We start from the raw sequence: 55,518 nt of genomic DNA on the forward strand, positions 1-55,518 counted from the left end.
GCCGCGTGGCCGCCTGAGCCGAGACGGCCTGTTGCGCCCAGTGCCCGCGCAATGCCCGCTCAGTGCCTGGGGCTGCCCGCCAGGCGTCCCTTCAGTCCCGCCGCTCCCCACACGGCCAGCAGCAGCGCCACCAGCAGCAAGCCGGCGTCGCCCAGGTCGATGGATCCCAGCCACACCGTCAGGGGATCCTCCAGCTCGAAGGCGGCGTTGGCGAACCCGCCCAGCGTGATCACCGCGATAAACAGGGCGGACACCGCTGAGATGCCGGTGACCACGGCGTTGAAGCCCAGCCGCCGCTGCGGGTTGTCCAGGGCAGAACGGTACATCCGCATCATGGCCACGCCGTTCAGCGAATCGCAAAGGGTCATCGCGGCCGTGAACGCCAGCGGCAGCGCGAGGAGCGCGAACGGCGGCACCCCCGCCAGCGAGGCCGCCGTCGTCATCATCAGCAGCCCGATGGTGGTGGCAGTATCGAACCCCAGCCCGAACAGGAACCCAATCACGTAGATGTTCCTCGGCCGCCGCACCCTGGACAGCGGCCGCGCCAGCAGCCGGGCCACCAGTCCCCGGGGCTCAAGGTCGCCGGGGTCCACCGCCGCCCCGGCACGGGCCCGGCGGTATGCCCGCGCCGAACGCGCGAAGGCCGAACCGTTGAACAGGCCCATGGCCAGCAGGAACAGCCCGGAGACGCCGCTGCCGATCAGCCCGAGCACCAGGTTGCCCGTGGTTCCGTCCTGCATGAATTGGCCCACCATGCCGGCTCCTGCAATGACCAGGATCCCCGCCAGCGTCACCACCGAACTGTGCCCGAGGCTGAAGGCGAAGCCCACGCTCACCGGGTCCTGGTGCTGCGCCACGAATTTGCGCGTCGAGTTGTCTATCGCGGCGAGGTGGTCCCAGTCGTAGCTGTGCTTGACGCCCGCCAGGTAGGCCGTGAGCACAAGCCCCCAGACGAGCGGCTCCGCACCGGATCCGGCGGCGTTGCCGGTCAGCAGGAGCACGACGGCGGCCGCGTGCAGTGCGGCCACGGCACCGAAGGTGAACAGCAGGCGGGTCCGCAGCGGGAGTGCCTCCCGGTCCCGGTACAGCGTGGTGATGTTCGTGATGGCTGTCATCAGTGCTTCCTCAGGTTCAGCGGTTCCTGCCCGTGCCACCGTTTCCGGAGGAGGGACGTGCAGGCAGCAAGCAGGTGGTTCAGTTCCCCCGTGCTGTTGGACAGGGCGCGCAGCACCAGTCCGGTTGTCCCCAGGGCCGTGCGCGTCAGGGAGACGCCGGCACGGGCATCGTGGTCCAGAGTCAGTGCGTGCAGGTGGTCGGCGAGCGCCTGGTCCACCCGGGGGTCCACCACCAGCAGCGAGCCCACGTGGCTGAAGCCCTCCATGAACCCCATTCCCCTGACATCGCCGGCCGGCGGCCGAATCAGGAGGTTGTCCAGGGCCAGGAGCCGGCTTCCGTCCGGTCCCTCCACCCGGACGCTGGTGCGCAGCCGGACTTCCTCGTAACGGAAGGCTGCCCCGTCCGGCGACCATCCCGGAGTCACCACCTCAGCCATGACCAGGGACGACGACGGCCGCACAGTGATGTGCGTGTGCTGCCGGTAGCTGGCCTCCCGGTAGGCAATCAGCTGGTCCGGCATGAGCTCCAGCCGGGCCCCCTCCCCCAGCCGGACAGCCATCCGCTGCTCGGCAAAGGACCCGGGAGTCCGGTACACCTTCGTGGCCGACTGGGTGGTAAGAAGCAGGTCAGCCCCGTCCTGGACTTCGACATCGATCAGAAACAGATCAGCCCCCAGATATGCCCCGCCAGGATTCACGACCACATAACAAACCTGCCCGGAGTCATCAAGATAGTGAGGGCGAAGCACGCGAAGAGCACCCTCATGAAACTGGTTCCGGGCAATGGTCCTGCCGCCCCGCTCGCTGAGGACAAGCTCCAGCCGCCCTCTCACTGGGCGATGAGCGGTCGCGGATGAAGGGGGCCGCGGCGTGGCGGGCACCGCGGAGCGGGCACGGCCCCCTTCATCCGCGGGCGCCGCCCACGGCGAGATGACGGAACTGCTCGGAGTCATGACGCGAGGTCGAGCATCAGGACGTCGCGCCGCACCCATTCGATGACAGCTTCCAGCCCTTCGTCTGTCTTGAGGTTGGTGAAGCAGAAGGGCTTCTCGCCCCTGAACTCGCGGGAGTCCTTTTCCATGACTGCGAGGTCGGCGCCGACGTGGGGTGCGAGGTCGGTTTTGTTGATGATGAAAAGGTCGGACTTGATCATGCCCTGGCCGGCCTTTCGGGGAATCTTTTCGCCCTGGGCCACGTCGATGATGTAAATGGAGAAGTCCACGAGCTCGGGGCTGAACGTGGCGGAGAGGTTGTCGCCGCCTGACTCCACGAAGATGACCTGCAGGTCGGGGTGGCGGGCTTTGAGTTCCTCGATGGCGGCGGTGTTCATGGAGGTGTCTTCGCGGATGGCGGTGTGCGGGCAGCCGCCGGTTTCGACGCCTATGATGCGGTCCACGGGGAGGATCCCGTTGGCGGCGAGGATCTTGGCGTCCTCGATGGTGTAAATGTCGTTGGTGATGGCGGCCATGGAGATCTCACCGCTCATGTGACGGGTGAGGCGCTCCACGAGCTGCGTCTTGCCCGCCCCGACGGGTCCGCCGATGCCGATTTTGATGGGTTCAGCCAAGGTTCCTCCTGAATTTATAGGCCGGTATTTACAAACACAGTCAGCTCATGAACATCCGGGCACGTTGGCGTTCGTGCCGCATTTGTGAAATTTCCAGTCCGGGGGTGACGGCCCCGAAGTCGTCCGGCGTCAGGTGCGGTATCCGTTCGACGGCGGCAGCAACGCCGTCGGCCGCCTGGCGAAGCAGCCGCTGCCCGGCGTTCTGGCCGAGCGGGATGGCGCGGACGGCATTCTGCGTCAAAGAGGTGACGGTGGCGAAAAGGTAGGCGGCGAGCGCTTCCGGCAGCGGCACCCCCAAAGAGCGGGCGACGACGGCGAAGGCCAGTGGCTGGTGCCCCGCGGCCAGGCCGGTGGTCACCAGGTCCCGGTACAGTTCCAGCCCCGGCGACGGGAAGACCTCCGCCCCGATCTCAAGCAGCCGCAGTCCCATCTTGACGCTGGCCTCCCGGACCTGCCGCGGCAGCAGCGAAGCGGACAGCAGCTCATCCAGTTCCCCAACGTCCCACCCCTCGTACAGGAACCGGATGCCCAGCCCGTCAGAGTTGGAAAGCGACTGGGAGATGAACGCGGACAACCACACTCCAAAAGAAGCCTCATCACGGACCACACCGGCGTCGACATAGGTCTCAAAACCAAGAGAGTGAGCAAAGGCCCCAGTAGGAAGCGCGGAGTCAGTGAGCTGCTGCAGCGCCAGCTGGTAGTCAGTGACTGTGTTCAGCATGGCGGAAAGGCACAGGCATGACGCGTTCCTGGCGGGTATAGGGCGCACCGACGCCTCGGAGGTAGTCCTCGACCGTGTGGTCATAGGCGCACACCATGACCTCGGCCCCGTACTCCGAAGCACCGTCAAAGAACTGGGCCTGGAGGTGCCGGTTGCCGAGGGAGTGTGCCACGACGCCCATCTCGTGGACGGTCCGCGGCGCGATCACCAGGATGTCGGTAGGCAGCACGGACACCACGATCATGTTGGCGTCCTCGACGTGCAGGATGTCGCCGTCGCGAAGGTCGCCGGAGCCGGACGGGAGCCGGATGCCGATTTCCTTGCCGTGGTCCGTTGTGGCTCGTTGGATCCGCTTGACCAGCTGGGCGCTGGGAAGCACCACTTTCTCCTGGTGCAGGTTGGCATAGGTGTCCGGGTCCGGGAGTTCGTGCAGGTTGCCGAGGACTTTGTCGATGATCACTTGGGTCTCCGAGGGCTTGGAAGGAATCAGAAGAGGAAATAGCGCTGGGCCATGGGCAGCACGTCGGACGGTTCGCACGTGACGTCTTCGCCGTCGACCTTTACCTGATATGTTTCCGGATCCACCTGGATGTCGGGGGTGGCGTCGTTGTATTTCAGGTCTGCCTTGGTGAGGGAGCGGATGCCGGAAACTGGCCGGATGACCTTTTCCAGCCCAAGCTCGGCGGGAACACCGGCGTCGATGGCGGCCTTGGACAGGAAGGTGATGGAGGACTGCTGCACGGCCTTCCCGAACGCAGCGAACATGGGCCGCATGGTGCGCGGCTGCGGGGTGGGGATGGAGGCGTTGGCATCCCCCATCAGCGCGTACGCGATCTGCCCGCCTTTGAGCACCAGCTCCGGTTTCACGCCGAAAAAGGCAGGATCCCACAGGACCAGGTCCGCGAACTTGCCCACCTCCACGGAGCCGACGGAGTCCGCGATGCCCTGCGCGATGGCCGGGTTAATGGTGTATTTGGCCACGTAGCGCTTGAGGCGGAAGTTGTCGCTGCCCGCACTGCCGTGCGCCCCGCCGTCGTCATCTGCCGTATCCGCGGGATCTGCCAGCACACCGCGCTGCTTCTTCATCTTGTCCGCCACCTGCCACGTGCGGGTGATCACCTCGCCCACCCGGCCCATCGCCTGGGAGTCCGAGGACGTGATGGAGAAGATCCCCAGGTCCTGCAGGACATCCTCCGCGGCAATGGTCTCGGCGCGGATGCGGGAATCGGCGAAGGCCACGTCCTCGGGGATGTCGGGGTTGAGGTGGTGGCACACCATGAGCATGTCCAGGTGCTCTTCAATGGTGTTGCGCGTGTAGGGAAGCGTGGGGTTGGTGGACGCCGGCAGGACGTTGGGCATCCCGGCGATCTTGATGATGTCCGGTGCGTGCCCGCCTCCGGCACCCTCGGTGTGGAAGGTGTGGATGACACGGCCGTTGATGGCGCGGATGGTGTCCTCCACGAAGCCGCACTCGTTGAGGGTGTCCGTGTGGATGGCCACCTGCACGTCGTACTCGTCGGCCACGGTGAGGGAGGTGTCGATGGAGGAGGTGGTGGAGCCCCAGTCCTCATGCACCTTCAGCCCGATGGCGCCGGCGCGGATCTGCTCAGCCAGGGGTTCGACGGCGGATGCATGGCCCTTGCCGAAGAGCCCGATGTTCATGGGGAAGCCTTCGGCGGCCTGCAGCATACGCTGGATGTGCCACTTCCCGGGTGTCACGGTGGTGGCTTTGGTGCCTTCTGCCGGGCCGGTGCCGCCACCGATCATGGTGGTGATGCCGCTGGTCAGCGCCGTGGGGATCTGGTCCGGGGAGATGAAGTGGATGTGGGTGTCCACTCCCCCGGCCGTGAGGATCTTGTGCTCGCCGGCAATGATCTCGGTGCTGGCGCCGATCACGATGTCCACGCCGTCGGTGATCTGCGGGTTGCCGGCCTTACCGATCTTGAAGATGTGTCCGTCCCTGATGGCGACATCGGCCTTGTAGATGCCGGTGTAGTCCAGGATGACGGCATTCGTGATGACGGTGTCCGGGATGTCCTCATCCCGGGTGACCTGGCCGTTCTGGCCCATGCCTTCACGGATCACTTTGCCGCCGCCGAAGACAACCTCCTCGCCGTAGACGGTGAGGTCCTTCTCGATCTCGAGGAACAAGTCGGTGTCCGCCAGGCGGATGGCGTCGCCCGTCGTCGGGCCGTACAGGTCCGCGTACTGCCTACGGGGAATCTCGAAACTCACTGGATGTCCCCTTCCGGACGGGTCCCGCCGTCGAGCTTTCCGTTGACGGCATTGCTGAGCCCGTACACCTCGCGGGTTCCGGCCAGTTCGATCAGCCGCACGGTCCGTGAATCCCCCGGTTCAAACCGTGCCGCGGTTCCTGCGGGAATATCCAGGCGCCGCCCGTACGCGGCGTCCCGGTCAAAGTCCAGCGCAGCGTTGGCCTCGGCAAAGTGGAAGTGCGAGCCCACCTGCACGGGCCGGTCGCCGGTGTTGGTGACCGCAACCTCGCTGGCCTCACGCCCCGCATTGGCCGTCACCGGCTCGGACCGGAGGACGTACTCTCCTGGAATCATGGCCTGCCCTCTCAGCGGATGGGATCGTGGACGGTGACGAGCTTGGTGCCGTCAGGGAAGGTTGCCTCGATCTGCACGTCGTGGATCATTTCGGGCACGCCTTCCATGACGTCCCCGCGCGTGAGCAGCGTGGTGCCGTAGCTCATGAGGTCGGCAACGGTGCGGCCGTCGCGGGCACCCTCGATCAGTTCGTAGCTGATGATGGCCACAGCCTCGGGGTAGTTGAGCTTGAGGCCGCGGGCCTGACGGCGCCGCGCGAGGTCGGCGGCCACCACGATCAAGAGTTTTTCCTGCTCACGCGGCATCAGATGCATGTTGGGTCCCTTCAACTGGCCGCTTGCGGCGGCGTGGGACCCACAGTAGGTTGCGGACGTTTCCGCCACGTTTCAGGTTTGTTATGCCCGGCTCTCCACTCACCGGGCGCCGGTGCGGGCCGCTGAATTTCCCCAGGTTTATATCCCTGCCCCAGGAGGACGACGGCGCGTCGCCGGGACACGCCGTCGTCCGCACCAAAAGGTGGGGAGACTCAGCGGCGGGACCCGGCAAAGCCAGCGGCGGGCGAAACCTAGGGTGCGGACTCGCGGACCTTCAGCTGGAACCCGGCTTCGATGTGCGCTGCCTGGTCCCCCGCCTCGCGCCCCTCGATCCGGTCGATCAGCAGGCCGATGGAGCGTTCCGCGATCTCCTCCATGCCTGGGGAAACGGTGGTCAGCGAAGGCGATGCGAACCGGGCCTCGTCGATGTCGTCGAAACCCGCCACCGCCACATCCTGGGGCACCCGGACCCCGCGGATCAGCAGTTCGTGCATGGCGCCCAGCGCCAGGACATCGTTCAGGCCGAACACGGCGTCGAACTCCACACCCCTGTCCATCAGCCCTGCTACGGCGGCGGCGCCGTTGTCACGGCGCCACTCGCACGGGGCGATCAGCGCCGGGTCAAAGGGAACGCCCGCCTCATCAAGGGCCTTGCGGTAACCGTTAAGCCGCAGGCCTGCGCTGCCGGCGGACTCCTCCGGATGCGCACCGATAACGGCAATCCGGCGGCGGCCTCCCGCCAGCAGGTGGGCGGCCAGGTCGGCAGCGGCCTCGCCGTTCTTCATGGTGACCAGGTCGAACCGGGGGTCCAGGATGTGTTCACCCAGCAGGACCAGGGGTTTCTTGCCCAGGCGGTCGGCGATGGCGTCCGCGTCGATGACCAGCGGGGTGAACAGCAGGCCGTCGGTGAGCTGCCGGAACGGGCCCTGTAGTGCGTTCAGTTCCACCCCGCCCGCCGCGTCCGACTGTTCCACCAGGACCCGGTAGCCACGACGGGAGGCGGCCTTCATCAGCCTGGAGGCAAGTTCGGCGTAGTACGGGGCTGAGAGGTCGGACAGTACCAGGCCCAGCATCCTGGTCTTCCCTGAGCGCAGGCTCCGGGCTGTCAGGTTCGCCTCGTAGCCCAGCTCTGCGATGGCGTCCTGGACCCGTTTCTTGGTGGCAGGGCGAATGAACTCGTAGTCATTGAGCACGTTGGAGACAGTCTTGAGCGACACCCCCGCCGCCCGCGCAACGTCATTCATGGTGACCGCCATCGTGGCTCCTTTAGGTGGTTCCGCCAGTTCCTGCCATACATCGTTGCAGACGTTGGCAGCCATGCCGCAAACCGCCGGTCACACACGCCCGCGGCGGAAAGACCTAAAAACTGCGGGTCAGCCCTTCGCCGCTTTCGCGGCTGCCTTGGCTGCCTGTTTGCTGGCCCGCACCTTGGCGAGGGATTCCGGGTCCACAATGTCGGCCACGGAGAGATACGACCCGTCCTCACCGTAGTGGCCGGCGGCTTCACGCCACCCCGGCGCCTGCAGTCCGCACTGCTTGCCGAGCAGGGCAAGGAAGATCCTGGCTTTCTGCTCGCCGAAGCCGGGCAGGGCTTTCAGCCGGCGCAGCACCTCGGCGCCGTCCGGGTTGCCCCTGGTCCAGATGGCGGTGGCGTCGCCGTCCCACTCGTTCTGCACGGTTTCGGCGAGCGCCTGCACGCGGGCAGCCATCGAGCCGGGGAAGCGGTGGACGGCCGGCCGTTCCTTGAACATCTCCACGAAAGCGTGTGGATCCTGGGACGCGATGGCCCCGGGCTCCACGGATCCGATCCTGGTCCTGATTTTCTCCGGACCGGCGAAGGCCGATTCCATGGTCACCTGCTGGTCCAGCAGCATGCCTGTCAGCAGCGCGAAGGCGTCCTCGCTCAACAACTTGTCCGCGGCGGGATCGCCCGTGATGTGCAGTTCCATGCCGCCCATCCTCCCAGAGGAGGACCGCCGTCGTCATACCCTCCCCTCCCCGGGGGAGTTTTTGTCCAGATATGCAGGGTTGTGGGCCGTTTATCTCGGCATATCTGGACAAAAACTCCCGGACGAGGCTACTGGTTGACTGCCAGCCGGATCATGGACCAGGACACGGCCGGCAGGTCCGCGGTGAGCCTGCCGCCGTCAGTTTTGACCGTGACGTTGTCCGTGGGCAGGACCGACGTCGAATCATCGGCGGTTGCCTGCCAGTACGGGTCCTTGTTGGCGTACGTGACGGCTTCGAGGACCCGCACGTTGCCCAGGCCGGACACCACGGCGTCGAGGCTGAGCGCATCAGTGGCAGAGCGGTTGACTGCGAAGACCACGGCTTCCCCCTTGCCGGCGTCGTACGTTGCGACGGCGGACACGGCGGCGAAGTCTGGGGTCTTGCCGCCGCTGGCCAGCGGGGATTCGACGGCGAGCTGAAGCACCGTCCCGGAGGCGTGGCGGGACGTGAGCGCGAACGGGTGGAAGGTGGTCTGCTTCCAGGCGCGGCCGCCGGGCTCGGTCATAATGGGCGCGATGACGTTCACCAGCTGGGCCAGGCTGGCTGAGTGGACGCGGTCCGTGTTCTTGAGCAGGGTGATCAGCAGGTCACCGACGACGACGGCGTCCGCCACGGTGTAGGTGTCCTCAAGGAGGACCGGGGCAACCGGCCAGTCCTTCCCGGTGGGTGCGCGGGACTCGTCGCGGCTCATGTGCCACACGTTCCACTCATCAAAGGAAATGTTGACCTGCCGGGTGGACTTCTTCACCGACTTCACGTGGTCGATGTGGCTCACGATGTCATGGATGAAGGCTTCCATCCGGTGCCCGGCGGAGAGGTGCTCCTGCAGGTCGCCGAAGTCCTCGAAGTACTGGTGGGCCGAGATGAGGTCCACAAGGTCGTACGTCTCGGAGAGGACAACACGCTCCCATTCACCGAAGGTGTCCATGGTGGGCCCCGAGCTGCCGCACGCCACGAGTTCCAGGTCCGGTTCGATCATCCTCATGCCGCGTGCGGTGTCTGCGGCCAGCCGCCCGTATTCGAGGGCGTTCTTGTGGCCGATCTGCCACGGGCCGTCCATTTCGTTGCCGAGGCACCACATCTTGATGCCGTAGCCGTTCTCCGCACCGTTGGCCCGGCGCTGGTCCGAGAAGGCCGTGCCGCCGTCGATGTTGCAGTACTCCAGCAGGTCAAGCGCTTCCTGCGTGCCGCGGGTGCCTAGGTTCACGGCCATCATGGGTTCGACGCCGGCCTTGGCTGACCACTTGGCGAATTCGTCCACGCCCACCAGGTTGGGGTCGGTAGAGTGCCAGGCGAGGTCCAGCCGTACCGGACGTTTGTCGGCGGGACCAACTCCGTCCTCCCAGCGGTAGCCGGAGACGAAGTTGCCGCCGGGATATCGGACTGTGGACACTCCGAGTTCACGGGTCAGTTCCAGCACGTCGCTCCGGAAGCCGTCCTCGTCGGCCGTCGGGTGCTCCGGCTCGAAGATTCCGGTGTACACACAACGGCCAAGGTGCTCCACGAAGGCACCGAAAGTGCGCCGCCGGACCGGCCCCACCGTAAAGGCGGGGTCCATGGTGATCCTGGCGGTGGCTGGTTCTGCAGCGGTCACGAAAACATCCTCGCTTCTCATTTTGTACAACGTTATAGAAAACATTCTTGGGGCTACCGCGGCAGGAGTCAAGGGTCCGGACGCAAACCGGAAGTGGACGCAGGCCCGGGAACTGCGCGGTTCTATTCGCAGCCCACCTGCGGCAACAGGAAAAAGGGGACGCCGGCCGGATTCCAAGTAGTACCTAATCTGAAAGTCGGGTACTCCTTACGCATTCTCCGGGGTGAATCGCCGAACTAAGTTCTTCTCAGAGACAAGATGTCGTCTGACTCGTAGTACTTGTCTCACGAGGGGGGTGTGAGACTGCAATGCACGCACAAAACATAAGTTCGGCTTTCCCGGCCCGCAGGGCACGGGTACTAAACGGGGCCGGCGACGAGGAGGCCTTTGAGACCAAGGCCTCTCCCCCAGCCGTCGCCGGCCCTCTACATGTGCGGAAGGGCGGGGGCCATCGTCCGGCCCAGCCCGGACCGGCAGCTCCCGCCACGGCGGACGAGGCCGGGCATGCGGACAGCGGCACCCAGGACGGACTCCTCCTCGATCTGGTGAGCGGGACGCACAGCCTGCGCGAGTCCCTGGATGTGCTTGCCGCCGCAGCCGTCCGGACCATTGTCAGGGCCACGGGCCTGCAGATTGAATGCGGCGTGGTGGTGCACCAGCCGAAGAGGAATTCGGCCGTCACAGGCACATCGGACGACGTTGTGGAGCTCCTGGAGTGGGAGCAGCACGCTGAGGAGGGCCCCCTGCACGAGGTGCTGGCCGGCCACCATCCGGTAGCCGTGCTCCAGCGCAACGGGGATTTCCGCTGGCCGCGGTATTCCACGCAGTTGCAGCTGGCAGGGTTCGGCAGCGCGATGGGGATCAGGCTTCGCGTTGCAACCGATGCCGACGGCGACGGAACCGGCGCGGCTGACACACCTGCCGCCCTGGCCTTTTTTGCCCAGGACGCCAAGGCTTTCCCGCTGCAGGTCATCGCGGAGGCCCGCGGCTTTGCCGGGCTGGCGGCAAAGAGCCTGGAAGTGGCCGTCAACCTGCATTCAGCCAGGTCCACGGCCACGGACCTGCGCTCAGCCCTGGACAGCCGGACCTCCATCAATGTCGCCTGCGGAGTGATCATGGCCCAGAACAGGTGCTCCTACCACGAGGCTTTTTCCATCCTGGCCAAGGCGTCAAGCCACCGCAACATCAAGGTGCGCAGGGTGGCCGAGGACATCCTGGACAAGCTGCCCGAAGGGCCGCCCCGCGCACACTTCGGGCACTGAACACGGACTTCGGCCAACACCCCACCCTGGAGTTTTTGTCCAGATGTGCAGGCTTGAGAGGCAATTAGGTCGGCATATCTGGACAAAAACTCTTAGGGTTGGCTAGATCCCGCCTGCCAGCTTGTAGTAGGCGGCGTTCCAGTTCAGGTCCTTCTTGAACTGCCGGATGGTGGTGCCCTCGTCGATGGTCAGCAGTTCGGTCTTGGCGATTTCCGCGAAGTCCTCGAACACGTCCATGCCCACCTGCGTGGACAGGACGGTATGGTGCGCGGCTCCCGCCGTGAGCCAGGCGGCGGCGGAGGTGGCGAAGTCAGGCTTGGGCTCCCAAAGCGCGCGGGCGACGGGAAGGTTGGGCAGCGGCTGGTCCAGGGGGACCACGTCGACGGCGTTGGCCACCAGGCGGAAGCGGTCCCGCATGTCCGAAAGGGCCACGACGACGCCCGGGGAGGCATCGGCGTCGAACACCAGGCGGACGGGGTCTTCCTTGCCGCCGATTCCCAGCGGGTGGATCTCCAGCCGGGGCTTCGCGGCCGTCAGCGAGGGGCAGACCTCCAGCATGTGCGCGCCCAGGATCTTCTCGGCGCCCGGCGCCAGGTGGTAAGTGTAGTCCTCCATCAGGGACGCGCCGCCGGGCAGCCCGGCACCCATCACCTTCGCGGCGCGGACCAGGATGGCGGTCTTCCAGTCGCCCTCCGCACCGAAGCCGTAACCGGCCGCCATCAGGCGCTGGACGGCCAGGCCGGGGAGCTGGCGGAGCGCACCCAAGTCCTCGAAGGAAGTGGTGAACGCGGCGGAGCCGTTGGCTTCCAGGAAGCTGCGCAGTCCCAGTTCGATCCGGGCGCCGTAGCGGAGGGAATCGTGCCTGGCGGCGCCTGCGCGGAGCTCCGGAACCACGTCGTAAAGGTCCTGGTACTCGGCAACAAGCGTGTCGACGTCGGACTCGGCAGCGCCGTGCACGGCGTCGGCGAGCTCGTTGACCGACCAGGTGTTAACCGCGACGCCGAAGCGCAGCTCCGCCTCGGTCTTGTCGCCTTCGGTGACGGCGACGTTGCGCATGTTGTCCCCGAAGCGGGTCAGCTTCAGGGTACGGACGGCGGCCCAGCCTGCGGCGGCGCGCTGCCAGGAACCCACCTGGCGGGCCACCTCGGGGTTGGAGACGTGCCCCACCACGGTCTTCCGGGCAATGCCCAGGCGGGACTGGATGTAGCCGAACTCGCGGTCGCCGTGGGCGGCCTGGTTGAGGTTCATGAAGTCGAAGTCAATGTCCGCCCAGGGCAGCTCCACGTTTGCCTGCGTGTGCAGGTGCAGCAGCGGCTTGCGGAGCAGGTCCAGGCCGGAGATCCACATCTTGGCCGGAGAGAAGGTGTGCATCCAGGCGGTGACGCCGATGACGGAATCATCCGAGTTGGCCTCAAGCGCGGTGCGGCGGATGGCGTCGGAGTCCGTCAGCACCGGCTTCCAGACGATCCTGACGGGAACGGCGGAAGAAGCGTTGAGCTGGTTGGCGATCTCCTGGGACTGGGCGGCCACCTGCTTGAGGACATCCTCGCCGTAGAGGTGCTGGCTGCCGGTGAGGAACCAGACCTCGTAGCCGTCAAGGGAAGTGTTTGCTGCGGTGCTCATGGTTTTTCTCCTGCGAAAGTTCTGGGAAGGTGCTGCGGCCGACTACTGGCCGTAGACGTTCTGGTAGCGGGCGTAGAGGGAGTCGATGTGGCCCTGGTCGATGGCAAGGGGTTCGCCAAGCTGCCGGGCGATGTGGACGGTGCGTGCCACTTCCTCGCACATCACGGCTGCCTTCACCGCGGACTTTGCGTCCTTGCCGATGGTGAACGGCCCGTGGTTCTGCATCAGCACGGCCGGCGAATGGGAATTCTTGAGCGTCTCCACGATGCCGTGGCCTATCGAGTCGTCGCCGATCAGCGCAAACGGACCCACCGGGATGCTGCCGCCGAACTCGTCGCTCATCATGGTGAGCACGCACGGGATGGCTTCGCCGCGGGCGGCCCAGGCGGTGGCGTAGGTGGAGTGCGTGTGCACCACCCCGCCCACCTCGGGCATGTGCCGGTAGACGTAGGCATGCGCCGCCGTGTCCGACGACGGCGACAGCTCCGGGTTGCCCCACTCACCTGTTGCGTCGCCGTCCACGGGCACGCCGTAGAGATCGGTGACCACCATCTGTTCCGGCGTCAGGTCCTGGTAGGAGACGCCGGAGGGCTTGATGACCATGAGGTCGTGGCCGGGAACCCTGGCCGAGACGTTGCCGGCGGTCCACACCACCAGTTCGTAGCGTGTCAGCTCGGCGTGCAGGGCGCACACTTCTTCCCTGACGCGGGTGATGGTTTCCAGGATTCCTGCTCCGGCGCTCACGCGGGCACCCCTGCCGTGGCGCGGACCGTGGATCCTGCCGTGGTTCCGGGAAGCACTGCTCCGGCAGCCCTGCGCTGAATGGCCTTGAGCCGGTGCATCACATCGTTGCTGCCGCGGCCGAAGTAGTCGTGGAGCGTCTTGTATTCCTGGAAGAGCTCCTCGTAGGCGGCCACGTTTTCCGGGATGGGGGTGTACACCTCGCCGGGTTCGGAACCCATGGCGGCAGCGGCCTCCCGGATGTCCGTGTACTTTCCGGCGGCGACGGCCGCGTGGATGGCCGAGCCGAGCGCCGGTCCCTGGGCAGAGCCGATGGTTGAGAGCTGCAGGCCCGTGGCGTCCGCGTAGATCTGCATCAGGAGCGGGTTCTTGAGCAGGCCGCCGGCCACGATGAACTCTTTTACGGGGACGCCGGAGCTGCGGAAGGCGTCCACGATGGTGCGGGTGCCGAAGGCCGTGGCTTCGAGCAGGGCGCGGTAGGTGTCCTCGGGACGGGTGGCCAGCGTCTGCCCCACCACGATCCCGGACAGTTCGTGGTCCACCAGCACGGAACGGTTGCCCGAGTGCCAGTCCAGGGCGATGAGCCCGTGCTGGCCGATAGCCTGGCGGGATGCCAGGTCGGTGAGGTATTCGTGGATGCCCAGGCCGGCTTCCCCGGCGGCGCGGTGATATTCGGGGGGCACGCCATACTTGGTAAACCAGCCGAAGATGTCGCCGACGCCGGACTGGCCGGCTTCATAACCCCAGAGCCCGTCCACGATCCCGCCTTCCACCACACCGCACATGCCGGACACTTCGCGCAGCTCGGTGCCGTTCATGACGTGGCAGGTGGAGGTACCCATGATGGCCACCAGCTGGCCGGGATCGACTGCCTTTGCCGCCGGCGCGGTGACGTGGGCGTCCACGTTCCCCACGGCCACGGCGATGCCCTCCGGCAGTCCGGTCCAGGCGGCGGCCTCGGCGGTGAGGTACCCGGCGGCGTCACCGAGCCGGCCGATGGTGTGCTCGAGCTTGGCGCTGACGAAGTCCTTGAACTGCGGGTTCAGTGCAGCCAGGAAGTCCTGGGAGGGGTAACGGCCGTCCTGGTAGATGCCTTTGTACCCGGCCGTGCAGGCGTTGCGGACGTACCGGCCGCACAGCTGCCAGACAATCCAGTCGGCAGCCTCAACCCAGTGGTCCATCTCGGCGTAGGCTTCGGGGTCTTCCTCAAGCAGCTGCAGGCCCTTGGCGAACTCCCACTCGGAGGAGATAAGCCCTCCGTACCGCGGCAGCCAGTTTTCGCCGCGTTCGGCTGCCAGCTGGTTGATCCGGTCGGCCTGCGGCTGCGCCGCGTGGTGGCGCCAGAGCTTGACGTACGCGTGGGGGCGGTTCCGGAAGCGGTCCAGCTCGCTCAGCGGGGTGCCGTCGGACGTGACCGGCACCATGGTGCAGGCGGTGAAGTCCGTGGCAATTCCGACGACGGCGGCCGAGTCGATCCCCGCCTCCGCCAGGGCGGCGGGAACCGCGTGGCGCAGGACGCCGCGGTAGTCGTTCGGCACCTGAAGGGCCCATTCCCCAGGGAGGCGGACGGCTTGGCCGTCGGCACCCCGGCCTGCCACATCTTCCGGCAGGACATCAGTCACCACGGCGTGCGGGTAGTCGTACACACCGCTGCCGAGCTCCTTGCCGTCGCGCACCCGCACCACCACGGCGCGGCCCGACAGTGTTCCATAATCCACGCCGATGACAAACGAGTCCGGAGCGTCCACTGCGTCCATAAGAAACTTCCTCCATAGCTGCCGCCACTTCGCGGCTGCACTTAATTGTGAGCGCTAACAAGATGGAAGTCAACAGCCATGTCGGCGCCCGGACGGAGGCGGCGGGAATGATGGCAGCCAAGCTTCGGGCAGAGCCCGCCGGAGACTGGACAATTTGCAAACGACTGGGCCGCCGCCAACCTGGGTAAGGGCAGGAAGACTGGAAGAAGCTGCGACGGGAGGGGAAGCCATGGAGGGCGTACGCGCAGCCGCGGACACGGAAACTCCCGCGCCAGGAGCCCGGCACCCCTTTCCCGTGTGGGTAGCCGGCCCCGTGTCCACGGGCCTGGGCCTGGCAGCCCATCTGGCCGCCGGCGGCCAGGCGCCAGCGATCCTCATCCTTATCGCTGTGGCCGCCCTGCTGGGCATGGCCGCTGCGATGGCCGGGCGGCGCCGCTTTCCCGGATGGGCCGTGCTGGTGGCGGCCGGCGTGGCGCAGCAGCTGCTCCACCTGGCCTTTGCCTCGTTTTCCACTGCCAGCGGCTTCGCCCTCCCGGACCACCACGGCGGGGCGCCTGTCCCGGAAACACCTAATGCCGGCGTGCCCACCGCGGAGGCGTCAGGCGCCGCCCACTCGCTGCACCTGATGCTGCACTTTCATGTTGCCGCGGCGCTGGCAGCCGCAGCTGTGACCACGCAATGGACCAGGGTGGTTTCCGTGATGCGGCGGAGACGCAGGTCAGGTGGCGAGCGTGCCCCTGGCGATGCTGACGCTTGAGTGGGCGGGGTTGCCGTCGACAGGTTCATCGGAGACATCCACAATCGGGTACTCCGAGATCTCCAGGCCGGCCGGCAACTGGAAAGTTCCGGAGTCGGAGTTCATGACGCCCAGGCTGACCAGGCGCGAAAGGTCGGGCGCGATCAGCCACACCTCCTGGTAGCCCTGCGCCTCGTCCTTGCTGAGCCGGACCTCCAACGCACGGGAGCCGTCCGCGGCTTCCACCACCCTTGCTGAACCGGCGGCGGAGTACTTGGGCAGCGGCGCCAGGTCGGCCTCGGCCAGCGGTCGGGGCGCCTGGTTGAGGGACCACACCGCTCCGGCAGTCACCAGGACCGCAGCTGCGGCAGCGGCCATCCACGGCCCTGGACGCTGCCACCATGCGGCGGACCGCCGCTTGGCCGGACGGGACGCCGCCCTGTCCTGCAGCGACACAGGCTCGGCGAGGCTTTCGCGTTCCGCGGCGGGTTCCGCCTGCCGCACATCCTGGCCAGCGCCCTGCCCGCCGCTCCTGGCATCCCCTGCGACGTCACCCGCAGCGGCTTCCCCCGGCGCCCATCCCGGCCGGACAGTGCCGTAGTGTTCCCTGATGCCGGCCAGGGGATCGTCGTGCACGGATTCGGAAAGCCCCAGCTCCCGGTGGATCCCGGCCCACACACCAGGGCCCGGCACTTCAAGACGGCCGGTTTCGGGCGGTGTTTTGACCGCCTCTACGGTGCGGCGCAGTGCCGCAAAGTCCGCCGCGCATTCAGGGCAAACCTGCAGGTGATCCCTGGTATTGCCGTCCTCCCAGTCCTTGTACAGCGCGAGGAGGCTTAACTCTTCCGGATCAGGATGCGGCATGGTTTACCTCCAATCTGTTTCTCAGGTGGGACAAGCTGCGGCGGATATGGCTTTTGACCGTACCAAGGGGCAGGCCGAGTTTTCTTGAAATCTGTTCGTGCGTCAGGTCATCGTAGAAGGCCAGCTTCATGATGGAACCCTGGGGCTCGCCGAGCCGGTCCAGCTCACCGTCCAGGAGAAGCCTGTCAGCCAGGAGCTCGGCGTCTTCATGGCCGGTACCCGCTTCGTCGGCCATGCCGGCCCCGGCCACTGCCACGGCTTTCCTGACTTCCCGTGCCGAGGCCGACAGGGTGTCCGAGATGACGTTCCGGGTGATGCCGACAATCCACGCCGGCAGCCGGGCCACCTGGGGATTGAACGTGCTCCGGGAGCGCCACACCCGGATGAAGACCTCCTGCGTGACGTCGTCGGCCGCGGAACGGTCCGGCAGGGAACGCAGCGCCAGGGTGTGGACCAGCGGGGCAAACTCCCGGTAAGCGGCCGCCAGGGCATGTTCATCGCCTGCCAGGAAGGACGGCGTCAGGCCGTCTTCCCACCCCGGCGGAGCCTGGTCGGGAGGTACCAAACGGGGCTCCTTCGCGGCGTCGGTGGCGACAATCATGGCAGGATCACCGCTCACTCCAGGACCGCGGTGACAATCACATTGTCGCTGTAGTCCATTCGTTCGTCCAGCCACTCGCCGCCGCACGTAATGACTTTAAGTTCGTGGGGTCCGGACCGCCGGAACACCGAGCTTCCGTCGAACCGGTCCTTGGCCATCAGCTCAACGCTCACCACGCGGTAATTCAAGGCGGGCGCGCCCTCGCGGCCCACCTGCACCAGCGTTCCCGCGGCCACGGACTTCAGTGCGGAGAACGGCGCATTGTCCGACTTCGTGTCGATATGCCCCGCGATCACGGAGGTGCCGGCCGCTGCACCCGGCGCGGGGCCGAAACGGTACCAGCCGGCCCGGTCGAACGCATCAGGAATTTCCATCGCTCCACCATCGGAGACCCCCACCGGCACCACCGGCATGTCGATGAGGGTGCCGGCAACAGCGAGGGAGACCGGGACCGGCGCCGCACCCACCGCAGCCGGGGTGGCGGCACGCACGGGAATGTCGGGGATTGCCGCCGGGCTGGTGGGCGCCGTTGCAGCTGCCGGCGCCGGGCTTTCGGGTTGGGCGGGCTGCGCGGCAGCTGCCTGGGTGGCAGGCGGGGCTGGGGATGATGCCGGCAGGGAAGGGGCGGCCGCGCACGAGGAAAGCATCAGGGCCCCGGCAAGCAGGACTCCCGCGCCCGGGAAAACGGAGGACCGACGGCGGGACTCCCCTGCCGTCGTCGTACCTGTTTCCATGTGTCCGGCTTTCATCGTGCCCGGCCTTTCTCTCGGCAGGCCTTGGAAGGAACCTGCATCAGGGATGGGAAAAGCGGCAGCCGCCCGGCACTCGCCGGGCGGCTGCCAGTGGTGCTACTCTGCCCGGCGGGCGGAAACGGTGCGGGCTACGCCCACGCCGCCGAGGAGCAGTGCCAGGGCTGCGGCGCCGAAGCCGACCATGAGGGCGGTGGAGTCCGCCGGAGCGGCAACGGTGGAGCCGTCAAGGGCACCCGGTACTGAACCCGGAGCGGAGTGCAGGCCCTCGATGGTCTGCACGGCGAGCTGCAGGTTCGAGTCCGCGAGGCTGCCCCAGGCGTACACGATGGTGTGCGTGCCTTCGGCGATCGTGACGTCGGCCGGGCCGATGACCGGGTCAGTGGTCCCGGTGGCGGCAACCGCTGCCGGAACGGTGCCGGGGTCCAGCGTCAGCGTCTGCTCGTTCGGGTTGGCGAGGTTGGTAATGACGGGGGTACCGCCTGCCAGGACATCGACGGCGGGAGCGGCAGCGGTGTGCCGGACGGTCAGCTTGCCCTTGCCTGCCTCGATCTGGGAGACGTCATTGGTGAAGAGGTTGGCAGTGGGGTTGCCGGCTGCATCGAGGTTGGCAACGGCGGTGTAGTTGCCGTTGGCGGCCAGTGTGACACTGACGGGGCCGATGACGGCCGCGGAAGCGTCGGCGGCATCCGAGGCGGTGATGGCGAGTTCGTAGGCGCCTGCGGGCAGTGCCAGCGGGCCGGCCAGGCTGCCGGGGGTGAAGTCATCGAGGGTCCGGTCACCGTTGACCCAGACGTCGACGGTCAGGCCCGGAACACCGTGGAGGACGGACAGCTGGGCGTCCCCCTCCGCAGCCTGGGCCGGGCCGGCGAGAGCGATGGCTGCTGCGATTGCCGCTGCACCGGCGCCTGCTGTGAAAATCCTGTTGCGCATGTCTATCTCCATTGATCGGCCCGCCTCGCGGGCATTTTTTGCTTACACCTCTACTACCGGCGCAGCATCGGAGTTGGATGCACGTGCATGGAAAATTCTTTTAATTATTTTTTGCGCCCCGCACCTGGGCGGGCCCAGTGCCCACCATGACCGCGGTTACGGGGCGGCCTCCACAGGCGGGGCGGTGCTGGCGCGGAGGACCAGTTCCGGCGTGACCACGGTGGAGCTCGCTGCGGCACCGGCCTCGATCTCCTTGAGCATGATGTCCATGCAGCGGCGGCCCAGTTCCTCGAAGTCCTGCCGCACCGTGGTGAGCGGCGGGGTGAAGTACCCCGATTCCGGCTGGTCATCAAAGCCCACCACGGAGACGTCGTCGGGCACCCTGACCCCCGCTTCGGCGAACGCGCGCAGCATGCCCAGGGCCATCTGGTCGTTCCCCACGAAGAGTGCCGTGGCACGGCGATCGGCGGCGAGCTTCCGGCCGGCGGCATACCCGCTGCCGGCACTCCAGTCGCCCTGCAACAGGAGGTCGTCCTTAAGCCCGGCACCCAGGAGGGCCTCGCGCCAGCCCTCCGCACGCTCCGAACCGTCGATCCAGTCCGGGGGCCCTGCCAGGTGCCCGATCCGGCGGTGCCCCTGCCCGATAAGGTGTTCGACGGCGAGCCGGGCGCCGCCGCGCTGGTCCACCATGGCCCCGCTGACGTTGCTGTTGCCAAGGGACCCCACGGCCACCACGGGCACAGGCAGCCGCATCTCATCCAGGGCAAGCAGGGTGTCCGAGTGCGGCACCAGTACCGCAATCCCGTCCACGGCCTGGTCCATGAAGTGGCTCACGGCGTCGGCAATGGCATCCCGGCTGACCTCGCGCAGGGCGGCGATGCTGACGAAGTAGCCGGCGTTCCGCGCCGCCTGTTCCACGCCCAGGAGGGTGTTGGCCGGCCCGTACTGTGACAGTTCGCTGGCCAGGACACCGATGGTCTGCGAGCGCCTTGTCACCAGGCTCCGGGCAGCGGTGTTGCGCCGGTACCCCAGTTCGGCGATGGCCGCCTCAACCTTGGCGCGCGTCGCTGCGCTGACGTTAGGGTGGTTGTTGATAACCCGGGAGACGGTCTGGTGGGAGACGCCTGCCCGGTCCGCCACGTCTTCCAGGCGCGGCATCCGCCCCTTGCTGCTTTTTGCCATGTGCCCATTCTGCCCGCCGGTTGGCCCGGATACCCTGGTTGGCCTGGACACTGGAGATCCTGGCTTGTTTGCGGATGCGGGACAGGGAAAAGAAAACGTCCCCGGCGTCCTGTCGCCAGGATGCCGGGGACGTACCACTCTTCTCTCAAAGAGTGGGCCCTGTGGGGCTCGAACCCACGACCCACGGATTAAAAGTCCGATGCTCTACCAACTGAGCTAAAGGCCCCTGCCGGATGGGTTCGCAGCGTGTGTGCGGGCCACCCGGCCCAATCCATTTCTGGACGTTAATACTCTAACCCATGGTTCCGGCGGGTTCGGACGGAGCTCCCGGTCAGCCGCCCGCCGCGGAATCCAGCGGCGGCGGGGAGGGCGGACGCTCGATTTCCCCCTCGGCACAGGAGTAGCGTGGGGGCATGAGTGAGCAAGCAGGATCCAGCCAGTACGGCGGCGCGAACCGGCACCACAAGCCAAAGCCCTTCGCTCCCATCGACTTCGAGCCCTTTGCCGGGGGCGCGGATCCCGCGCGCATCTCGGAGGCCGCCCACCTTGCCGCCCAGGCACTGGTCCGCCACGGCCGTGACAGCGACGATCCCGTGGTCACCGAGCGCCTGGTGAAACTTGCCGATGAGCAGGGGCTGGAAGCCATTGCGGAAATGTGGGCGGAGAGCCCGGCGCGTTCACTGCCCGGCGCCCTGTGGCGCCTGTACGCCCTGCGTGCGGCCACGGTCCAGGACCCGGAGCGCATCTCGGTGTACTTCCGGGCCGGTAAGGATACCGCGCAGGTATCCAACGTGGTGGCCGGGGCGGCCGAGCCGCCGGGCGCCGATGAGATGCGGAGCATGGCGGACGCCATCCTTTCCGGAGCGTTCGACGGCGAATTCGACGTTGCGCTGGAACGTTCCGCAGCGTTTTGCCGGGTTGTGGCGCTCGGCCAGGCAACCATCGCCGATGGTGCCGAGCATGGCAACGAGGCGCACGCCAGCAAACTCACGCGGAACTCGCACCAGCTGGTGAAGACCGCAGAGGACCTGGAGCACGCCGCGAATGCGTGGCGGCTGGGAGAACTCGACTGAACCAGGCGGCTGCCCCGCCCTTGCCCCATCTGTCAAGATTGACTTGCGCCAGCCAAAGTAGAAAACTGAAACCGGTGCCGAGCCGCGAAACCCCCGGGCTTCAACAATTAGCCGCCTAGAGCGGCCTACCGCCGAGAGGCGTATCCGGTTCGGCACCATTTTCATGCCCGGCGCCCGGCCCGGTTCCCCCTCCCGCACCTCCCAGGCCGGTTCCCGGCACATTTTTCCGGGGCCTCGCAGTGCTGTTTACAGGTGCCCAGCCGCGGGCCGGTAGAGTTGGGCTCAGTTGCCCGCCGGGGTCAAGTCACACGGCAGCAACCTCCCGCCCTGTACTTTTCCCGGAGACCGGTAAACACGTGAAGCTGCGCCTTTTTCCCCAGGAGCCCGCCGGGCTGAACCTCCTTTCGCAGCTGGCCCAGCAGATCGTGCTGGCCAGCGCCACCCTGGCGGAAATCCTTGGTGTCCCCGCCGCCGAGCACGGCAAGCTCGTGGAGGACATGCACAACCACGAGGCCAGGTCCGCTGAACTGCACTTCGCCCTCCTGACGCACATGCGCACCAGTTTCGTGAACCCCCTCCCCCGCGAGGACATGTATGCGCTCTCCCGGTACCTCAACGAGGCAATGGAAAAGATGGACGCGGCCGCCGAACTGGTGGCCCTGTACAAGCTGGAGCGGCTGCCCAAACGTGCGGCCGACCAGCTGGAGATCATCAGCCGGCAGGCCGAACTGACAGTGGATGCCATGCGCCGGCTCAACAACCTGGACGATCTCGAGGACTACTGGATCGAAATCCTCCGCCTTGCCCAGCGCGCCGAGAGGACGCACCGGGTGTGGGTGGCAGACATGATCAAGGACATGAAGTGGGCCCAGTACTCCCGTAACCGGGACATCGCCAACCAGCTGGTGGAAGTCACCAAGGACATGCGGCGGATCGCCACCCAGGTGGGCAGCATCATCGTCAAGGAATCCTGAGGTGACTCCGGTCATCTTCGGATTCGTGGTCCTGCTGGCCGCGGCGTTTACGTTCCTCAATGGCTTCCGTGATGCTTCCACTTCCGTGGCGCTTGCAGTGCGGACCCGGGCACTCACTCCCAGCGTGGCGGTGCTGCTGGCGGCCTTCTTCAACTTTGTGGGCGCCCTGCTCAGCGCAGGCCTGGCCGTGGCCGTCAGCCAGGCCTGGATCAGCCTTCCATCGGGCAACGGGGGCCTGAGCATCCTGGTGGCCGGCCTGGCGAGCGCCTGCGCGTGGGGAATCCTGTTGTGGTGGCGGGGCATTCCGGCCTCCTCCACGCACGCCCTGGTGGGCGGCCTGGCCGGGGCGGGACTGGCCAGCCTGGCGGTGGGCGGCACCGGCGTCGGTGGTGTGGACCAGTCCCTGCTGTTCCAGGTGGTGCTGCCGCTGGTACTCTCCCCTCTCGTTGCCTACAGCGGCGCCTTCATGCTGGTGTATCCGGCCACGTGGGCGGCGCGCCACACACAGCCCAACGTGGTCAACCACCGCTTCCGCCGGAGCCAGGCCATCGCTGCCGGGGCCGTCGCTTTCGGGCATGGCCTGCAGGACGGGCAGAGGGTGAGCGCAGTGCTGCTGCTGGCCCTGCTGGCGGCAGGGTATGCCGACCCCGGCACCATACCCCTGTGGGTGGTACTGCTGTCCGCCGTCATGATGGCTGCCGGGACCTTGTTCGGCGGCTGGCGGATCTCGCACACCATCGCGTACAAGATCACCCGGATCGATCCCCTGCGGGGCTCGGTGGCCCAGATCTTCAGCGCGGTGATGCTCTTCGTGGGCGCCATCGGGCTCCACTGGCCGCTGTCCACCACGCACACGGTGACCGCGGCGGTCCTGGGCGCAGGCGAGAACCAGCATTTCTCCGTGACGAACCGGAAGCTGGTGATCCGGATCGTGGGGCTCTGGTTGCTGACCCCGCTGGCCACGGCCGCACTGGCGTTTGTGCTGGCGCTGGCGATGACCCCGTTCGCACGCTAGGTCCACGGGACCGGCCCCGGGTTACGGGTTCACTACGGTTGCCTCCACTTCCTTGTACAGCCGAAGTCCCGTGACGTAGATTCAAAAGTGGGTCCCCAGCATTCCGAAGCCACAACAGCAGTAGGGGACAAACATCCGCCGCCGGGTGCACGGCCGCGGACAACGCCGCTGCAGCATATCGGCGGCCAGGACGCACACTGTGGAAAAGAGCAGGCATCGTGTCTACTTCGAATCCCCGGCACTCCCCACCCCAGCCACGCCAGCTGCGCTGCGAAACCTGCGGTACGGAGCACCAGCTGACCATCCATGCCATCAGGGCGATGGGGGCAGCCAACGGGGACCTGGTCACCGTCTCATACACCTGCAACGACTGCGGGCTGTTCAGCGAGCACCTCGCCTACGCGGGGGATGTTGCCGCGGCCCTCCACCAGGTCCGCTGGATGGCCAAGGTCATCATGTTCGGCGATGACTACATCCACTGTGGATTCCCGCTGGAGGAGGCGGGGCTGGAAATCGAAAGGCTTTGCTACCGGAGCAGCAACAACGGCGGCAGCCTGAACATGGTCTGCCTGCCAACGCGGGTCCTGCGGTGCCGGTGCGGCTTCCAGCTGGAAGTCCCGGAGTAGCAGCACGCCTCCGCAGCATGACCTACGTGGCTGCGGGAAACACAGGAGGGCTGTCCAGCAGGGCTGTTGCCAGCTCCTCCGGCGTCATGTTCGCCGCCTGGAGCAGCGCACCCTGGTCCACCCCGTGGCTCGCCGCCTGCCGGATGGCCTGCCTGAGCGACTCGTGGGCGACGTCGAGCTCCCACTGGACGGTTTCCAGGTACGAGCTGGTGCGCCATACCGCGGAAACGTAGTCCTCACCGGCCGCAACGGCGGATCCGGCGAAAGACGCAGGAGCTGCGGCCAGCCCGGCGTCGCCGGAAGAAACCGGAGCCCCCGCGCCCTCGAGGGACACAGGGGCAGCGGTGTACAGATGCTCAAGGGGATCGTTCTGCTGGACGGCATCCGCGGTCCCGGGCCTGGAAACTCTAAGCTGGCGGCCTCTGCGGCCGGTTGCCATCTGCGTCAAGGGAAAACTCCTAAGCATGCTATTTACTAGTTTCCAAAGTATCTAGTTCAGCGTACTAAATGCTTGGGCTTCTGGCCAGCAGCCTTTTTCGAACCTTGAATCTGCACCGCAGCGGGCCCGTGCCCCTCCCCGAGGGCCACCTGCATCTGTGGCTTTACCCGAACCGGCCGGAGACGTAGTCCTCAGTGGCCTTCTGGACGGGGTTGCTGAAGATGGTCTGGGTGTCCCCCACCTCAATGAGCTTGCCGGGCTTGCCGGTGCCTGCGATGTTGAAGAAGGCGGTGCGGTCCGAAACCCGGGCTGCCTGCTGCATGTTGTGGGTGACGATCACCACGGTGTACTGGTCCTTGAGCTCATTGATGAGGTCTTCAATGGCCAGCGTGGAGATGGGGTCCAGGGCAGAACACGGCTCGTCCATGAGGATCACCTGCGGTTCCACGGCGATGGCCCGGGCAATGCAAAGCCGCTGCTGCTGGCCGCCGGAGAGGCCGGAGCCGGGCTTCTCCAGGCGGTCCTTGACCTCGTTCCACAGGTTGGCACCCTTCAGGGAGCGTTCCACCAGGACATCGGCCTCACCCTTGGAGATCTTCTTGTTGTTCAACTTCACGCCCGCCAGCACGTTGTCGCGGATGGACATGGTGGGGAACGGGTTGGGCCGCTGGAACACCATGCCGATCTGCGAGCGGACGGTGACGGGGTCCACGCCAGGGCCGTAGAGGTTGTCCCCGTCCAGCAGGACCTCGCCTTCCACACGGGCACCGGGGAGGACCTCATGCATGCGGTTCAGTGTCCGCAGGAACGTGGACTTACCGCAGCCCGAGGGGCCGATGAAAGCAGTAACGGACTTGGCCTCGATGTTGATGGTGACGTCCTCCACGGCAAGGAAATCGCCGTAGTAGACATTCAGGTCCTTGACGTCGATGCGCTTAGACATGGTGTTCCTTCACTAACTGGGTATGAATTGAAGTCTGGCATCCGGACCGCGGGACCGGAAGGGGGCGGGGAAGCCCGGCCGTCAGCGGCCGGTCTTGGGGGCGAAGATCCTGGCAATGAGCCGTGCCGCGAGGTTGAGGACCATCACCAGGATGATCAGCACCAAAGCGGCACCCCAGGCGCGCTGCGACGACGGGTCGGGGTTCGCCGGCGAGGTGGGGTTCAGGATCTGGGTGTAGATGAAGGTGGGCAGCGACGCCATCCAGCCGCTGAACACGTTCGAGTTGATGCTGGTGGCAAACCCGGCGGTGACCAGGATGGGCGCCGTCTCGCCAATAACGCGGGCGATCGCCAAGGTGACGCCCGACGCGATGCCGGAGATCGCCGTCGGAATCACCACCTTGAGGATGGTGCGCCACTTGCGCACGCCCAGGGCGTACGCCGCTTCGCGCAGTTCGTTGGGGACGATCTTCAGCATTTCCTCGCTGGAACGCACTACCACCGGGATCATCAGCACGGAAAGCGCGACGGCGGCCACGGCGCCGGTTTTGGTTCCCGGGCCCACCACGGCGAAGAAGAAGGCCGCCGCGAAGAGGCCCGCCACGATGGAGGGGATGCCGGTCATGACGTCCACGAAGAACGTGATGGCGCGGGCCAGGCGTCCGTCGTTGCCGTACTCCACCAGGTAAATGGCGGTCAGCAGCCCCACCGGCACGGAGATGATGGTGGCCAGCAGGGTGATCTGGATGGTTCCCAGCAGCGCGTGGTAGATGCCGCCGATGACCGGTGCGCCGTCCTCAACTGCACGGTTGTCGAAGACTCCGGTGACGCCGTTCATGGAGGTGGTCATGAAGCCGGGTGCCAGAAGGCCGGGGATTCCGTTGACCAGGACAGTCCAGATCACCGAGAAGAGCGGGAGCAGTGCTATGAGGAAGGAGCCCACCACCAGGCAGGTGGCCAGCTTGTCCTTGGCTTTGCGGGAGCCTTCGACGGCGGCGCTCCAGGACACCAGTCCGACGGCGAAAAGGATCGCCGAGACGATTCCCCAGCCGAATGCGTTGAAGCCCACCAGCGCCAGGATCGCTGCGCCGGCGATCAACGCTGCGGCCAGGACCACGTAGGGGGCGTACTTGGGCAGCTGCCCCTTGGTGAGTGCCGAGCGCTTGCTGCGCACGGGGGTAAGCGTGGAGGTCATTTAGTTGGCTCCCGAGAATTCTTTGTGCCGGGTGATGATCCAGCGCGCGATCATGTTCACGGCCAGGGTGATGACGAACAGGACCAGGCCTGCGGCGATCAGGGTGCTGACCTTGAGCCCGCTGGCCTCCGGGAAGTTCAGGGCGATCTCAGCGGCGATGGTCTGGTTTCCGGACTGGATCAGGCTGGCCGTGAGGGCGCCGGAGGAGAGCACCAGGGCCACGGCCATGGTCTCGCCCAGGGCCCGGCCCAGGCCAAGCATGACGGCGCTGATGATGCCGGGGCGTGCGAAGGGCAGGACGGACATCTTGATCATTTCCCAGCGGGTGGCACCCAGCGCGAGCGCCGCTTCCTCATGCAGTTTTGGGGTCTGCAGGAAGATTTCCCGGGAAAGTGAGGTGATGATGGGAAGCACCATGACGGAGAGCACGATGCCCGCGGTAAGGATGGTCTTGCCCGTGGCGGAGGCAGGTCCCTGGAAGATAGGCAGCCAGCCCATGTTCGCGGCGAGCCAGTTGTAGGCCGGCGAGATTTCCTTTGCCAGGAAGGCAGCTCCCCACGCGCCGTAGACCACGGACGGAATAGCTGCGAGGAGGTCCACAAGGTATCCCAGTCCGGCGGCCAGTCCGCGGGGCGCGAAGTGGGAGATGAAAAGAGCCACGCCGATCGCGATCGGGGTCGCGATCACCAGTGCAATGGCTGCTGCGATGAGCGTGCCGATGACGATAGGCCAGATGTAGGCAAAGAAGCCTTCCCCGCCCTGGATCTCGGCGGCGGGTGCGGTGAGTGCCGGGATGGCCTGGACTACCAGGAAGAGTGCGACGCCGAAGAGGACGGCAAGGATAAGGCAACCGGCGGCCATGGCGGCACCGGAAAAAATCTTGTCCCCGGCGCGGCCAGCGCCCTGGTTACCAGTCAAGGTGGTGGCGGTCATTCGACGGCCCTTCGATCGTTTACTGACACTGAAAGATGCTGCGTTCAAACCGAAGTTCCCCGCACTGCCTCTCGGCAGGCGGGGAACCCGGGTTCGGTGCGGTACTTAGGACTTGACCTTGATGGACTCGATGGCCTTGGTTGCCTTCTCTGCCAGGTCAGAGGACAGCGGAGCAGACTTTGCCGAATCTGCGGCGGCCTGCTGGCCTTCCTCGGAGACTACATAGGTTTCGAAGGCCTTGACCAGGTCAACGGTTTCCTGGCTTTCGTAGGTTGAGCACACGACGTGGAAGGAGACCAGGACGATCGGGTACGCGCCCTCAGAGGTGGTCTTGCGGTCCAGCTTGATGGACAGGTCGTTGGCGGAGCGTCCTTCAACCGGCGTGCCCGCATCCACTGCCTTGGCTGCGGCTTCTGCCGAAATCTCGGTGAAGCTTTCGCCCACCTTGATCTGTGCAACGCCGAGGGTTCCGCTGACCGCAGAGTCGTCCGCGTAGGTGATTGCGCCGGGGGTGTCAGTGACGGTCTTGACCACACCGGACGTGCCCTTGGCGTTCTCGCCCTGCAGGGATGCAGGCCATACACCGGATGCCTTGTCAGTCCAGGCCTCGGGTGCAGCAGCAGCCAGGTAGTCGGTGAAGTTGGTGGTGGTGCCGGAATCGTCGGAGCGGCTCACGGGGGTGACCTTGAGGTCCGGAAGGCTGACACCTTCGTTGAGCGCAGCGATGGCGGGGTCGTTCCAATTGGCAATCTCGCCGCGGAAGATCTTGGCCACGGTGGCCGCATCCAGCTTCAGCTCGGTGATGCCGGGCAGGTTGAACGCGATGGCGATCGGTGAGATGTAGACCGGGATATTGAGGGCGCCATCAGGCCCGCACGTCTCCTGGGACTGCGCGTATTCCTCGTCCTTCAGGTAGGCGTCGGAACCGCCGAACTGTGCGGAACCATCCAGCAGCGCCTTGCGGCCTGCGCCGGAGCCATCCGGTGAATACTGCACGGTGGCGCCGGAGTTTGCGGCGGCAAACTCGGTCTTCCAGGCGTCCATGGCCGCGCCCTGCGCGGAGGAGCCGATGCCCGTCAGCGTGCCGGTGACATTGGAACCTGAAGTCTGGGTGCCTGCCGGAGCGGTGCCCGTGGCGTTGTCTGAACCGCAGGACGTAAGCGCGAGTGCGCCGACTGCAAGAACAGCGATAGCCGCGTGGCGGCCGAAGCGGAGTGCCTTCACTAGATGTACCCCTTCCAGGGATATTCAGGTGCGCTGCAGGACGGAGAACCCTGCTGCGCGATGCGTAGGTTTTGTACCTTCAACGAAGTTAAGCCCCGCAGGTAACGGGATGGGCGGACCAAAGTGAACGGAGGATTAACGACGGCGGGATATTGGCTGACAAATGCCCGGTCACCATTGCGCAGATCACATGTCCGGCCGTAGTGCAGCGGCGCCAGAGAGGGCGCCAAGGGAAAAGTGCCTGCCAGCAATAGACTGGACGGCATGGCTCCCGCAGCAGGACTTTCAGCAGGCAGGCGGTTCCTGCGCGGCCGCTTCCGCACCGGCATGATCCGGAGCCGTAACTCGCTGGTTCCGGCCATCCAGATGACGGTCTGTGCCGTGGGCGCGTACGCCTTCGCTGAATATGTCCTGGGCCACTCCGGCCCCCTCTTCGCGGCTACATCATCGCTGATCGCGCTTGGTTTCTCCCGGGAACCCCGCCTGCGGCGGGTACTGGAGGTGGGCCTGGGCTGCACCATCGGCATCGCGGTGGGCGACCTGCTCCTGCACTGGCTGGGCGCCGGAATCTGGCAGGCCGCCGTCGTCCTTTTGTTTTCCATCCTGCTCGCCAGGTTCCTGGACAGCGGGAACATCTTCACCACCCAACTGGCCCTTCAGTCGCTGCTGGTGGTGCTGCTGCCCGCACCGTCGGGTGGTCCGTTTACCAGGAGCATCGATGCCGTAGTGGGCGGACTCTTCGCCCTGCTGGTGACCATCCTGGCCCCCAAGGACCCCCGCCGTGAACCCCGCAAGGACGTCCAGAAGCTGCTGCATGAGCTGGCCGAGGTGCTGCGCGAGTGCGCCGGCGCACTCGTCAACAGCGACTCCACCCAGGCGTGGCATGCCCTCATCCGGGGCAGGAACTGCCAGCCGCTGGTGGACGGGATGCGCCAGTCCCTGCGGGCTTCGGGAGAGGTGGCCACCCTGGCGCCCGCCTACAGGAGGCACCGGTACGAGCTGGACCGGCTCAAACAGTCGCTCGACTTCATTGACCTGGCGCTGCGGAACAGCCGGGTGTTCGCCCGCCGCCTGACCAGCGCCATCAACCACGCGGCGTTGTCGGACGAGGCAACAGAAAACATCGCGGAGGTGCTGCAGGAGACCGCTGCCGCCATTGATGAGCTTTCGCTGGGGCTGGCAGAAACGCACGACGGCGTCCGCCGCGCCCACCTGCGGAGCGCCCGCCAGGACCTGAGCGAGATCGCCCTGCGCCTGCATCCCAAGCTGCTGGAGGTGCAGCGGCTTGAGGGCGAGACGGTGGTGATGCTGTACCGGCCGCTGATGGTGGACCTGCTGGAGGCCACGGGGATGGATGCCCGCGAAGCCCGGGACGTGCTGCCCGCGCTCTAGGTGCTGGCCTCCCGCACATCGTTCGCATAGCGCAGGCCCAACTGTTCCCGGGCCTGGTCCAGCAGCTCCATCACCTGCACGGTTTCGGTCCAAGGCATCAGCGGGCTTTCCTGCAGGCCGGCGCGGATGCAGCGGGCTGTTTCGCGCAGTTCGTGGATGAAGCCCTCGGCTTCTTCGTGGAAGTCCTCCACCTCGATCCTGCCGTCCAGTCCGCAGATCTCCAGCGTGCGCGGGTTATAGAGCGGGGACCCGGTCCGTATCCAGCCTCCTGTTCCACTGATGGTTGCCATGCCGGGACCGGCAGCCCGGAGCGAGGAAGTGAGCTGGGCTGCAGCCCCCTCCGGGTACTCGAGTGTGAGGGTGTTTTGGACATCTACGCCGTCCTGGTTCAGGTGGCCTTGGGCCGTGAGCCTTTGGGGGAAGCCAAGTGCCGCAACTGCCCAGGTCAACGGGTAGACCGCGAGGTCCAGGAGTGCACCGCCGCCAGCCGCAGGGTCCCATAGCCTGTCCGCAGGATCATAGGCTGCGGGAAAGCCCAGATCAGCCTGGACCCAGCGCACCGTTCCAATGGTGCCGCCGCGGATCAGCTCCAGGGCACGGCGGGTTGCGGGCAGGAAGCGCGTCCAGACGGCCTCCATCAGGAACAGGTTGCGCTCCCCTGCCAGCTGGACCAGTTCCCGGGCTTCGCTGGCGTTGATCGTGAAGGGCTTCTCGCAGAGGACGTGTTTTCCGGCTTCCAGCGCGGCACGGACAACCTCGAAGTGCTGCGCATGGGGCGTGGCAACATACACCACGTCCACGCCGGGATCGGCAAAGAGCTGCTGGTACCCGGATCCGGAGGGACCGTCATGGTAGCTGGCCGCGAAGCCGTGTTCTTCCGCGAATGCCCGGGCTGAGCCCTGGCTGCGCGAACTCACTGCCTGGAGTTGGGCATCTTCAAGGCGGGCGAGGTCACGGGTGACCTTATGCGCGATCCGCCCTGTGGCCACAATGCCCCAGCGGAGGGTCCGGCCACTCTGCGGCGCCTGCCCGCCCGGGTTGGTGTACTCCATCAGACGGACTCCCGGATCACGAGTGACGTAGGAATCTGCGTGACGCGTGCTGTGTCTTTCCCCTCGATGAGGTCCACCAGGATTTCTGCCATCTTCTTGCCCATCTCGATAATCGGGTGGTGCACCGTGGTCAGCTGGGGATTGACTGAAGTGGCGAACGAATCGTCATCGAAGCCAACCACGGCCACATCCTCGGGTATGCGCAGCCCCCGTTCCTGCAGCACTGTGTAGGCACCGGCGGCCATCTGGTCGTTGGCTACGAACACACCGTCAACCGGCTTCCCGCTGCCGAGGAGGCGGCGCATCGCCTTGGCCCCGGAGGCCAGGGTGAAGTCACCGTACTCAACCCGGGAATCATCCAGCCCGGCCTCCGCCATGGCCGCCCTCCACCCGTTGACGCGGTCGATGCCCGGCGGCATGTCCTGGGGGCCGGCGATGGTGGCGATATTGGTTCGCCCGCTCTCAATCAGCACCCGGGTGGCTCCTGCCGCCGCAGCCTCGTTGTCCACATCCACGTAGTAGCTGGCGCTTTCGCCCAGTGGCCTGCCCGCGAACACCATGGGGATGTAATCGCTGAGGTGGGTCCAGGACCGGTCCCCTGCGTGGTGGGACACCACCAGGGCACCGGCCACGTTCCCGCCAAGCAGGAAGGCCCTGGTTTTCTCCGGCTTGGCTTCGGAGGCGATGACCATGTTCAGGGTGTAATCCGTGTCCGCCAGGTACAGCGCCACGCCCTGGACCACTGATGCGAAGAACGGGTCCGCGAAGACCTTGGAGGTGGACTCGGGCACAATGAGCGTCACGGAGTTGGGGCGCCTGCTTGCCAGCGAACGGGCAGCCCGGTTGGGTGTGTAGTTGACGGCGAGAATCGCCTGGCGCACCTTGGCGGCGATGTCCTCATCCACGCTCGGCACGTCATTGACCACGCGGGACACGGTGGCACGGGAGACGCCGGCCAGCGCGGCCACCATTTCCAGGGTGGGCGTCGGCCGGCTTCCGCTGGTGTCTTGCTTCACAATGTTCGCTCCGTGGTCTGGCTGGCACAGGTGCCGGGAATTTCAGTTTAGGCGGGCAGTGCCGGAGCGAGGCGGGAAGTGCTCCGCTGTGCCGCTGCTATCAGCCCGGCATAGGCCTTGCCGCTGTCCTTGACGGTGCGTTCCAGCGTGCCGTAATCGACGCGGACAATCCCGAAGCGCTTTCCATAGCCCCAGGACCATTCGAAGTTGTCCAGGAGGGACCAGACAAAGTAGCCGCGGACGTCGGCGCCCTGGTCTATTGCTTCACCCACTGAAGCCACATGGTCCAGGATGAACCGGGTACGTTCCACATCGTGCACGGCACCGTCGGGGCTGACAGTGTCCTCGTACGCGGCTCCGTTTTCGGTGATGTACAGCGGCGGCAGCGACGGGTATTCCTCCCCCAGCCGGACCAGTAGCTTGCGGAGCCCGTCCGGATTCACTTCCCAGCCCATCGCCGTCCGTGGCAGGCCGCGGCTGGGAAAGGCGATGTCTTCCGAGCCGATCCAGGGTGAGGCGGAGGCCCGCTCTGCACCACCGGAGTGGCCGTCGCTTCCGGCGTCGTCAGCGTGTCCGCTGATGAGGTCGTCGTGGTAGTGGTTCACGCCCAGGAACTCCAGGGGCGCGCTGATGAGCTCCAGGTCGCCTGGAAGAATCACGTCCGGCAGGCCGAACGGGCCGAGGTCCCGCAGTGAGTCTTCCGGGTAGGCCCCCCGCAGGATGGGATCGAGGAAGATCCGGTTCTGCAACGAGTCGAAACGGCGGGCGGCGTCGAGGTCCACAGGGTCCTGGCTGTCCCGCGGAATCGAATTGCTCAGGTTCAGGGTGATGCCCAGGTGCTGGGCGCCGCGTTCCCGCAGCGCATTCACTGCCAGCCCGTGGGCCAGGTGCTGGTGGTGCACGGCGGCGATAGCCGCCGCGGGCTCCTGCCGGCCGGGGGCGTGCACGCCGGAGCCGTAGCCTAGGAGCGACGAACAGAACGGCTCATTGAAGGTGGTCCAGTGCTGGACCCGGTCCCCCAGCGCCGAGTACACGTCATTGGCGTACTCCGCGAACCTGTAGGCGGTGTCGCGGTTGGCCCAGCCGCCTTTTTCCTCCAGGGCCTGCGGCAGGTCCCAGTGGTAGAGGGTGAGCCAGGGCAGGATGCCGGCTTCAAGGAGCTCATCCACCAGCCTGGAGTAGAAGTCCAGGCCCTCACGGTTGACGGCCCTGTCCCCGGGACGCACCCGCGCCCAACTGGTGGAAAAGCGGTACGAGTCCAGCCCCAGCTCTTTCATCAGCCGGACGTCCTGTGGCATTCGGTGGTAGTGGTCCACGGCCTGGTCAAGGTTCTCGCCGTTGGCTATTGCCCCTGGAATCCGCGCAAAGTGGTCCCAGATGGAGTCTTCCTTGCCGCCCTCGCGGCCGGCGCCCTCTATCTGGGCCGCCGCCGTCGCTGATCCCCAGATAAAGCCCTCGGGCCACTGCCGCTGGTACGTCGGGTGCTGCATTAGCCCTTCACTGCTCCTTGCATAATTCCTGAGATGAGTTGTTTGCCCGCGAGTGCGAAAAGCACCAAAAGCGGCAGGGTTGCCAGCACCGCTCCTGCGAGGACCACGGAGTAGTCCACGTAGCGGGCTGACTGCAGCTGGCTCAGCGCCGTCTGCAGCGTGGGGTTGCCGGCGTCGAGCACCAGCAGCGGCCACAGGAAATCCGTCCAGGCCGTCATGAACGTGAACAGCCCCAGGATGGCCATGGCAGGCCGTGCTGCCGGCATGGCTACATGCCAGAAGGTGGAAATCATGCTCGCCCCGTCCATCCGTGCGGATTCGATGAGCTCATCCGGGATGACGTCCACCAGGTATTGCCGCATAAAGAAGACGCCGAACGCGGTTACCAGCGTGGGCACCACCACAGCTCCGATTTCGCCGGTCCAGCCCAAGGTTCTCATCACCATGAAGAGCGGGATGATGCCAAGCTGCGTTGGGATGGCCATGGTGGCCACCACCATCAGCATGAGCCCGTTGCGGCCTTTGAAGCGCAGTTTCGCAAAGGCGTAGCCGGCCAGTGTGGAAAAGCCAACCACGGACAGGGTGATGATGCATGAGATCAGGACACTGTTGCCCAGGGCGAGCCAGAACGGAATTGTGTCAAAGACCTCGCCCACGTTGGTCCAGAAGTTCCCTCCGGGCAGCAGGGGCGGCCAGGTTTCGCCGAGGGCCTCGTTGGAACGGCTGCCAATGACGGCGGACCACCACAGTGGGTAGGCCGAGGACACCAGGAAGGCGAGGAGCAATCCGTAGGTCAGGAACCCGGGTTTTTCGCCGGAGCCTAAAAAGCGCTTGCGGAGGGGCGCGGGGCGGCCGGAAGGCTTCTTTTCTGTAGGCAAGACGCCGGTGGCCGCATGGGGCGACCCTTCGATGGTGCTCATCGCGTAGTCCTTTCAGCGCGTTTGCGTGCTCTCCTTGTTGACCGGGAGGGCTTTGCGGCATCGGCGGTGGCGATGCGACGTGAGATCAGGTAATTGATGACACCGAACAGCACGATGATCAGGAAGAGGAGCCAGGCGATGGTGGACGCCTTGCCGAAGTTCTGGCGCTGGAAGGCCATTTCCCAGAGGTACAGCACGGTGGTCTGGAACTGCCGCTGGGAGCCGCCTGCGGTTGCGGGATCGAACAGCCGGGGTTCGGTGAAGATCTGCAGGCCGCCGATGGTGGAGGTAATGACAACAAACACCATGGTGGGCCTGATGCTCGGCAGGGTGATGCTGAAGAAGCGGCGGAGGGCTCCGGCGCCGTCCAGCGCCGCGGACTCGTACAGGTCGCGGGGAACGGCCTGCATTGCGGCCAGCAGGATGAGGGCGTTATAGCCGGTCCAGCGCCAGTTCACCATGGTGGCAATGGCAATGTGGCTGGGCAGGGTATCGTTCTTCCACATGACCGGATCCAGGCCAAAATTTCCCAGGACGTTGTTGATGAGGCCGTACTGTTCACCGAACATGTTGGTGAAGATCATGGCCACCGCCACCGGGGTGACGATGTAGGGCAGGAGCACGCTCATCCGCCAGAAGGTTTTGGCGCGGAGGTTCTGGTCCAGCACGGCTGCCAGGAAAAGCGCCACGGCAAGCTGCGGGATGGCGGACAGCAGGAAGATGCTGACCGTGTTGAACAGGGAGTTCCAGAAGAAGCGGTCCTGAAGGACTTCCGTGAAGTTTTGCAGGCCAACGAAGTCGCCCTGGCCTTTGAGAAGGTGCCAGTCGAAGAGGCTGACCACGAAGGTGTAGACCAGCGGGAATAGCCCCACGAGTGCGAAGAGGATAAAGAACGGTGCGATGTAGAGGTAGGGCGATGCTTTGACGTCGAAGACGTTGAGCCTCTGCTTGAAGGTGGGTTTGGGTTTGATGGCCGCCACGGGTTTGGCGGGGCGGTTCAGGGTGGTTGTCATTGGGCTTTAGCCCTCCATCGGGGGGCCTCCCTTCCGGGAGGCCCCACAGCGGGTGTTGCTAGTTGTTTACGACCAGGTCGTTGAGGAGGGTCAGCGCTTCGGACCAGGCCTTGTCAGCGTCGGCCGTTCCGGCGTCGAGCATTTTGAGCGCCGGACCAAACACGTTTTCCTGGATCACGGAATCATCCGGTCCCTTGAACTGGGCCACCACACCCTTGGCGCGGTTGGCAAGGATGACGCCGGTGGGGGCGTCGTTGAACACCACGTTCGGAGTGGCATCGGCCACCAGCTTCTCCTGCGCTTTGAGCGTGCTGGGGAAGTTGTTCGCGGCAGCCGACTGCTTGACCTGCTGCTCGGGAGCGGTCAGCCAGGCTGCCAGCTTTGCGGCTTCGGCAGGGTGCTCTGACGTCGTGGGTACTGACAGGAAAGCTCCGCCCCAGTTGGAGGCTCCACCCGGAAATACGTCGGCGAAGTCCCAGCCGCTCTCCGTGCCGCCGCCCGCAGATTCCAGCTGGCCCTTGATGGTGCCGAGCATCCAGCCGGGGCAGACGAAAGTGGCGAAGGAGCCGTCAACGAATGCCTTGCCGTTACCCCAGTCCCACTGGGTCTGGTTGGCGGACAGACCGGCCGCCGTGCCGGCCGCAAGCATTTCGAATTTGTCCTTCATCTCGGGGTTGCCTTCGATGTTCAGCTCCCCGTCCTTGGTGTAGTAGCCCTCTTCCATCTGGTTCACCATGGAGTTCCAGACGAAGCCGGACTGGTCATACCAGGCCTTGCCGGTGGCTGCCTTGTACTGCTCCCCGAGCTTGAAGTAGGTTTCCCAGGTGGCGTCCCCGCCACCAAAGAGCTCGGCCACCGATTCGCGGTCGCTGGGCATTCCCGCAGCTTCGAAGAGCTTGCCGTTGTAGCAGAGCCCCTGCGGACCGATGTCGGTTCCGTAGCCGATGACGCGGCCGTCCGGATCCGTGCCCTGCTTGAACTTCCAGTCCACCCAGTTGTCCTTGATGTCAGCTGCACCGTGCTCGTTGAGGTCCACGAACTGGTCCGATACTTCCATGATTGAACCCAGCCAGCCCTCCTCGATGGCCACGACATCGCTGAGCCCGGATCCTGCGGCCAGCTTGGTGAAGGCGTCAGTTCGGGCATTGGACCCGCGGTCAATATTGGTGGCCTTGACCTTGACGCCGGGATTGGCTTCCTCGTATTCGGCGTAGAGATCGTCGTAGCCGAAGGTCCCGAAAGTGGTGACCGTGAGCTCTACAGGATTGTCAGCGCTTGCTGCTTGTTCCGAACTGCTGCTGCAGCCTGTGGCCATCAGGGCCATGGCTGCCACGCCCGCGATAGCGGTCGCTGTGTGTCGGCGTACGAATTTCAACGTCACTCCTTTGTGGGAACTTCCGGCGCTGAGAGAGCGCTCTCTGGCAAGTTCCTCAACTGTAGGCGTGGCGCGGATCACTGTCAAGAGAGCGCTCTCTCATAGTTCATGATCATCTCGCCGCCGCTGGGACGGCGCTGGTCAGGAAGGAGTTTCTGCGTTCTGGCTCAGCCGCAGGTCATCGGCCATGCGGGCGACGTGCAGGGTGAGGTAGGTGACTTCGTCGTCGGTGAGGGGCTGGCCGAGCCGGAGTTCCAGGACGGCCTGAAGTTTCAGTGCGGTGCCGAATGCCTCCGGGTACGCCTCCCGGATGGCGGACCCCAGCTCTGTTGCCCCCTCGGCCAGCTGCCGTCCGGTATGGGCGCGGACGAAAAAGTACCGCAAATGGGTGATGAAGCGTGCGGCGTTGACGGTCTCCCGATCGAAGGAGCGGCCGTAGGCCTGTTCCAGGACTTCGAACAGCTGCGCGAAGACGCCGGTCATCTGGTAGGTGTAGGAGAGGTCGCCGCTGGCGAAGCCCGCGTTGACCAGGTGCAGTGCAACGGCTACAGCCTCGTCGCGGGGCAGGGCTTCCTCGAGCCGGGCGTTGACGAAGTCCACGATCTGCTGTGCCATGTGCAGCTCGTCCGGGTAGAGGTGGGCCACCTCGGCCCGCAGCGGGTACTCGATGTTCAGGCCCTGCCGCAGGCGTTTAATGGCGAAGCTCAGGTGGTCCGCCAGGGCCACCACGGTGGTGGAGTTCAGCGGCCCGCGCAGTCCGCCGCGGGCAATGTCCAGCGCCTGGTCTGCCAGTGCGAGGTGTTCGGGCGGGATGGCCGCCACCAGCGCGCCGAAGTTGTCAGCGTTGCGGCCGTCCTCGGGGACGAAGACGCGGACCACCTTTGCCTCATCCACCTGCTGGCCGGGCTTTGCCTGGAACCCCAGGCCGCGGCCGGTGAGGATGACCTCTCCCCTGTCCGCGGCCCGGGCGAGGACGACGTTGTTGTTGAATACGCGCAGGACCTCCACGCCGTCCTCCTTTCATCGTTGAAGCGGGATACCCCCGGAGAGGGAGTTTTTGTCCAGATATGCCGGGTTCAAGGCCTTTCTACCCTGCATATCTGGACAAAAACTCTCCTGGCTCTTGCTGTCCGGGTGGTGTTTGTCGTTCCGGGTGGCGTTAGTCTGTCAGGCTGGCACCGTTGGTGGCGATGACTTCCTTGTACCAACCGTAGGACTTCTTGGGGTAGCGCTCCATGGAGCCCGTGCCGTCGTCGTTCCTGTCCACGTAGATGAAGCCGTAACGCTTGCTCATCTGGGCGGTGGAGGCACTGACCAGGTCGATGCAGCCCCAGGAGGTGTAACCCATCAGCTGGACGCCATCTGCAACCGCCTCCCGGGCCTGCACCAGGTGGTCGTTGAGGTAGCCGATGCGGTAATCGTCAACGACGGTCTTTTCGCCGTCGACCTCCACCAGCTTGTCCACCGCGCCCAGCCCGTTCTCCACGATGAAGAGCGGTTTCTGCCAGCGGTCCCAGTAATCATTGAGTGCCACGCGCAGCCCCTGGGGGTCGATCTGCCAGCCCCACTCGGACGCCTTGAGGGTGGGGTTGGGAACTCCGCCCATGATGTTGCCGGGCCCCTTGGTCTTCTTGGCGGGATCGGCAGTCTCGCAGATGCTCATGTAGTAGCTGAAGGACACGAAATCCACGGTGTTTTTCAGATCTTCGCGGTCCTGGGCGGTGATCTCCAGCTCGATCCCGTTGTCCCTGAAGTACCGCAGCAGGTAACCGGGGTACTCGCCGCGGCAGTGGATGTCACCGAACGCGTAGCTGTCCTGGGCAGTGAGCATGGCCGCCACCACGTCCGAGGGGTCCGGCGTGAGCGGGTAGGTGGGCAGCGCAAGGATCATGCAGCCCACCTGCGCGCCGGGCATCAGCTCTCGGGCCAGTTTCGAGGCCCGCGCGGAGGCCACCAGCTCGTGGTGGATCGCCTGGTAGAGGTCCTGCTTGGTGAGCTGGTCCTTGGGGGTGGGAATTCCGCCGGACATAAACGGCTCGTGGATCACGGAGTTGATCTCATTGAATGTGAGCCAGTACTTCACCCGGCCCCCGAAGTGCTCGAACAGGGCGCTGCAGTAGCGCTCATAGAAGCCGATCAGCTCCCTGTTAGTCCAGCCGTTGTACTTCCTGGCCAGGTGCAGCGGAGTCTCGTAGTGGCTGATGGTCACCAGCGGCTCGATGCCGTGCTTCTCAAGTTCATCCAGGACACGGGAGTAGAAGGCCAGGCCTTCGGCGCTGGGGGTCTCTTCGTCGCCCAGCGGGAAGATCCGGCTCCAGGCGATGGAGAACCGGAACACTTTGAACCCCATGTCCGCGAAAAGGGCGATGTCCTCCGCATAGCGGTGGTAGAAATCAATCGCCACCTGCTTGAGGTTCTCCGGAGTCGGCCCCTCCGTGGGAATCTCCGTGATGCCCTTGGGCATCACATCCTGGATGGACAGGCCTTTGCCGCCCTCGTTGTAGGCGCCTTCGATCTGGTTGGCGGCAGTTGCTCCGCCCCAGAGGAATCCTTCGGGGAAAGTGGTGGTCACAGTTGATCATTCCTTTGTCAGTGGGTCTGGAAAATGCCAGCGGGACTGGGGGCGGGTGCCAGGGTTTGGCGGCACCGGATATGTGAAGGCTTAGACGCGGACAGTGATGGCAGTGTCCCCGTGGGCGAGCGTGCCGCCGGCCACCGGTTCCACGCTGCCAAGCTGGGCGGTGTTGGTGACCATCACCAGGGTGGTGGTGTCGTAACCGGCTTCGGTCACCACATCCAGGTCGACGACGGCGAGCAGGTCTCCCGCGCGGACCTGCTCGCCCCGCGTGACAGCGGCTTCAAAGCCGCGCCCCTGCAGCTGGACAGTGTCGATGCCGATGTGGACCAGGACCTCAACGCCGTCCTCGGACTTGATGCCGAACGCGTGGCCGGTCTTCATGGCGGCCTTGATGGTTCCGGTGATGGGTGAGTAGATGTGCCCGTCCGCCGGGATGATGCCCAGGCCCTTGCCCATGGCACCGGATGCGAACACCTTGTCCTGGACATCAGCCAAAGCAACCGCGCTGCCCGCAACCGGGGCAACAATGTCAACGATGCCGGCCACCGTGGTGGCCGCGGTACCTGCTGCTGTGGCGGGGACGGCCGACGAAGCGGGCACGGCCAAAGCTGCCGCCGGCGCAACGGAAACTGCCTCGGGAACCGAGGTGCCGGCGTCGGCCCCTGCAGCTGCCGCCTCCTCACGCGGGCCGAAGATAAAGGTCAGGGTGAAGGCGATAACCACGGCAACTGCCGTTCCGATCAGCTGAAGGGCAAAGCTGCCAACCGACGCGTATGCGGGCAAAGCCAAGAGCGATGCGAAGACAAACGACGTGGCACCGCTGCCGCCGGCAGCGGCTATCGCCCCGCCAACAACGCCGCCCGCGATACCGAAGTAGAACGGTTTCTTCAGCGGAAGGTTGACGCCGTAGATGGCAGGCTCGGTGATGCCGGCAAGGAATCCGGACAGGGCTGCGGGGCCGGCCACAGTGCGGCGCGCCTTGTTCCGGGTGCGGAACAAGACTGCGAGGGTCGCCGCAGCCTGGCTGAGGACTGCAGCCACCAGCGGACCCATCAGCAGGGAATAACCCTGCCTGGAAAGCTCGTTGAGCATGCCCGGAACCAGGCCCCAGTGCAAGCCGAAGAGGACGAAGACCTGCCAGAAGCCGCCCATGACGGCACCGGCCAGCCACGGAGCGAACGTGAAGGCCGCATTGATGCCAGCGGACAGGCCCTGCGAGGCGAAGGTTGTGACTGGCCCCACAGTCATCAGGACCAGTGGCACCATGACCAGGAGCGTCAGCAGCGGCGTGGTGAAGTTCCGGATCGCCGAAGGCAGCACGCGCGTCAGGAAGCGCTCCACGTAGCCCTGCAGCCAGACGGCCACGATGATGGGCAGGACCGAGCTGGTGTAGTTCATCATCACCACCGGGATGCCGGCAAAGTTGACGGGTTCGGCCTGCGCCGCGAGGGCCACGATGCTCGGGTACACCAGGGCACCGCCGATGGCCATGGAGGTGAACTGGTTCGTCCTGAACCGTTTCGCGGCGGTGACTGCGAGGAAAACGGGCAGGAAGTAGAAGATGGCGTCCGCGGTGGCCGCCAGGATCACGTTCGTCTGCGACGCCGGATCAAGCCAGCCGAACTGCGTGGCCATGCTCAGGAATGCCTTGAGCAGGCCGGCTGCGGCCAGCGGCCAGATGACCGGCGAGAAGATCGAGGAGATCAGGTCTATGAAGCGGTTGAAGAGGTTGCCGTGTGCAACGGGTTCATCGCTTCCCGCGTCGTCATCGGTGAGCTTGGTGATCTTGCCGAGCTCGGCGTAGACCGTGGGAACGTTGTTGCCGATGACAACCTGGAACTGTCCGCCGGCCTTCATCACCGTGATCACGCCGGGAAGTTTTTCGATTGCGGCCTGGTCCGCCTTGCTGTCGTCGCGCAGCTTGAGCCGGAGCCTGGTTGCGCAGTGGGTGGCGCTGGCGATGTTCCTTTCACCGCCCACCCCCTGGAGGATGTCTCCGGCCAGCGACCGGTAGTCCACAGTTGCCATGTCAGACCTCTCTGTCTATTTTTGGGCACAAAAAAAGACCCGAGACGCACAGAGTGTGCTTCTCAGGTCTTGCCCCATTCACGGGTAACAATCCTGTAGGCGAAATTGCCTTCGAGGTTCGACTATACAGATGGCATGGATCACAGGCAAGTGCTTTGCCGGTGATTGTCAGTGCCCGCCACTAGGGTGGAATTCATGGCAACAAAAACTTCCCGGGCCTCCAAGGCGCCCGCCTACAAATGTGCTGAGTGCGGCTGGACCACGGTCAAATGGGTGGGCCGGTGCGGCGAGTGCCAGGCGTGGGGCACCGTTGAGGAGACCGGCGCCGCTGTTGCGCGTACGACGGCGGCCACTACGGTCCTGGAGCCGGCCCGCCGGATTGCCGAGGTGGACGCCACCACGGCCGCCTTCCTGCCCACGGGCGTTGATGAGCTGGACCGGGTGCTGGGCGGCGGCCTGGTTCCGGGCGCCGTGATCCTGCTGGCCGGTGAACCCGGGGTGGGCAAGTCCACCCTGCTGCTGGACGTTGCGGCGAAGTTCGCCCGGACCGCACAGGACGTGCTGTACGTGACCGGGGAGGAATCCGCGGCCCAGGTGAAGCTCCGCGCCGAGCGAATCGACGCCGTGGCCGAATCGCTCTACCTCTCCGCGGAAACGGACCTGGGCCAGGCGCTGGGGCAAGTGGAGAAGATTGAGCCGCGGCTGCTGATCGTGGACTCGGTGCAGACCCTCAGCAGCGCCGACGTTGATGGCAGCGCCGGCGGCGTTTCGCAGGTCCGCGAAGTGGCAGCGTCCATTATCGCTGCGGCCAAGCGGCGGAACATGACCACCCTCCTAGTGGGCCACGTGACCAAGGACGGCTCCATTGCCGGGCCGCGGCTGCTGGAGCACCTGGTGGACGTAGTATGCCAGTTCGAGGGCGAGCGGCATTCGCGGCTCCGGCTGCTCCGTGCCGTCAAGAACCGCTACGGGCCCACGGACGATGTCGGCTGCTTCGACCTGAACGAGGACGGCATCCAGGGCCTGGCTGATCCCAGCGGGCTCTTTGTCAGCCGCACCAAGGAACCCGTGTCCGGCACCTGCATCACGGTCACCATGGAGGGCCGGCGCCCTCTGCTGGCCGAGGTGCAGTCCCTGCTGGCGGAGAGCCCCAATTCCCAGCCGAGGCGTGCCACCAGCGGCCTGGACTCCTCGCGGGTTTCCATGCTGCTGGCCGTCCTGCAGCAGCGCGCGGGCACGTTGCTGCACAAGGATGATTCGTATGTGGCCACCGTGGGCGGCGTGAAGCTCAGCGAGCCGGCAACGGACCTGGCCGTGGCCCTTGCAGTGGCCTCAGCAAAGGCTCGCAAGCCGCTCCCCATCCGGCTCATCGCTTTTGGCGAGGTGGGCTTGGCCGGCGAGGTCCGGCCGGTGCCCGGCATCAACCAGCGCATCCAGGAGGCACACCGCCTAGGATTTACCCACGCTGTGGTACCGGCCAGCCATGCGGGCCCTGGGCCCATCCCCGCCGGGTTTTCCGTGCGGGAAGTGGAGCATCTTACCGAGGCTTTGAGCCTGCTGATTGGCTAGCCGTTGCCGGCCGCTGGCGGCTGTTACTGACAGCTGTGCGCCGTGGATGTCCGTGCCTGTGATGCCGGCGTCAGCTGTTGTGGCGCGGCAGCGAGTCGGGGTCTTCACGCCGGGAGTTGAGCAGCCAGCCGGACACATCACTGCGGAGCACCAGCAGCGGTCCGCCGTTGCTGTTCACGTTGCCGGTGGGCACGTAATAGCCGCGGCCGGAGCCGGGACCGCCGGCCGCCCGGTCCAGGGCGTCAACCAGGTACCGCGGCAGGTGGCCCTGTGGACCAAGGCTGTGAAGCTCATCAAGTTCTTCCGGCGTCAGACGTCCCAACACCTCGGCAATACTGGCCATGACGGGTCCCTTCGAGCAGAGTGCCTGAAGGAATAACCTAAAGCAGCACCGTGAACTGCGGGTTAACGTTGGACGGCAACTTCCGTCTGTTTTCAAACATCCACCCACCGGAGGAAAGATGCCCGTTCTAAGCGCCGGAATCCTGCTGTACCAGAGGGTGGATCCAGGCAGCTTCGAGGTGTGGATAGCCCACATGGGCGGCCCGTTCTGGGCCCGCAAGGACGCCCATAGCTGGTCCATCCCCAAGGGTGAATACGGGGAGGACGAGGATCCCCTGGCCGCGGCGCTGCGCGAGTTCGCCGAGGAAATGGGGACTCCGGCTCCGGCTGCGGACTACCGGCTGCTCGGGAAGTTCAGGCAGCCCTCCGGCAAGGTCATCACCGTCTTCGCCGCGGAGCAGGACTTCCAGCCGGAACGGATCGTCAGCAACACGTTTCCGCTGGAGTGGCCCAAAGGTTCAGGCCGGATCCAGGACTACCCGGAAGTCGACGACGCCCGCTGGTTCCCCGAACCGGAAGCCCGGCTCAAGCTGGTGAAGGGGCAACTGCCGGTTCTCGATGCGCTGGCTGAGCAGGTCCGCGCTGACCCCTAGCAGGGTGGCACCCACTACTGGTCCTTGCACCAGCGAGCGCCCGGGTACGTTGTCCAGATGCGGGTGCGTTGTACGTCGCGACGGGTGACCGCCCGGGAGCAGGGGTCAGGCGCCGGTGATCACCAGGGCAACACTGTGCCCGCCAAAGCCGAAGGCGTTCACCAGCCCGGCCGGACGGTAGCCCGGCTGGAGGCGGTGGGCGTCTTCGGTAACAACGTTGAGGTCCACCTCGGGGTCCAGCTCCTGGACGTTCAGGGTCCCGGGCAGCAGGCCGGTCCGCAGCGCCTCGACAACCACCACGGCGGCCAGGGAGCCGGCGCCGCCGAGGAGGTGGCCGGTGTGGCCCTTGGTGGACGTGACCGGCACATCCGCACCAAAGATCGCGTTGATGGCCTGGCCTTCAAGCTTGTCCCCCACCGGCGTGGAGGTGGCGTGGGCGTGGATAAAGCCGATGTCTTCCGCAGCCAGGCCCGCGGATTCGAGGGCCTTCTGCATGACCCGCCGCTGCATGGCGGGATCGGCTGCCACGATGTCGTTGGCGTCGGACGTCACCGCTCCGCCGGCAACGGCCCCCAGCACCCCGGCACCGCGGGCGCGGGCGTGCTCTTCGCTCTCCAGCACCACCACGGCAGCGCCCTCGGCGAGGACAAAGCCGTCGCGGCCGCCGTCGAACGGACGTGATGCGCGCTGCGGGTCATCGTTACGGGTGGACAGCGCGCGGATCTGGGAGAAACCCGTGATCACGAGGTCGTTAACGGAGGCGTCAACGCCGCCGGCAATAACGACGTCGGCCGCTCCTGAGCGGATCATCTCGGCTCCCTGGACAATCGCCTCAGCCCCGGAGGCGCACGCGCTGACAGGCGTTCGGGCGCCGCCGCGGGCACCGAGGTCGATGGACACCCAGGCCGCCGGGCCGTTGACCATCAGCCGGGTCAACGTGTGCGGCGAGACCTTGCGGGGGCCCGAGGCTGCCAGGGTCCGGTCCTGCTCCAGCGTGGAACCCAGCCCGCCGTACGCTGATCCGATCACCACGGCGAAACGCTCCGGGTCCACGTCCGGGACGCCGGCCTGGGCCCATGCCTCCCGGGCAGCAATAAGCGCCAGCTGCCCGCACCGGTCCATCCGCTTCATCTCGCGGGTGCTCAGGTGCTCCGAGAGATCCGCAGTGACCTGCCCGGCGATCTTCACGGGCAGCTGCTCGGTCCAGGCATCCCCAAGCGCGGCGATGCCGGATTTCCCCGCGACCAGGCCGGCCCAGGTCTCGGAGACCGTGGAACCCACGGGATTAATGGTTCCGGAGCCGGTGATGATGGCGCGGGGCTGAACTGCGCTGTTGGGGCCTGCGTTCACGGTTCCTACTTTGCGGGGTTGTGGGTGCCGATGGGCACGAGGGTGAGGTCCGGGTGGTTCTTTTCAATGCGGCGCAGGGCCCAGACGTCGTTGAACAGGGCGAGGTACTCGCCGTCGGACCGCAAAAGCACCTCGGCGCCGATGACGTTGGCGAGTGCCGGCATGGCGTCCGCCGTCGAGATCCTGGCGAGGGAGTAGGGCAGGCGTTCCAGCCGCATGGGGGCGCTGAAGTCATGCGCCATGCGGTCCTCCACCACCTCGAACTGCATGGGCCCGACGGCGGCAAGCACCGGCGCCTGGTCGCCGCGGACGTCGGAGCGGAGCACCTGGATGACGCCCTCGTGTTCGAGCTGTTCGATGCCCCGGCGGAACTGCTTGAACTTGCTGGGGTCCTTGGAGCGGGCCACCTGGAAGTGCTCGGGGGCGAACAGTGGGATGGCGGGGTATTCCACCGGCCCTTCGAGGAAGAGGCTGTCCCCCACTCGAAGAGAGGACGCGTTGACCAGGCCCACGACGTCGCCGGGGTAGGCCTCGTCAATTACTTCGCGTTCCCGGCCGAACACCTGCTGCGCGTACTTGGTGGCGAAGGATTTACCGGTGCGGGTCTGCGTGACCACCATGCCGCGCTCGAAGACGCCGGAACACACCCGGATGAAGGCCACATGGTCGCGGTGGGCCTTGTTCATGCCGGCCTGCACCTTGAACACGAAGCCGGAGAACGGCGATTCCACCGGACGCGGGTTGCCGTCCACGTCCGGGCGCGGGGCTGCAGGCGGAGCGAAATCCACCAGTGCGTCCAACAGTTCCTTGACGCCGAAGTTGAGCGCGGCGGAGCTGAACAGGATGGGGGTGGCCTTGCCTGCATGGAACGCCTCGACGTCGAACTCCAGGTTCGATTCGATCACCAGTCCGGCCTCGTCCACGGCGTCCGTCCAGTTGCTGCCCTGGCTCTCGGCTGCTTCCTCGGGCGTGAAGTACTCGGTGAGGGCGATCTGCGCGCCGGCGTTGTTGCGCTGGAACCGGGCGAAACGGTCGTTGCGGAGGTCCCAGACGCCGCGGAAGTCGCCGGAGATGCCCACGGCCCAGGTCAGGGGCATGGGCTGAAGGCCGGTGCGTTCGGTGATTTCGTCCATCAGGGCCAGCGCGTCCAGGCCGGGGCGGTCCCACTTGTTGATGACGGTGATGATGGGAAGGTTGCGCTGCTTGCAGACCTCGAACAGCTTCATGGTCTGCGTTTCCAGGCCCTTGGCCGCGTCCACGAGCATCACGGCGCAGTCGACGGCGGCCAGCACCCGGTAGGTGTCCTCGGAGAAATCGGCGTGGCCGGGCGTGTCCAGCAGGTTGATGACGGTGTCCCGGTAGGAGAACTGGAGCGCCGCGGAGCTGATGGAAATGCCGCGGTCCTTCTCCATCTGCATCCAGTCGGACACGGTTTCCTTGCGGTTGGCCTTGCCGCTGGAGGCACCGGCAGTGCCGATCACCTTGGCGTGCAAGGCGAGCGCTTCGGTCAGGGTGGACTTGCCTGCGTCAGGGTGCGAAATGACAGCAAAGGTCCTGCGGCGGCCCGCCTCTTTATGAATACCGGAGATCCGGGCGGGGGTCAGGACATCTTGGGACACGGTGCTACTTTCGCTGCGGTTGGGACTACCCGGGCGCTGCCTGTGAGGCACTGCGGCGTTGGGCCGGGGAAACGGGCTGGCAAACGGCCAAGTTCCAGTTTATCGCAGGGCGGCAAACCGGCGGCGGCGCCCGCTTAACACCCGCGAAACCGGGCGTTCAAGGCCGTGAAACGACCTCCCGTTAGCGTGTCCGCATGATGACCAAAGACAACCCGGCGCGGGACGGCTTCTGCCGGCGCATGGAAAGGACCTGAACCGTGCAGGGCATCTCCTTTTCCGGCAATCTCTTCTTCGATCCCCTGGCCACGGGCCTGGCCGCAGCCGGAGGCCGTGACCAGGCCCGTCCGGCAGCCGAGCCCCGCCGGGGAACCCAGACACCCGCAGAGCAGAAAGCGCTCAGGGCGGCGTCGCTGACGAAAGTCAGCAAGGACCTGGAACGGATGCTGCGGGAACGGATGCGCTGACCCGGCTCCCGCCGGGCGCAGCAGGGCCCGGCTGAGGTGCGGTGTGCTGACCCGGCTGACGCAGCCCCTCGCCCGCCGGGCGGCATGATGGGTGGATGCAAAGCATCGAGCTGACCTTCGGGGACTCCACTGATTCCGCCATCAGGGCTGACTGGGCGAGGCTCGCGGAAGCCGGAATCCCAAGCCTGGCAGGACATACCTCGCCCAGCAACAGTCCCCACATCACCCTTGCAGCCGGTGCGGACATGAATTTGCCGGACTACCTGCAAGACCCCTGGCAGCGGCTGCCGCTGGACATCAGCTTTTCGGGCGTCCATATTTTTCCCGCGCGGACGGGAATGTACGTCCTGGCCCGCTCCGTGGTGGTGACCCGCCAGCTCCTGGAACTGCACCGCCTCCTCCATGAGGGCATCTCCGGGGCCCTGCCGCTTACTCTGCCGGACGCCTGGACACCCCATGTCACCCTTGCCCGCCGCGTCCCCGCCCACCAGCTCGGGACGGCAATGGACCTGCTGGACCTGCGTTTGGCGGGCCGCTGCACGGAAGCCCGCCTCTGGGACAGCAACACCAGGACGCTGGCTTCGCTTTCGAACCCGTCCTAGGGCAGGCAGGTCAAACCGCCGTATCAGCCTGCCGGCAGGCGGACTGAAATGCCCGCCCTGCCATCCGTCGTCGGACGCGTTCCGGACCCCTGTTCCCGCACTCCCTAATGAGGCACTTTAGGGCTTAGCCGTGCGGAAGACGCTGTTTCTTGCCCCTATCATTGAGCTTGCGGGAAACAGAGCATTTTCTGGTCCTGCCGGCAACCTGCTGAAGCCGGCAATCCTGCGGGCGGCGGTCCGCACCTTTGAAGGGAACACTATGGCGCGGAGCCCCGAAGAATCACTCAGGGCTACCCTGGGCAGAGTGGCTCCCGGAACCCCGCTTCGTGACGGCCTGGAGCGGATCCTGCGGGGCCGCACCGGTGCGCTGATCGTCCTTGGCTCGGACCGGACCATCGACTCCATCTGCTCCGGCGGCTTCGACATCGGCATCGACTTCTCCCCCACCCGGCTCCGCGAACTCGCCAAGATGGACGGCGCCATTATCTGCGACAAGGACGCCGGCAACATCCTCCGCGCGGCCGTCCAGCTTGTCCCGGACTCCAGCATTGAAACCCAGGAGTCCGGCACCCGGCACCGCACCGCCGAGCGCGTTGCCATCCAGACCGGGGTGCCGGTCATTTCAGTCAGCCAGTCCATGCAGATCATCGCCCTGTACGTCAACGGCCTAAGGCACGTCCTGGAGGGCTCGGAAAAAGTCCTTGCCCGCGCCAACCAGGCCCTCGCAACGCTGGAGCGCTACCGCTCGCGCCTGGACCAGGTCACCAGTTCACTCTCGGCCCTGGAAATCGAGGCCATGGTAACCGTGCGGGACGTGGCTGTGACCCTGCAGCGGCAGGAAATGGTCCGCCGGATCTCCGAGGAAATAGCCCAGTACGTCCTGGAACTCGGTGAGGACGGCCGCCTCCTCTCCCTCCAGCTCGATGAGCTCACGGTTGGCCGGGGCCCCGGCAGCGACGTCATCATCCGCGATTACGGCGCTCCGGACGCCACCCCGGAGGACATCGAGAACGCCGTCAGCGCACTGGTCAGCCTTGGCCCCACGGAGCTGATCGACCTTGGAAAGATTTCCGGCATTGTCGGGTTCGCAGGCGGCGAGGCCAACCTCGATGCCGTGGTGCAGCCGCGCGGCTACCGACTGCTGTCCGGGCTGAAGGCAGTCCCCAAGGCAGTTGCGGACCGCCTGGTGGACCACTTTGGCGGGCTGCAGTTCCTGATGGCCGCCACCATCGATGACCTGATGACGGTTGACGGGATCGGAGACCAGCGCGCCCGCACTGTCCGTGAGGGCCTGAGCCGGATGGCGGAAGCAAGCCTGCTGGACCGCTTCCTCTAGCCCCATCGATTGCTCCGTAAACGCCGTTTTGGAGGCTGAAAACGGCGTTTACGGAGCAATCGATGCTAATTCAGCTGGAAGACAGCCTTGGGGCTGGCCTTGGACCCTAGCTTCGCCGTGAAAATGTAGTACGCACCGCCACCGCCCGGTTTGGCTTCGATGGGCTGGCAGCCCTCCACGCTCCGGGTGCGGGACCAAGGGAAGTTGGCGGTCTCGCTGGCTCCGGGCGCAAGGACCTTCACCAGGTCCTCGCTCTTGGCCTGGCAGTCCCGTGAGGAGAAGATCCGGTCCGCGCCGCTCGTCACCAGGAACTCCATCTGAGATGTTCCGATGTTGACTTCGCAGGGCATGGTGCCGCCGTTGGTCACCTTGAGCGTCAGCATGGGGTTTTCGCCAGGCCCATACGCCGCCTTGTCAGTGGACCCGGCAACGGTCACCAGGTTCTGGTTGCAGCCTGGGGTGGCTGACGGTGTGGGCGTCGGCGCAGGTTCAGACGGCGACGGTGAAGCCCCTGCCGTAGGTTCTGCAGATGCCGTGTTCGCCGTGGACGAGGCCTGCTCCGGCTTGCCGCTGAAGGCGCCGGCGACGGCGAAGCTGCTGACCAGCGCAATGATCAACAGGAGCGCCCCGCCAAGGAACAGCCGACGACGGCGGTAGACTGCCGCGCTCGGCTTGCGGACGGCAGTGGAACCGGATGCCGGTGCCCTGCCATGTGGTGATGATTCGCCTTGCCTGCCCATCCTCCTAGGCTAGAGAACCGGCCCGTTTCTGTTCACCCACCACGCCGCCGTGCCGCCGACGCTCTGGTCACATCCCGTTTCAGCCCTCCCAAACACATCCATTACAGTGTTGGCATCGACACTGAATCCTCCACCGCCGTTTCCCCGTGCCCTGCCGATCCTGCGGGTCCTGCATGGGCTGCCGGGACCGCAGCCGACCTTAACCGTCTGCACGAGCGAATCAACGGCTGGTTCAGCGATACCGCCCGCGACCTGCCCTGGCGCGAGCCCGCGTGTTCGCCCTGGGGCATCCTGGTCAGCGAGATCATGCTCCAGCAAACGCCCGTTGTCCGGGTGCTGCCGGTATGGCACGAATGGCTGAAGCGCTGGCCCACCCCCGCGGCCCTGGCTGGAGAACCCGCCGGGGAAGCAGTACGCGCCTGGGGCCGGCTGGGATATCCTCGCAGGGCACTGAGGCTGCACGCTGCTGCAGCAGCCATTACCCAGGACTATAACGGCAAGGTCCCGGACACGTACCCCGAACTGCTGGCGCTCCCCGGCGTGGGCGGCTATACGGCGGCCGCCGTGGCTTCCTTCGCCTACGGCCGGCGGGAGACCGTGGTGGACACCAATATCAGGCGGGTCCATGCCCGCCTGGTTTCCGGTACTGCGCTGCCGGCCCCTGCCCTCACCGCGGCGGAGATGCGGCTGGCCGCTTCTCTCCTTCCGGCCGACGACGGTTCTTCCGTGCGGTGGAACGCTGCGGTCATGGAGCTTGGGGCGCTCGTGTGCACTGCCCGGGCACCCAAGTGCGCCGCCTGTCCGGTCAGCGACCTCTGCGCCTGGCGCGCTGCAGGCGAGCCGCCGCCGTCGTACGTCCCCAAGGGGCAGGCGTGGCACGGCACGGACCGCCAAGTCCGGGGCGCCGTGGTAGCCGTGCTGCGGCAGGCCGACACTCCGGTGCCGCCGGACATGTTCTTCCGCGAGCCAGCGGACCTGGGTTTTGCACCGACGGGAATCGGCGTGCCGCTGGCCGCCCTGCACCGGCTCAACTCGGCGCCGGAACAGCTGGAGCGGGCGCTGGCGGGCCTGCTTGCCGACGGTTTGGCGGAGATGCACGACGGCGGCTACCGGCTTCCTGCGTGAGCACAAGAAAGTATGCTTTGACTGGCATACTTTTCTTGTAACGGGAACCAGGGGGAAGCCATGAAGATGATCCTGTACATCGTATGGCTGCTGTTCGTCGTCGCAGCGGTGTTCGCAGTGGTCCGGGCCGTCCGCACCACGAAGCGGGACGAGCAGCAGGCCGCATCATGGACCAGGGTGCAGGCCACCGTCACTGGCAGCGTGGCGGGTTGGACCAATGGCGGCGGCGGATCCAGCCGGAGCCGGCGCTTCTTTCCCATGTACCAGTTCACGGACCCGCAGGGAACATTGTTTGCCGGCGAATCAGAGGTCCCCTTCGCCAGCCAACCGGTGCCGGGCGCCCCAATCGAGGTGGCCTACAACCCCGCCAATCCCAACGAGTCGCGGCAGGTTTCCTCCAAGCCCCGGTCAACGCTGGGGTGCATCGTCCCCTTCTTCGCAGTTTTCGCCCTCGCTTCCCTGTGGTTCATCAGCATTTTCCCTGTGGACTGACGCGGGGACCTGCCTATTTTCATACCGGTCTCCGTTTGGCCGTCACAGCTGCCCCGGCCATAACAATGCGGGCATCAGTTGGGTTGGGCCCGGGACGCTCCGGCCACGTTGCCCTACGCTGAAGTATGCGCAGGCACGGGCTGCTTTTGGCTTTGATGACGACGGCGGGACTCGCCACGGCCTGCGGTCCCGGCCCCGGCGCGGTCCCCTGCCCTGCCATCGCCCAGGCCACCGCCGTCTCGGTCACGATCCCTGCCAGCTACGCCCAGCAGGTCGCCGGACTGCACCTGATGGCCTGCCAGGACGGCGAATGCACGGAGGACAGCGTGGACCTCCGGCCGGGAAGCTCGTCCATCGACCAGGGCTGCACCAACGGCGTCTGCTCAGCCACGGCATCTCCGAACGGCAGCAAGGACGCTGTGTTGATGCTGCAGGTGCTCACCGAATCCCCCATGACGGTCACGGCGTCAGGAACGGCGCCGGACGGGACGGCACTGCCCGTTCGCAGCGTCGAATTCCGCCCGCGGGGGGACTATCCGTTTGGCGAGCAGTGCGGCCGGTTCATCACCGCAGGGGTGGTACTCGACGCCGAAGGGCTGCGCCAGCAGGACTGACACGTTGATGCGGTTCAGGACAGTGTGGTTCAGAACAGCGCGGGCTGCCCGAAAGCGTCGCCGCCGGCGGTCGCGGGTGCAGCATCGTGTGCCGGAGTGCTGTGCCGCCATTCGAACCCAAGATCAGCCAGCAGCTCCTCCACGGACGTTTGACCTTCCAGTACTTCAATTTCTGCGGGGCTGTCTTCGAGCTGGGGCCGTTCCATGGCATCGAGCTTATTCGCAGGATGGGCCGCTGCCCCGGGGAACACACCGCCGGACACCGAACGAAGGCTACGGCTCCCCGAATCCTGCCTGCACCAGCCCGCCCACGTAGTTCACGGCCCGTTCCGCGTCGGCACCCCAGGCTTCCACATGCAGCACGGACCCCTTGCCGGCAGCGAGCGTCATCAGTCCCGTCATGGACGCGCCGTCCACCCCGTTGACCGTCACTTCCGCATCGAGCCCGGACAGCCCGCCGGCTATCTTCGCAGCCGGGCGGGCGTGCATCCCGGCCTGGTTGACCAGCTCAAAGTCGCCCGTGAAGTCCGGCCCCCTTCCGGTGGCCGGCCCTTCGCCCACAGCCCCCAGCGGGGAGTCATCCGTATGGCGGACGGGACCGCCCACGGATTCGGCTGCCCGCTTCACCGCCTGCATGTCCGCGCCGCCCTGCGCTGCGACTGCGGCTGCCACCAGGCCCTCCACCAGCGGCGCGTCCGCCAGCACCATGGCCTCCGGGTCTTCGGCGAACTCGAGTGCGGATTCGGCGGTCATCACGGCCGACCCCAGGTCAGTGAGGATGACGGTGCCGCCGCTGCCCGCCTTGTCCAGGGCGGCCAGGACTTTCTCCAGGCTGGTGCCGATCCTTCCGTCGGTGGTGCCACCGGCTGTCAGGACCAGGACGTCGGGCGCCATTTGTGCGGCAAGCTCCGCGGCGCCGTCGGCAATTTTTTCGCTATGGGATACCACCACGAGGCTGACGGTCACGCAGCGGCCCCCACGGCTGCGCGGAGAATCAGAGCGGAAGAGGCTGCGCCGGGGTCCCTGTGCCCTGCGCTGCGCTCCCCGAGGTAGCTTGCGCGGCCCTTCCGCGCCACCATGGGGTCGGTGGCAACGGCGCCCGCCTCGGCAGCCTCGGCCGCCGCTACCAGGACGGTGAGAACATCACCGTTGCCGTCCAGCGCGGCTTCCCGGGCAGCGTCCACGGCCGGCGTCCAGGCATCCACCATTGTCTTGTCCCCGGACTCGGCCTTCCCGCGCGCCACGATGCCGTCGCGGGCAGCGGCAAGGGCGCCCGCCCAGGCTGCGGGTTCTATTTCGGCCGCGTCACCCAGGGATGTTGCCGCACGGAGGAAAGCTGTGCCGTAGAGCGGCCCGGCTGCCCCGCCGACCTTTGACATCAGGGTCATGGCTGTGAGCTTCAGGGCGGCACCGGGGGTCTGCGGCGGGGCCTCAGCCAGCTTGTCCAGGACAGCCTGGAAGCCCCGGTCCATGTTTTCCCCGTGGTCCGAATCCCCGATGGCCCGGTCCAGTTCGATCAGCTCCACCCGGTGCTCGGCCATAGCCTGGGCGGACAGTGTCAGCCACTTCACCGCCCAGGTGACATCAAGCGCCACGGTTACACGCCCCAGCGGAGCGCGGCCGTGTGCACCGGCGCGTCCCACAGTTCCGTGAGCTCATCGTCCAGTCTCAGGACCGAAATGGAGCACCCCTGCATTTCCAGTGCGGTGATGTAGTTGCCCACCAGTGAACGTTCCACCGTTGCGCCGCGGTCCGCCAGGACCTGCGCCGCCCGCCGGAAGACGATGTACAGCTCGCTCAAGGGCGTGCCGCCCATGCCGTTGACGAACAGGAGGACCCTGTCCCCGGACGTGATTCCCAGGTCGGCCAGGACAGGTTCCAGCAGGCGGTCGGTGATGCCGTCAGCGTTCTCCATGGGGATCCGGTGCCGGCCAGGCTCACCGTGGATGCCGATGCCGATCTCGATCTCGTCCTCGGCCAGGTCGAAGCTGGGGGTGCCTGCGTGCGGGACGGTGCATGCGGACAGCGCCACACCCATGGTGCGGACGTTGGCGTTGACGCGTTCACCGACCGCCGCCACCGCGTCCAGGTCATCGCCCCTCTCCGCGGCGGCGCCGGCAAGCTTCTCCACCAGCACGGTTCCGCCCACGCCGCGGCGCCCGGCGGTGTACAGGGAGTCCTCAACGGCGACGTCGTCGTTGACAAGGACGGTGCGGACGCTGATGCCCTCAGCCTCCGCGAGTTCGGCTGCCGTTTCAAAGTTCAAAACGTCACCGGTGTAGTTCTTCACGATATGGACGACGCCGGCTCCTGAGTTGGCCGCGAGGGTCGCCGGAAGGATCTGGTCCGGCGTCGGTGAGGTGAACACCGCCCCCGGCACAGCGGCGTCGAGCATTCCCAGCCCCACGAAGCCGGCGTGCAGCGGTTCATGCCCGCTGCCTCCTCCGGAGACCAGCCCCACCTTGCCGCTCACCGGCGCGTCCTTGCGGGTAATGAACGTGGGGTCCGTGCTAACGGTAACCAGATCGGGGTAGGCCAGGCCAAAGCCCTGTACAGATTCTTCGACGACGGCCCGTGGGTTATTGATGAGTTTTTTCATGGCGGTGCTCCTGGCTCTGCTTCCTGGAGAATGTCACCTTGACCCTACTACCGGCAGGCCCGGCAGCGGTAGGTTCCCGGAGGCCGCCCGGCGGTCCGTCCCTTTAGACGCAGAAAAGGGACAGCCCCCAATGACTGTCCCTTCCCTGTGGGCCCCCCAACCCGGCCACACATAGTTTATCCATCAATTCGAATAAAACAAGTATGCGCAGGTCAGGCGGCTGCAGTCGGTTTTTATGTGCGCCCTTAGAGCACCCGGATCATCCGGGTGTTGCCAAGGGTGTTGGGCTTGACCCTGGCCAGGTCCAGGAACTCGGCGACGCCCTCGTCATGCGAGCGCAGGAGCTCGGAGTACACCACGGGGTCCACTGCGGACTGGTCAGCCATCACTTCGAAGCCGTGGCGCCTGAAAAAGTCCACCTCGAACGTCAGGCAGAAGACGCGGGCCAC

The 55,518-nt window shown here is 66.0% G+C and carries 57 protein-coding genes and 1 tRNA gene (1 of these 58 only partly in view); 15 read left to right on the forward strand and 43 right to left on the reverse strand.

The features are described from left to right. Positions 1–59: 59 nt before the first annotated feature. The 11 genes from ACKAE7_RS05475 to ACKAE7_RS05525 form a co-directional block, all read right to left on the reverse strand. On the reverse strand, positions 60–1,115 hold the full coding sequence (locus ACKAE7_RS05475; RefSeq protein ID WP_408978649.1) for a HoxN/HupN/NixA family nickel/cobalt transporter: 1,056 nt from the start codon (positions 1,113–1,115) through the stop codon (positions 60–62). Then, positions 1,115–2,068 (reverse strand): urease accessory protein UreD, encoded by a 954-nt coding sequence (locus ACKAE7_RS05480; RefSeq protein ID WP_408978650.1) that lies wholly within the window; start codon positions 2,066–2,068, stop codon positions 1,115–1,117. The genes ACKAE7_RS05475 and ACKAE7_RS05480 overlap by 1 nt, the downstream gene beginning before the upstream one ends. Next, entirely contained in the window at positions 2,065–2,682 is a 618-nt protein-coding gene (ureG, locus tag ACKAE7_RS05485; RefSeq protein WP_408978651.1) for an urease accessory protein UreG, read from the reverse strand. The genes ACKAE7_RS05480 and ureG overlap by 4 nt, the downstream gene beginning before the upstream one ends. A 40-nt stretch (positions 2,683–2,722) precedes the next feature. Further along, positions 2,723–3,403 (reverse strand): urease accessory protein UreF, encoded by a 681-nt coding sequence (locus tag ACKAE7_RS05490; RefSeq protein ID WP_190612866.1) that lies wholly within the window; start codon positions 3,401–3,403, stop codon positions 2,723–2,725. After that, the gene (ureE, locus tag ACKAE7_RS05495; RefSeq protein ID WP_408978652.1) at positions 3,384–3,863 is read right to left on the reverse strand and encodes an urease accessory protein UreE; all 480 of its coding nucleotides are present in this window, start codon (positions 3,861–3,863) and stop codon (positions 3,384–3,386) included. The genes ACKAE7_RS05490 and ureE overlap by 20 nt, the downstream gene beginning before the upstream one ends. A 26-nt stretch (positions 3,864–3,889) precedes the next feature. After that, positions 3,890–5,638 (reverse strand): urease subunit alpha, encoded by a 1,749-nt coding sequence (gene ureC, locus ACKAE7_RS05500; protein ID WP_408978653.1) that lies wholly within the window; start codon positions 5,636–5,638, stop codon positions 3,890–3,892. Beyond that, complete coding sequence (locus ACKAE7_RS05505; protein ID WP_408978654.1) at positions 5,635–5,973, reverse strand: urease subunit beta; 339 nt, start codon at positions 5,971–5,973, stop codon at positions 5,635–5,637. The genes ureC and ACKAE7_RS05505 overlap by 4 nt, the downstream gene beginning before the upstream one ends. 11 nt (positions 5,974–5,984) lie before the next feature. Continuing rightward, positions 5,985–6,287 carry an urease subunit gamma gene (locus ACKAE7_RS05510; protein ID WP_188810078.1) on the reverse strand — a complete coding sequence of 101 codons (303 nt, stop codon included), beginning with the start codon at positions 6,285–6,287 and terminating at the stop codon, positions 5,985–5,987. A gap of 251 nt (positions 6,288–6,538) precedes the next feature. Continuing rightward, positions 6,539–7,543, reverse strand: a complete 1,005-nt coding sequence (locus ACKAE7_RS05515; protein WP_408978655.1) for a LacI family DNA-binding transcriptional regulator — start codon at positions 7,541–7,543, stop codon at positions 6,539–6,541. A gap of 117 nt (positions 7,544–7,660) precedes the next feature. Further along, positions 7,661–8,245: an HhH-GPD-type base excision DNA repair protein gene (locus ACKAE7_RS05520; RefSeq protein WP_188810075.1), complete on the reverse strand. Its 585-nt coding sequence runs from the start codon at positions 8,243–8,245 to the stop codon at positions 7,661–7,663. Between the two features lie 119 nt (positions 8,246–8,364). After that, on the reverse strand, positions 8,365–9,912 hold the full coding sequence (locus ACKAE7_RS05525) for an alpha-N-arabinofuranosidase (protein ID WP_408978656.1): 1,548 nt from the start codon (positions 9,910–9,912) through the stop codon (positions 8,365–8,367). Between the two features lie 287 nt (positions 9,913–10,199). Here ACKAE7_RS05525 and ACKAE7_RS05530 point away from each other — a divergent pair, with 287 nt between their 5' ends. After that, positions 10,200–11,153 carry an ANTAR domain-containing protein gene (locus ACKAE7_RS05530; protein WP_408978657.1) on the forward strand — a complete coding sequence of 318 codons (954 nt, stop codon included), beginning with the start codon at positions 10,200–10,202 and terminating at the stop codon, positions 11,151–11,153. Positions 11,154–11,255: 102 nt separating this feature from the next. Here the strand turns inward: ACKAE7_RS05530 and araA are convergent, their stop codons facing one another. From araA to araB, 3 genes are read right to left on the reverse strand one after another with little or no spacing between them, the layout of a single operon-like run. Continuing rightward, the gene (gene araA / locus ACKAE7_RS05535; RefSeq protein WP_104185642.1) at positions 11,256–12,776 is read right to left on the reverse strand and encodes an L-arabinose isomerase; all 1,521 of its coding nucleotides are present in this window, start codon (positions 12,774–12,776) and stop codon (positions 11,256–11,258) included. 42 nt (positions 12,777–12,818) lie between these two features. Beyond that, positions 12,819–13,520, reverse strand: a complete 702-nt coding sequence (locus tag ACKAE7_RS05540) for an L-ribulose-5-phosphate 4-epimerase (RefSeq protein WP_408978658.1) — start codon at positions 13,518–13,520, stop codon at positions 12,819–12,821. Further along, the gene (gene araB / locus ACKAE7_RS05545; RefSeq protein ID WP_408978659.1) at positions 13,517–15,274 is read right to left on the reverse strand and encodes a ribulokinase; all 1,758 of its coding nucleotides are present in this window, start codon (positions 15,272–15,274) and stop codon (positions 13,517–13,519) included. Before araB ends, ACKAE7_RS05540 begins: the two co-directional genes overlap by 4 nt. 229 nt (positions 15,275–15,503) lie before the next feature. Between araB and ACKAE7_RS05550 the strand changes: the two genes are divergently transcribed. Then, positions 15,504–16,031 carry a hypothetical protein gene (locus tag ACKAE7_RS05550; RefSeq protein WP_408978660.1) on the forward strand — a complete coding sequence of 176 codons (528 nt, stop codon included), beginning with the start codon at positions 15,504–15,506 and terminating at the stop codon, positions 16,029–16,031. On the opposite strand, the gene ACKAE7_RS05555 is transcribed toward ACKAE7_RS05550, so the two are convergent. The 6 genes from ACKAE7_RS05555 to ACKAE7_RS05580 form a co-directional block, all read right to left on the reverse strand. Continuing rightward, positions 15,993–16,874, reverse strand: a complete 882-nt coding sequence (locus tag ACKAE7_RS05555) for an anti-sigma factor (protein WP_408978661.1) — start codon at positions 16,872–16,874, stop codon at positions 15,993–15,995. The two genes, ACKAE7_RS05550 and ACKAE7_RS05555, sit on opposite strands and share 39 nt — an antisense overlap. Then, positions 16,861–17,475 (reverse strand): RNA polymerase sigma factor, encoded by a 615-nt coding sequence (locus ACKAE7_RS05560; RefSeq protein WP_229666381.1) that lies wholly within the window; start codon positions 17,473–17,475, stop codon positions 16,861–16,863. The genes ACKAE7_RS05555 and ACKAE7_RS05560 overlap by 14 nt, the downstream gene beginning before the upstream one ends. Positions 17,476–17,489: 14 nt before the next feature. Continuing rightward, entirely contained in the window at positions 17,490–18,224 is a 735-nt protein-coding gene (locus tag ACKAE7_RS05565; protein WP_408978662.1) for a class F sortase, read from the reverse strand. A gap of 99 nt (positions 18,225–18,323) precedes the next feature. Continuing rightward, positions 18,324–19,157 carry a DUF4397 domain-containing protein gene (locus ACKAE7_RS05570; RefSeq protein ID WP_188810060.1) on the reverse strand — a complete coding sequence of 278 codons (834 nt, stop codon included), beginning with the start codon at positions 19,155–19,157 and terminating at the stop codon, positions 18,324–18,326. Between the two features lie 156 nt (positions 19,158–19,313). Next, positions 19,314–20,339 (reverse strand): LacI family DNA-binding transcriptional regulator, encoded by a 1,026-nt coding sequence (locus tag ACKAE7_RS05575; protein WP_188810058.1) that lies wholly within the window; start codon positions 20,337–20,339, stop codon positions 19,314–19,316. A gap of 153 nt (positions 20,340–20,492) precedes the next feature. Continuing rightward, positions 20,493–20,565, reverse strand: a tRNA-Lys gene (locus ACKAE7_RS05580). Positions 20,566–20,752: 187 nt separating this feature from the next. Here ACKAE7_RS05580 and ACKAE7_RS05585 point away from each other — a divergent pair. From ACKAE7_RS05585 to ACKAE7_RS05600, 4 genes are all read left to right on the forward strand, one after another. Then, complete coding sequence (locus tag ACKAE7_RS05585; protein WP_066273207.1) at positions 20,753–21,412, forward strand: hypothetical protein; 660 nt, start codon at positions 20,753–20,755, stop codon at positions 21,410–21,412. A 356-nt stretch (positions 21,413–21,768) separates the two neighbouring features. Then, positions 21,769–22,386: a DUF47 domain-containing protein gene (locus ACKAE7_RS05590; RefSeq protein WP_408978663.1), complete on the forward strand. Its 618-nt coding sequence runs from the start codon at positions 21,769–21,771 to the stop codon at positions 22,384–22,386. A 1-nt stretch (position 22,387) separates the two neighbouring features. Further along, positions 22,388–23,401, forward strand: coding sequence for an anion permease (locus ACKAE7_RS05595; RefSeq protein WP_408978664.1), 1,014 nt, complete (start codon positions 22,388–22,390; stop codon positions 23,399–23,401). A gap of 218 nt (positions 23,402–23,619) precedes the next feature. Continuing rightward, positions 23,620–24,027: a hypothetical protein gene (locus tag ACKAE7_RS05600; protein WP_188728969.1), complete on the forward strand. Its 408-nt coding sequence runs from the start codon at positions 23,620–23,622 to the stop codon at positions 24,025–24,027. 22 nt (positions 24,028–24,049) lie between these two features. Here the strand turns inward: ACKAE7_RS05600 and ACKAE7_RS05605 are convergent, their stop codons facing one another. The 5 genes from ACKAE7_RS05605 to pstS form a co-directional block, all read right to left on the reverse strand. Continuing rightward, on the reverse strand, positions 24,050–24,466 hold the full coding sequence (locus tag ACKAE7_RS05605) for a hypothetical protein (RefSeq protein WP_408978681.1): 417 nt from the start codon (positions 24,464–24,466) through the stop codon (positions 24,050–24,052). 163 nt (positions 24,467–24,629) lie between these two features. Next, entirely contained in the window at positions 24,630–25,409 is a 780-nt protein-coding gene (gene pstB / locus ACKAE7_RS05610) for a phosphate ABC transporter ATP-binding protein PstB (protein ID WP_066273199.1), read from the reverse strand. Positions 25,410–25,490: 81 nt separating this feature from the next. Then, a complete protein-coding gene (gene pstA / locus ACKAE7_RS05615; RefSeq protein ID WP_188810047.1) occupies positions 25,491–26,603 on the reverse strand; it encodes a phosphate ABC transporter permease PstA in 1,113 nt (370 codons plus the stop codon). Beyond that, entirely contained in the window at positions 26,604–27,536 is a 933-nt protein-coding gene (gene pstC, locus ACKAE7_RS05620) for a phosphate ABC transporter permease subunit PstC (RefSeq protein WP_104185653.1), read from the reverse strand. Positions 27,537–27,641: 105 nt separating this feature from the next. Further along, entirely contained in the window at positions 27,642–28,760 is a 1,119-nt protein-coding gene (gene pstS / locus ACKAE7_RS05625) for a phosphate ABC transporter substrate-binding protein PstS (protein ID WP_188810045.1), read from the reverse strand. Between the two features lie 264 nt (positions 28,761–29,024). Between pstS and ACKAE7_RS05630 the strand changes: the two genes are divergently transcribed. Continuing rightward, a complete protein-coding gene (locus ACKAE7_RS05630; protein ID WP_104185655.1) occupies positions 29,025–30,152 on the forward strand; it encodes an aromatic acid exporter family protein in 1,128 nt (375 codons plus the stop codon). Here the strand turns inward: ACKAE7_RS05630 and ACKAE7_RS05635 are convergent. The 9 genes from ACKAE7_RS05635 to ACKAE7_RS05675 all read right to left on the reverse strand — a co-directional run bounded on the left by ACKAE7_RS05635 (position 30,149) and on the right by ACKAE7_RS05675 (position 41,624). Then, positions 30,149–31,204 (reverse strand): Gfo/Idh/MocA family protein, encoded by a 1,056-nt coding sequence (locus ACKAE7_RS05635; RefSeq protein ID WP_188810036.1) that lies wholly within the window; start codon positions 31,202–31,204, stop codon positions 30,149–30,151. The two genes, ACKAE7_RS05630 and ACKAE7_RS05635, sit on opposite strands and share 4 nt — an antisense overlap. After that, complete coding sequence (locus tag ACKAE7_RS05640) at positions 31,204–32,220, reverse strand: LacI family DNA-binding transcriptional regulator (protein WP_104185657.1); 1,017 nt, start codon at positions 32,218–32,220, stop codon at positions 31,204–31,206. Before ACKAE7_RS05640 ends, ACKAE7_RS05635 begins: the two co-directional genes overlap by 1 nt. A 47-nt stretch (positions 32,221–32,267) precedes the next feature. Further along, positions 32,268–33,710 (reverse strand): GH1 family beta-glucosidase, encoded by a 1,443-nt coding sequence (locus tag ACKAE7_RS05645; protein WP_408978665.1) that lies wholly within the window; start codon positions 33,708–33,710, stop codon positions 32,268–32,270. Next, entirely contained in the window at positions 33,710–34,630 is a 921-nt protein-coding gene (locus ACKAE7_RS05650) for a carbohydrate ABC transporter permease (RefSeq protein WP_408978666.1), read from the reverse strand. The genes ACKAE7_RS05645 and ACKAE7_RS05650 overlap by 1 nt, the downstream gene beginning before the upstream one ends. Next, the gene (locus tag ACKAE7_RS05655) at positions 34,627–35,643 is read right to left on the reverse strand and encodes a carbohydrate ABC transporter permease (protein WP_408978667.1); all 1,017 of its coding nucleotides are present in this window, start codon (positions 35,641–35,643) and stop codon (positions 34,627–34,629) included. The genes ACKAE7_RS05650 and ACKAE7_RS05655 overlap by 4 nt, the downstream gene beginning before the upstream one ends. Positions 35,644–35,701: 58 nt before the next feature. Then, positions 35,702–36,967, reverse strand: a complete 1,266-nt coding sequence (locus tag ACKAE7_RS05660; RefSeq protein WP_188810408.1) for an ABC transporter substrate-binding protein — start codon at positions 36,965–36,967, stop codon at positions 35,702–35,704. Positions 36,968–37,159: 192 nt separating this feature from the next. Then, positions 37,160–38,026 (reverse strand): PRD domain-containing protein, encoded by an 867-nt coding sequence (locus tag ACKAE7_RS05665; protein WP_408978668.1) that lies wholly within the window; start codon positions 38,024–38,026, stop codon positions 37,160–37,162. A 151-nt stretch (positions 38,027–38,177) separates the two neighbouring features. Further along, entirely contained in the window at positions 38,178–39,590 is a 1,413-nt protein-coding gene (locus ACKAE7_RS05670; protein WP_188810027.1) for a glycoside hydrolase family 1 protein, read from the reverse strand. A 90-nt stretch (positions 39,591–39,680) separates the two neighbouring features. Next, positions 39,681–41,624 (reverse strand): beta-glucoside-specific PTS transporter subunit IIABC, encoded by a 1,944-nt coding sequence (locus ACKAE7_RS05675; RefSeq protein ID WP_408978669.1) that lies wholly within the window; start codon positions 41,622–41,624, stop codon positions 39,681–39,683. 195 nt (positions 41,625–41,819) lie between these two features. Between ACKAE7_RS05675 and radA the strand changes: the two genes are divergently transcribed. Next, positions 41,820–43,193 carry a DNA repair protein RadA gene (radA, locus tag ACKAE7_RS05680; RefSeq protein WP_104185665.1) on the forward strand — a complete coding sequence of 458 codons (1,374 nt, stop codon included), beginning with the start codon at positions 41,820–41,822 and terminating at the stop codon, positions 43,191–43,193. Between the two features lie 70 nt (positions 43,194–43,263). Here the strand turns inward: radA and ACKAE7_RS05685 are convergent, their stop codons facing one another. After that, entirely contained in the window at positions 43,264–43,536 is a 273-nt protein-coding gene (locus tag ACKAE7_RS05685; protein WP_188810023.1) for a hypothetical protein, read from the reverse strand. A gap of 118 nt (positions 43,537–43,654) precedes the next feature. Here ACKAE7_RS05685 and ACKAE7_RS05690 point away from each other — a divergent pair, with 118 nt between their 5' ends. Beyond that, entirely contained in the window at positions 43,655–44,128 is a 474-nt protein-coding gene (locus ACKAE7_RS05690; RefSeq protein WP_408978670.1) for an NUDIX domain-containing protein, read from the forward strand. A gap of 105 nt (positions 44,129–44,233) precedes the next feature. On the opposite strand, the gene ACKAE7_RS05695 is transcribed toward ACKAE7_RS05690, so the two are convergent. Together ACKAE7_RS05695 and ACKAE7_RS05700 are read right to left on the reverse strand one after the other, a co-directional pair. Next, on the reverse strand, positions 44,234–45,478 hold the full coding sequence (locus ACKAE7_RS05695) for a beta-ketoacyl-[acyl-carrier-protein] synthase family protein (protein WP_408978671.1): 1,245 nt from the start codon (positions 45,476–45,478) through the stop codon (positions 44,234–44,236). Between the two features lie 5 nt (positions 45,479–45,483). Next, complete coding sequence (locus ACKAE7_RS05700) at positions 45,484–47,097, reverse strand: peptide chain release factor 3 (RefSeq protein WP_174178318.1); 1,614 nt, start codon at positions 47,095–47,097, stop codon at positions 45,484–45,486. A 257-nt stretch (positions 47,098–47,354) separates the two neighbouring features. Here ACKAE7_RS05700 and ACKAE7_RS05705 point away from each other — a divergent pair, with 257 nt between their 5' ends. The 3 genes from ACKAE7_RS05705 to disA all read left to right on the forward strand — a co-directional run bounded on the left by ACKAE7_RS05705 (position 47,355) and on the right by disA (position 49,499). Continuing rightward, positions 47,355–47,561, forward strand: coding sequence for a hypothetical protein (locus ACKAE7_RS05705; RefSeq protein ID WP_188810020.1), 207 nt, complete (start codon positions 47,355–47,357; stop codon positions 47,559–47,561). A 95-nt stretch (positions 47,562–47,656) separates the two neighbouring features. Beyond that, the gene (locus tag ACKAE7_RS05710) at positions 47,657–48,163 is read left to right on the forward strand and encodes a 2'-5' RNA ligase family protein (protein WP_188810018.1); all 507 of its coding nucleotides are present in this window, start codon (positions 47,657–47,659) and stop codon (positions 48,161–48,163) included. A 259-nt stretch (positions 48,164–48,422) separates the two neighbouring features. After that, positions 48,423–49,499 (forward strand): DNA integrity scanning diadenylate cyclase DisA, encoded by a 1,077-nt coding sequence (gene disA, locus ACKAE7_RS05715; protein ID WP_066280172.1) that lies wholly within the window; start codon positions 48,423–48,425, stop codon positions 49,497–49,499. Positions 49,500–49,564: 65 nt separating this feature from the next. Here disA and ACKAE7_RS05720 read toward each other — a convergent pair whose 3' ends face one another. Continuing rightward, a complete protein-coding gene (locus ACKAE7_RS05720) occupies positions 49,565–50,239 on the reverse strand; it encodes a hypothetical protein (RefSeq protein ID WP_408978672.1) in 675 nt (224 codons plus the stop codon). Between the two features lie 306 nt (positions 50,240–50,545). On the opposite strand from ACKAE7_RS05720, the gene ACKAE7_RS05725 reads away from it, so the two are divergent. The 3 genes from ACKAE7_RS05725 (at position 50,546) to ACKAE7_RS05735 (ending at position 52,470) form a co-directional block, all read left to right on the forward strand. Beyond that, the gene (locus ACKAE7_RS05725) at positions 50,546–51,364 is read left to right on the forward strand and encodes an A/G-specific adenine glycosylase (RefSeq protein WP_408978673.1); all 819 of its coding nucleotides are present in this window, start codon (positions 50,546–50,548) and stop codon (positions 51,362–51,364) included. A 60-nt stretch (positions 51,365–51,424) separates the two neighbouring features. Then, complete coding sequence (locus tag ACKAE7_RS05730; protein ID WP_408978674.1) at positions 51,425–51,856, forward strand: DUF3592 domain-containing protein; 432 nt, start codon at positions 51,425–51,427, stop codon at positions 51,854–51,856. A gap of 125 nt (positions 51,857–51,981) precedes the next feature. After that, positions 51,982–52,470 carry a hypothetical protein gene (locus ACKAE7_RS05735; RefSeq protein ID WP_188810012.1) on the forward strand — a complete coding sequence of 163 codons (489 nt, stop codon included), beginning with the start codon at positions 51,982–51,984 and terminating at the stop codon, positions 52,468–52,470. A gap of 29 nt (positions 52,471–52,499) precedes the next feature. Here the strand turns inward: ACKAE7_RS05735 and ACKAE7_RS05740 are convergent, their stop codons facing one another. From ACKAE7_RS05740 to ACKAE7_RS05760, 5 genes are all read right to left on the reverse strand, one after another. Then, positions 52,500–52,676, reverse strand: coding sequence for a hypothetical protein (locus ACKAE7_RS05740; RefSeq protein WP_181038064.1), 177 nt, complete (start codon positions 52,674–52,676; stop codon positions 52,500–52,502). Positions 52,677–52,743: 67 nt separating this feature from the next. Further along, positions 52,744–53,436 carry a dihydroxyacetone kinase phosphoryl donor subunit DhaM gene (gene dhaM / locus ACKAE7_RS05745; RefSeq protein WP_190612843.1) on the reverse strand — a complete coding sequence of 231 codons (693 nt, stop codon included), beginning with the start codon at positions 53,434–53,436 and terminating at the stop codon, positions 52,744–52,746. Next, positions 53,433–54,065, reverse strand: a complete 633-nt coding sequence (gene dhaL, locus ACKAE7_RS05750) for a dihydroxyacetone kinase subunit DhaL (RefSeq protein WP_188810007.1) — start codon at positions 54,063–54,065, stop codon at positions 53,433–53,435. The genes dhaM and dhaL overlap by 4 nt, the downstream gene beginning before the upstream one ends. A gap of 2 nt (positions 54,066–54,067) precedes the next feature. Next, entirely contained in the window at positions 54,068–55,069 is a 1,002-nt protein-coding gene (gene dhaK, locus ACKAE7_RS05755) for a dihydroxyacetone kinase subunit DhaK (protein ID WP_408978675.1), read from the reverse strand. 245 nt (positions 55,070–55,314) lie between these two features. Then, positions 55,315–55,518 carry the final stretch of an amino-acid N-acetyltransferase gene (locus ACKAE7_RS05760; protein WP_408978676.1) on the reverse strand. 306 nt of this gene lie beyond the right edge of the window, so only the last 204 of its 510 coding nucleotides appear in the window; its start codon lies off the right edge, out of view; it ends in the stop codon at positions 55,315–55,317.

The organism is Pseudarthrobacter sp. NKDBFgelt (assembly GCF_046097905.1).
GTDB lineage: Bacteria > Actinomycetota > Actinomycetes > Actinomycetales > Micrococcaceae > Arthrobacter > Arthrobacter polychromogenes.

Bases quoted from the DNA above. Each gene is read 5' to 3' on its own strand.
- ACKAE7_RS05475 (WP_408978649.1), bottom strand. From the start codon at position 1,115: ATGACAGCCATCACGAACATCACCACGCTGTACCGGGACCGGGAGGCA.
- ACKAE7_RS05480 (WP_408978650.1), bottom strand. From the start codon at position 2,068: ATGACTCCGAGCAGTTCCGTCATCTCGCCGTGGGCGGCGCCCGCGGAT.
- ACKAE7_RS05490 (WP_190612866.1), bottom strand. From the start codon at position 3,403: ATGCTGAACACAGTCACTGACTACCAGCTGGCGCTGCAGCAGCTCACT.
- ACKAE7_RS05505 (WP_408978654.1), bottom strand. From the start codon at position 5,973: ATGATTCCAGGAGAGTACGTCCTCCGGTCCGAGCCGGTGACGGCCAAT.
- ACKAE7_RS05510 (WP_188810078.1), bottom strand. From the start codon at position 6,287: ATGCATCTGATGCCGCGTGAGCAGGAAAAACTCTTGATCGTGGTGGCC.
- ACKAE7_RS05515 (WP_408978655.1), bottom strand. From the start codon at position 7,543: ATGGCGGTCACCATGAATGACGTTGCGCGGGCGGCGGGGGTGTCGCTC.
- ACKAE7_RS05520 (WP_188810075.1), bottom strand. From the start codon at position 8,245: ATGGGCGGCATGGAACTGCACATCACGGGCGATCCCGCCGCGGACAAG.
- ACKAE7_RS05525 (WP_408978656.1), bottom strand. From the start codon at position 9,912: ATGAGAAGCGAGGATGTTTTCGTGACCGCTGCAGAACCAGCCACCGCC.
- ACKAE7_RS05530 (WP_408978657.1), top strand. From the start codon at position 10,200: ATGCACGCACAAAACATAAGTTCGGCTTTCCCGGCCCGCAGGGCACGG.
- araA (WP_104185642.1), bottom strand. From the start codon at position 12,776: ATGAGCACCGCAGCAAACACTTCCCTTGACGGCTACGAGGTCTGGTTC.
- araB (WP_408978659.1), bottom strand. From the start codon at position 15,274: ATGGACGCAGTGGACGCTCCGGACTCGTTTGTCATCGGCGTGGATTAT.
- ACKAE7_RS05550 (WP_408978660.1), top strand. From the start codon at position 15,504: ATGGAGGGCGTACGCGCAGCCGCGGACACGGAAACTCCCGCGCCAGGA.
- ACKAE7_RS05555 (WP_408978661.1), bottom strand. From the start codon at position 16,874: ATGCCGCATCCTGATCCGGAAGAGTTAAGCCTCCTCGCGCTGTACAAG.
- ACKAE7_RS05560 (WP_229666381.1), bottom strand. From the start codon at position 17,475: ATGATTGTCGCCACCGACGCCGCGAAGGAGCCCCGTTTGGTACCTCCC.
- ACKAE7_RS05565 (WP_408978662.1), bottom strand. From the start codon at position 18,224: ATGAAAGCCGGACACATGGAAACAGGTACGACGACGGCAGGGGAGTCC.
- ACKAE7_RS05570 (WP_188810060.1), bottom strand. From the start codon at position 19,157: ATGCGCAACAGGATTTTCACAGCAGGCGCCGGTGCAGCGGCAATCGCA.
- ACKAE7_RS05575 (WP_188810058.1), bottom strand. From the start codon at position 20,339: ATGGCAAAAAGCAGCAAGGGGCGGATGCCGCGCCTGGAAGACGTGGCG.
- ACKAE7_RS05585 (WP_066273207.1), top strand. From the start codon at position 20,753: ATGAGTGAGCAAGCAGGATCCAGCCAGTACGGCGGCGCGAACCGGCAC.
- ACKAE7_RS05605 (WP_408978681.1), bottom strand. From the start codon at position 24,466: ATGGCAACCGGCCGCAGAGGCCGCCAGCTTAGAGTTTCCAGGCCCGGG.
- pstB (WP_066273199.1), bottom strand. From the start codon at position 25,409: ATGTCTAAGCGCATCGACGTCAAGGACCTGAATGTCTACTACGGCGAT.
- pstA (WP_188810047.1), bottom strand. From the start codon at position 26,603: ATGACCTCCACGCTTACCCCCGTGCGCAGCAAGCGCTCGGCACTCACC.
- pstC (WP_104185653.1), bottom strand. From the start codon at position 27,536: ATGACCGCCACCACCTTGACTGGTAACCAGGGCGCTGGCCGCGCCGGG.
- ACKAE7_RS05630 (WP_104185655.1), top strand. From the start codon at position 29,025: ATGGCTCCCGCAGCAGGACTTTCAGCAGGCAGGCGGTTCCTGCGCGGC.
- ACKAE7_RS05635 (WP_188810036.1), bottom strand. From the start codon at position 31,204: ATGGAGTACACCAACCCGGGCGGGCAGGCGCCGCAGAGTGGCCGGACC.
- ACKAE7_RS05645 (WP_408978665.1), bottom strand. From the start codon at position 33,710: ATGCAGCACCCGACGTACCAGCGGCAGTGGCCCGAGGGCTTTATCTGG.
- ACKAE7_RS05650 (WP_408978666.1), bottom strand. From the start codon at position 34,630: ATGAGCACCATCGAAGGGTCGCCCCATGCGGCCACCGGCGTCTTGCCT.
- ACKAE7_RS05655 (WP_408978667.1), bottom strand. From the start codon at position 35,643: ATGACAACCACCCTGAACCGCCCCGCCAAACCCGTGGCGGCCATCAAA.
- ACKAE7_RS05660 (WP_188810408.1), bottom strand. From the start codon at position 36,967: ATGGCCCTGATGGCCACAGGCTGCAGCAGCAGTTCGGAACAAGCAGCA.
- ACKAE7_RS05675 (WP_408978669.1), bottom strand. From the start codon at position 41,624: ATGGCAACTGTGGACTACCGGTCGCTGGCCGGAGACATCCTCCAGGGG.
- radA (WP_104185665.1), top strand. From the start codon at position 41,820: ATGGCAACAAAAACTTCCCGGGCCTCCAAGGCGCCCGCCTACAAATGT.
- ACKAE7_RS05685 (WP_188810023.1), bottom strand. From the start codon at position 43,536: ATGGCCAGTATTGCCGAGGTGTTGGGACGTCTGACGCCGGAAGAACTT.
- ACKAE7_RS05690 (WP_408978670.1), top strand. From the start codon at position 43,655: ATGCCCGTTCTAAGCGCCGGAATCCTGCTGTACCAGAGGGTGGATCCA.
- ACKAE7_RS05710 (WP_188810018.1), top strand. From the start codon at position 47,657: ATGCAAAGCATCGAGCTGACCTTCGGGGACTCCACTGATTCCGCCATC.
- disA (WP_066280172.1), top strand. From the start codon at position 48,423: ATGGCGCGGAGCCCCGAAGAATCACTCAGGGCTACCCTGGGCAGAGTG.
- ACKAE7_RS05720 (WP_408978672.1), bottom strand. From the start codon at position 50,239: ATGGGCAGGCAAGGCGAATCATCACCACATGGCAGGGCACCGGCATCC.
- ACKAE7_RS05725 (WP_408978673.1), top strand. From the start codon at position 50,546: ATGCTCCAGCAAACGCCCGTTGTCCGGGTGCTGCCGGTATGGCACGAA.
- ACKAE7_RS05730 (WP_408978674.1), top strand. From the start codon at position 51,425: ATGAAGATGATCCTGTACATCGTATGGCTGCTGTTCGTCGTCGCAGCG.
- ACKAE7_RS05735 (WP_188810012.1), top strand. From the start codon at position 51,982: ATGCGCAGGCACGGGCTGCTTTTGGCTTTGATGACGACGGCGGGACTC.
- ACKAE7_RS05740 (WP_181038064.1), bottom strand. From the start codon at position 52,676: ATGGAACGGCCCCAGCTCGAAGACAGCCCCGCAGAAATTGAAGTACTG.
- dhaK (WP_408978675.1), bottom strand. From the start codon at position 55,069: ATGAAAAAACTCATCAATAACCCACGGGCCGTCGTCGAAGAATCTGTA.